The following is a 57,671-nucleotide window of genomic DNA, read 5'->3' as shown; positions in this document are numbered from 1 at the left end:
CGCCATCCCAACGTGGCCGTATGAACCTGCTTGTAGCGTGGCCTCCCGCACGGGCGCCTGTTGCGGTTGTTTGAGCTGCACGTTGACGACGCCACCATGCACCACATCGCCCAGCGCCGCTGAATCCAGGCCTTTCAGCACGTCCACCCGTTCAATACCCACTGCGGGCACGCGAAACGTATTCTGCGGCGTGATTCCATCCAACAGCACGCGCGCGGTGTAGCCGCGCAATTCATAGGCATCCGTCGAAAACCCGTAGACCTGCGCGTTGCCGGAGGTGCCGCCAATGTTGCGCAAGATGTCGTCGAGCGTTTGCGCCTGCTGGTCCCGGATGACTTGATTGGTGACGACGTGCACGGACTGGGGAATGTGCTGAAGCGGCGTCGGCACGCCGGTGGCCAAGGATTCGGTCGCGGCCGCATAACCGTCCCGCAGCGGATCGCCCACCACCTTCACCTGTTGCAGTATCGTGGCCGAATCCGTGCTGACGCTCTGCGGCGACACGGCGGGCAGCAAGACATAGCCCTCCGGCCCATCGGCCACGGCCATCAGCCCGCTGCCCTCAAGCAGCTGCGCAAACCCGTCGGCCACGCTGTAGGCACCCGACAGACCGGGGCTGGTCTTCTCCTGCACCAGCGCCGGGGCGTACGACAATGAAATCCCGGCCGCGTCCGCATACCGGCCAAGCACTTGCGCCAGCGGACCCGCCGGGATCAGATAGGCCTTCTGCGCGGGGCTTGCTACGCTGCCCTGCGCGTGAACCCCAGCCGGCATCGCACAGGCCAGCATGGCCAACGCCGCCGGCGCTGTCGCTCGCCAGAGGCCAGCGCAGGCTAGTCGCTTTTTGGTCCGACCGTGACCCAATATGAGCTCAATCGCGAAATGCGTATCGGCAGCGAACTGGCCAACAGCCGCAACGCCAAATCCGTATCGTCCAGGTCGTACCTGCCCGACACCCGCAACGTCGCAACCAAGGGATCACATCGCAGGACGCCTGGGCGATATCGCGCCAGTTCCCGGATCAAATCGCCCAGCGCCACGTTCTCCACCTGGATTCGACCTTGCACCCACAAGAATTCCAACTCGTTCGCCGCGGTGGGCGGCTCCACGGTGGTGCGCGTGAACCTGGCCTGCTGTCCGGCCTGCAATGTCACCGGGGAGGCCCCCGCGTCGGCAGCCGTGATTTCCACTGCCCCCTGCGTGACGGCAACCTGGCTATCCAGCGCGTTCTGACGGACATCGAACCGCGTGCCGATCGCGCGCACGAGACCTTGCCGCGTGCTCACCATGAAGGGCCGGGCGGCTGGGTCGACCGCCGTCGCCACGAAGATCCGGCCGGAAACCAGTTCCACCAGCCGGCGGCTCTCGGTGAAGGAGATATTGACCGAACTGGCGGTGTCCAAGGTGATCCGGCTGCCATCGGCCAGTTCCACCACACGCCGCGAACCCGTCCCCGTTTCATAATCCGCGTTCCACTCATGCCAAGGCAGGCGCAGCGCCAACCAGGTGGCCGGGCCGGCCACCAACAGCACGGAAGCCGCCTTCAGAGCGGCCCGGCGGCGGGCGGCGCGAGGCGCATTCAGGGCAGTCCACCCCATGCTGGGCGGGACGCGCTGCAATCTCTCGGTAAGCGTCTGCGCAAGCTGGCGCAATTGTTCGTGCTGGGGGCTTTGCGACGTCCATTGCCGCCACGCCTCCCAGTCGGATTCGCTGGCGCCCTCGTCCGACAGGCGCATCATCCACGTGGCGGCCTCTTGAACGAGGCCCGGATCTATTCTTTCCTGGCTCATGCCATCGTCGCCAAACATTGAGCGAAGCCAAGCACGATATAGCGCTTGACGGTGCTAAGCGAAATATTCAAACGCTGCGCAATTTCGCTATAGGGAAGTTCTTCAAGTTGGGAAAGCAAAAAGGCCTCGCGCGCTTTTGCCGGCAATTTCTCGAGCATGGCGTCAATCTCGAACAGCGCCTCCAGCATCAGCGCCCGTTCCTCAGGCGAAACGGAATAGGCTTCCGGTCGAGAGGCCAGCTCCTCCAGGTAGGCGTTTTCGATTGCACGGCGCCGATACCAGTTCGACACCAACCCCTTGGCAATCACGGTGAGATACGCCCTGGGCTCTGCCAGGTCGCCCTCCGGCGGTTTGCTCAGCACCCGCACGAACGTGTCCTGCGCAAGATCGGCAGCCGTATCGCTGTCCCCCATCCGCTTGCGCAACCACCCCTTCAACCATGAGTGATGCCCGGCGTACAGATCGGAAATCTTGCGCATATTGCACTCAGTACTCCCCGCTCTTCCGGTACGTCGTCAAAATGCGAGGCTGTGGTTATCTTACGAAACGCTTGGAAAGATTATCACGCAGATTTGGACGGATTCATGTTTTCTGCCCGGTTCAGTCGCCGGGTTTGCATTCCTTTAGATTCTTGGGCTTGCGGCGCCGAACGATGTCCGTCCCTCCCCCGTTAATTACATAGAGTTACATAAGTTCTGTCCGATTGTTGAGCCATTTCCGATGGTTCGAGTGGCAAGCAGAGTAAGCCCCGCCAATGCAGGGCCTGCGTATCTGAGGGCGCGCCATTTCTTTTCTGCCCTCGGTCACCTTTCTGACGATCCAAGCTTATGAAAACCACTCTTGCTTCCGCTGTAATCCTTGCTGGCGCCGTTCTGGGCAGCCAAGCCGCTCTTGCCTCCGATGGCACGATTACCTTCAACGGCTCGGTGTCCGACACCACGTGCAAGATCAATGGTGGAACCACCGGCGATTTCACCGTCACGCTGCCCAACATCCAGGCCACCGCCCTGCCCGCCGCGGGTTCGACCGCGGCCACGACCGGCTTCGTGATCACCCTGTCTGAATGCCAGGGAACGGCCACCAAGGTATCCACCTACTTCGAGGACGGCGGCATGGTCGACGTCAGCACCGGCAAGCTGAAGCTGGATGCGGGTGGCGCCGGCAACGTGCAGATCGGCCTGCTCAAAGCCGATGGCGTGACCCCGATCCAGCTGGGTCAAGGCATTACCGGCCAACAACCCGTGCCGGTCGATATCGCCAACCAGGGCGCTCAACTGCGCTACTTCGCCCAGTACGCGCGCATCACCGGTGATGCCGTCACCCCCGGTGCGGCCGTCACGCGCGTGGTTTATTCGCTGAACTACCAGTAAGCATCGGCTGGCCGGTGCTCCTGCATCGGCCACCCCTCATCTCACTTTGTCTGAACTATGAAAGCCAACTACGCAACCACCACCCTGGCGCGAATGGCCGCGTTCGCCGCAATCGTGCTGGCGATGGGGCACGCGCAGGCGTCGATCGTCATAGCCGGCACCCGCGTGGTGTATCCGGCCAACGAATCCGAAGTCACGCTCAAGCTGTCCAATGAAGGCCAGAACCCTGCGCTGGTTCAGGTGTGGACCGACAAGGGCGACCCCAGCTTGACGCCTTCCGAAGAAGGCGGCCCCTTTCTGGTGACGCCGCCGATCGCGCGGGTCGACCCGCAAAAGAGTCAAACGCTGCGCATCGCCTACACCGGTATGCCGTTGCCGCAAGACCGCGAATCGGTGTTCTGGCTGAACGTGTTGGAAATTCCGCCCAAGCCGGATGCCGACGCCGCCGACGTGAACGCGCTGCAATTCGCCTTTCGATCCCGCATCAAGCTGTTCTTTCGTCCCGCCAAGCTGCCGGGACAACCCGGCGAAGCGCCGGCTCAGGTGGCGTGGCGCGTCGTCGTCAAGGCAGGCACGCAACATCTCGAAGTCCGCAACCCCAGCGCGTATCACGTGAGCTTCTCGACCATCGATATCGGCAGCGGCAACGCGCGCACTTCCATCGATGCCGGGCTCATGCTGGCGCCGGGCGAGACCCGTCTGCTGCCCATGAAGGGCAAGGCCGCATCTTCCACGGAGAAGGTCCGCTATGAAGCGGTGAACGACTACGGCGGCGTCATCTCGGGCGAGGCCACGCTGCAACAAGGCGAAAGCTAGCCAGGCGCTCCGGCCCTCCGCCCTCTCATTTCTTTCTTGTCTTTCCCATGCTGCGTCGTCGCGGCAGGGAGGGAGTCACTCCGAATTCCTGGCGTCTGTTATGAAAAATCGAAGGAAGAATCCGATTCCGCTCCCGTGCCTGCGGCTGCATCCCTGCTACGTGCTGGTGCTGCTGGCCATAGCGGGCGTGGATAGCCACGCAAGCGGCAATAGTGCCCCGGCCCGCGTGGCGGAAGTCCAATTCAACGACCAGTTTCTGCTTCGTGGCGCCGGCCCGACGATCGACTTGAGCCTCTATAACCAGGGCCAAACGGCCGCGCCAGGCAGCTATCGCGCGGATCTTTATGTCAACGAACGCTGGCTTGGCCGTGCGCAGGTAACGCTGCGGCAAATCGGCGACGACCCGCGCAACGTCCAAACGTGCTTCAACCGTGAATTGCTTGAACGCATGGGCGTCGACTTGCAAAAGTTGTCCCCCGAAGCGACGGAGCTGCTGGTCGGTGCCGGCGATTGTCCGACCTTGGCGCAACTGGTACCGGATGCGACGGCATCGTTTGACACTGGTGAGCAACGCCTGAATACCAGCGTGCCGCAGGTGTCGCTCAGCCGTTCCGCGCAAGGCTATGTGGACCCGCGCTACTGGGACGACGGCGTGCCCGCCGCCTTGCTTCAGTACAACGCCAACTTCTATCGATCAACCTCTCAGGGACAATCCTTCAGCCAGGGATACACGGGGCTTACGGGCGGCTTGAACGTCGGCCCCTGGCGCCTTCGCCATAGTGGCAGCCTGTCCACGGCCAGCGGCTATGGCATGCACTACCAGAGCATGCAGACGAATCTGCAACGCTCGATCCCGACACTGCGCAGCCAACTCCTTGTGGGCGATGCCTTCACGGACGGCAGTCTGTTTGACAGCTTCGGGTTTCGGGGCGTGCAGTTGTCCAGCGACGACCGGATGCTGCCCCAGTCGCAGCGCGGCTATGCGCCGCGTGTCACGGGCATCGCCCGCAGCAACGCCGTCGTGCGCGTTCGGCAGAACGGCAACATCATCTATGAAACCAACGTCGCGCCTGGCGCGTTTTCGATCGACGACCTGTACCCCACCGGCTACGGCGGCAACCTGGATGTTGAAGTCACCGAAGCCGACGGCAGCGTGCATGTCTCCAGCGTGCCATACGCGGCGGCCGTGAATGCGTTGCGCCCTGGCATCTCACGCTATGGCGTGACGATCGGACGCTTCCGCGACTCGCAGATCCACGCAGAACCCCTGGTGGCGCAGGCGACGGTGCAGCACGGCTTCACGAATCTGGTGACCGGCTACGGCGGAATCGTGGCCGCCCAAGGCTATGCCGCGGGCCTGGCTGGCGTGGCGCTCAACACCGATTGGGGCGCGGTCGGACTGGACGCGACGCAATCGAAAGCCGACCTGGGCGCGCTGGGTTCGCGAGCCGGCCAGAGCGTGCGACTTTCCTACAGCAAACTCGTTGCCCCCACCAACACCAACATCACCGTGGCCGCCTACCGCTATTCCAGTAGCGGCTACCTGAACCTGCGCGACGCCATGGCGCTGCGCCATGGCGAAAGCGCATACCGCGGAGCCTTTCTTCGCAGCGGCATTGTGCAAAACGGCTTTCTGCAAAACGGTTCGCTGCGCGGCCGTCTGCAAGTGGCCATCAACCAGCAATTGCCGCGCGATTGGGGGTCCGTCTATGTCAGCGGTTCCAGCCAGGACTACTGGAATCGCAAGGGACGGGACACCCAGTTCCAGGCAGGCTACAGCACCAACTTTGGCCGCGTGAGCGCGGGCGTCTCCGTCGCCCGGCAATTCGATGCCACGCTTGGACGATGGGACAACGTCGCCATGCTGAACGTCGGCATTCCCATCGGCGTGGGTTCCCAGCGCCTCTATACCTCGACGAACATCCAGCACGATTTCAATGGCCGCAGCAGCGTGCAGGAGACGGTGACGGGATCAGCCGGCAAGGACAACGCCGTCTCTTTTGGCGTGAACGCCATGCGCGCCACTGACGACGCAAGCGGCACGCGCACCAGTGTCGGCGGCAACGTCGCCTACGCATCGCCGATTGCCACGCTCCAGGCCAATGCTTCGCGGGGCCAGGGATTCTCGCAAATGGGCGCCGGCCTCTCCGGAGGTGTCGTCGCCTTCGGCGGCGGCGTGGTGTTCACGCCCACCTTGGGCGAGACGACGGCGGTGATCGAAGCCGACAAGGCGGCCGGCGCCCGCGTGACCAACGCCAGCGGCGTGCGCGTGGACCGATGGGGTCATGCGGTGGTGCCGAACCTGACGCCGTTTGCAAGCAACGAGATCGAGCTGGATCCGAAGGGCCTGCCACTGAGCGTCGAGTTGAAAACCACGGCGCAGCATGTCGCACCAACAGCTGGGGCCGTCGTGAAGCTGGTGTTCGAGACCGCTGGCGGCGGCAGCTCGGTGCTGGTGCGCGCAACGATGGCCGACGGCAGCCCGGTCCCCTTCGGCGCGCGGGCGACGGACAGCGAGGGCCAGGCTATCGGCACGGTCGCGCAGTTCGGGCAGTTGCTGGTGCGCGGCGCTGAACCTGGCAAACACGAATACCTCGTGTCGTGGGGCGATGGCGCGGCCAGCCAATGCAGATTGCCGGTAACGCTTGCCCCGCCGGCCAAGGAGGACGCGGGCCAGGCATGGACGACAGTAGATGCCCAATGCGGCGCCACGGATCAACAGGTGCAATGATGATGAACACGCAATATTTCAGAACGATGGGAAGGGCGGCGCGGCTTGGAGGCCTGACCATGGCGGCGCTGCTTCTCTGGTTGCCAGGGCATGCCTGGGCGCAAGCAGACAACACCGCCCCGCGCGTCTGCAAGGGCGGCGGCAACACCTACACCTTGACGCTCCCGGCAACGGTGACGGTTCCTCGCGACGTGCCCGTTGGCACCATATTTCTTCCTCCCGTTGTGGGAGCGCAGTTCCCCACTGTGTATCAATGCGACAACTCGACGCGCAACAACTCCGCCGGCGTCTCCAGGCGGTCGGTGAACCTTACGCGATCCGGCATGACCGTCAACTATTCGATCGGTGGCAACAACATCAACAATTCTCCGGTCTACAACACCGGACTGCCTGGCGTCGGCATGATCGTCGCGTTCAGGAACCTGGATACGGGCTGCGCACCGGATATTTGGCACGACGTGGATACGGATGGCAGCCGACGGGGGCCCGTCGAGGGTTGGCCCTCCTCTGGCTGCAACGGAGACGCAGCCGGTAGAACCGCCAACGCGGGCGGGCAATGGGCAATCGGTCTGGTAAAGACTCTGGGTGCCGTGCAGCCGGGCTTGGTCGCCGGCCGAACTGTGATCGAGCTTGCGCTGAACCAGAGAGACAGCAGCAACGCTGGTGTGGACTACATCGCCAAGTACCCCACAGCCCAACACGGCTTTGTCACCATGAGTCCGATCCAGGTCAGCGTTCTGTCTTGTTCGACGCCCAACGTCACCGTACCCATGGGCGACTACCCCAAGTCGGCCTTCAAGGGCGTCGGATCAACGACCAATCCCGTGCGGTTCAAGGTGGCCGTCAACGGTTGCCCGGCAGCCATGAAATCCGTTTCGATCGCGTTTGCCGAGCCCAATAAGCGCTACATCAACGCCGCGCAGGGCGTGGTTCAGCTCAGCAGCGACTCCACTGCCAAGGGCATCGGCCTGAAGCTGACCCAAGCTTCCGACGGAACGCCGATGCTCCTGGACACCTCGGGCTACCTCTTGCGCGGTTATGACCCGGTAAAAGGCGGATCGATGGAGATTGTGTTCGATGCCGCCTACTACCAGGCCGAATCGAAAGTCACCCCGGGCACCGCGAATGCGGTCGTCGAGTTCACGATGAGCTATCTGTAGGCCTGCACAGGCTTGCCTCACAAACACTGGAAGGCCCATGCGCACACCTGATATGCCCGTTAGCCAAACCGCCGCCGCACCGGCGCGTGTCTTCAAGCCTGAACCTGGCCCCATCGGCCAAGATGCCATGCAGGAAGATGACTTGGCGCGCGCCGTCGCGCTGTTCACGGATCTACGCCGGCAAGGCGTCGTCCTGGCCTTTCAGGCCATCGTCGATGCCAGCGGTTTTCCCGGCGAATCCCTGTATCACGAAGGGCTGGCGCGGGCGATCATTCCCGATGCCCCCGGCGGCATGGCCTCACTTGGCGAAGCGATTCAAACCCTTGAACGGCTGGGTCAAATACGCGCATTCGATCGATGCGTCGTCACGGCCACGATCCAGACTTTGCGAGACCATCCCGCGCAGCGGCTTGGCTGCAATATGTCGTCTCAAAGCGTGGTCATCGATGGATTCTGGACGCAACTCATCCAGCAGTTGCGCCGCGAACCGGACGTGGCGCGGCGGCTGGTCATTGAGTTCACGGAGACCACCCGCATCGAGGACCCGATCGCCGCGCTGCAATTCATGCGCACGATGCAAGAACTGGGTTGCAAGATTGCGTTCGATGATTTCGGAACAGGGGCCATCCCACCTGACTTTGTGATTCACGCCAAGCCCGACATCATCAAGATCGACAAAGGCTATCTGGTGCGCGCTCGCGACAACTCGCAAAGCCGGACCATTCTGCGTCGCCTGATCGAATTCTGTGCCGCGATTACCGACACCATCGTGCTTGAAGGCGTTGAAACCCGTGAAGACCAGGCCTTGGCCGAACAGGCGGGCGCGCAATGGATGCAGGGGTTCTGGTTTGCGCGTCCGAATGTCCTACCGCCGGGGCTGCATACGCCATGCGTCGTGATCGCCCCCCTCTCTTCCACGCCCGCCATGGATTAAGCACCATGGGCCAACAAGCATGCCTGCCCGTCGTCGTTCTGTTGCTGGGACAACCCTCAGATGAAGGCCCCGCGCTGGCAGCCGACAGTAACTGGATCTGGGAAGCCCTGAATTCCACCAACATTTTCTTTCGCTGCTGCACGACGGTGGGACAACTGTTCGCGTGGTTGGCAAAGGAACACGACACCATCGTGATCCTGGACTCAGGCACGATCGATAATATGGACGGGCTAACGCTATGCACGCTGCTGAGGCCCATCTTCAAGGCGGGTCTCGTTCTGCTTGTCCGAGGCGGATCCAACGAGCGCATACAGGGGCTGAACGCCGGCGCGGATATCTGTCTTTCCGACCCACTGGACGGGCCGGAATTGACCGCTGTCTTGCATGCGCTCTACCGGCGCACGGCGTTTGCGCAGGGAACGCCCGCCCCCGCCCTGCCGCATCCCGACGCCTCTTTCCTTTCCCCCTTGCACAATGGCGATGCGTCCTGCGACCCGACCAAGGAAGGCGACTGGATTCTTGCCGATCAAGGTTGGGCGCTGCGAACGCCCAACCATCAGATCGTGCGCCTGACAACGGCCGAACGGGAATTCCTGACCCAGCTTTTCGCGTCGCCGGATCACCTGTTCCTGCGCAGCAATCAAGACCAGGGCGGCGCTGCCGATCTGATATCCAAACGTAAATTGGATGTCGTCGTCAGCCGTCTGCGCGTGAAGGTCGGCAACGCGGGACACCCCCTTCCTTTGCATACCTGCCGTGGCATGGGCTATCAGTTTTCCGGAAGGGTGTTGATCGCCGAGTTGAACAGTTTCCCGCACCGTCTCGGACATTCCGGATCAGAAGTCGACCGCGTCACATTCTCTTGAACGCGCCGACGCGCGCTTCACCTGCCCGCGCCTATGCCAGAATCTCCGCGTTGTGCTCGCCCAACCCCGGAGCACGGCCTGCGGCCGCCTTCGGGCTGCCCGAAAAGCGCAGCGGCGTGGATGCACAGCGTAGCGCGCCTTCGGTCGGATGCTCGACGGTCTCGAAGAAGCCCACGTCGGCCAGGTGCGGATCAGTCAGCAGGTCATCCAGGCCGTTGGCCGGTCCTGCCGGAATGTCGTGCTCCAGGAACAGCGCCAGCCATTCGGCCGCATCGCGCGCCAGCAGGCTTTGGCTAACTTCGTCGTATAACGGTTCCGCGTGGCGGATGCGGTCTCCCATGGTCGTGAAGCGGGGGTCCGCCGACAGGTCCGGCCGTTCGAGCAAGGAGAACAGGCGCAGCCATTGCGCATCCGTATTGGCTACCAGGCAGATATACCCTTCACGGGTTTTCAGCGGCCGGTGATAGCGGCTGAAGACCCGTTCATAGCCACGCGGCGCCGGGTCGGATGACGGGCCGTCAAAGATACTGTCGGCCAGGTGTTCAACCAGGTTGAAAGACGCCATGGTCTCGAACATCGGCACTTCCACCAACTGCCCTTTCCCGTTGGCTGCGCGTGCCACCAGCGCCGACGCGATCGCGCCCGCCAGATAGACGCCACAGAGCTTGTCGGTGAACAGCATGGGCACAAAGCCTGGCTCGCCGTACATGCGCGCGTGCAGGCCCGACACTCCGCTCATGCCCTGGATCACATCATCGTAGGCAGGACGCTCGGCATAGCGGCCGTCCTGATGAAAGCCCAGGGCCACGGCGTAGACCAGCCGGGGATGCCGCGTGGCCAGGCTCTCGTAGTCGATGCCCAGCCGACGGGCCGCCGCCGGCCGCATGTTGTGCACAAAGACATCGGCCGTTGCCAATAGCGCGTCCAGGCGGGCAATGTCGTCGGCGTTCTTCAGGTCTAGCGTCACACTGCGCTTGCCCCGGTTCAGGTTGAGGAAGAAGGATCCCATCTTCGGATTGCGCGACTGGCCAACCTGACGCATGGGATCGCCCTGCGGCGGCTCGACCTTGATCACCTCGGCACCCATGTCCGCAAGCAGCTGCGTCGCCATCGGCCCGAATACGAAATTGCTGGCGTCGATGACGCGCATGCCAGACAAGGGACCTGTCATATGTGCTCCTGGTTGGATACCGATCTGGCCGGGTTATTGCTTGGGGATATTCGCGCTTTGCGCGGTGGCGATCTCAAGCTCTATTTCCTTCTTTTGAAACTTGGCCAGGGCTTCCGCGTCGCCGATGAAGGAAATGAAATTGCTCTGCGCCAGAAATTCCTGGGTCTTGGGTTCGGCATAGATGGCCAGCAAGGCATCCTGCAAGGTCTTCACGACTGGCGCGGGCGTCTTGGCCGGCGCGAACATGGCCCACCACGCCACCTTGAAAAAGTCCTTGTATCCCAGTTCCTGCAAGGTCGGCACGTCTGGCACGCTGGCCAGGCGCTTATTCGTCGTCACCGCCAGCAGCCGCAGCTTGCCTGCCTGCACCAAGGCTTGCGCGCCGCTGTATTCCGCGATCACGAAATCCACCTGCTTGCCAGCCAGGTCATTCAGCGCCGGACCCGCGCCCTTGTAGGAAATACCGTTGGCACTCGCCTGCGCCAGTGATAGAAACCACTCGGTGGCGATCTGGTAGGTGGCGCTGCCCGCGCCATAGTTCAGCTTTTTCGGATCCTTCCTGGCGGCCGCCACCAGGTCCGCCACGGAGTGATAGGGCGAATCCTGGTAGACGTAGAAACCCATCGGCGCCTGTGCCAGCACGGCCACCGGCGCCAAGTCCGTCAAGGGATCGTAGGGCAGCTTCGCGAACGCGGCCACGTTGGTCGCCACCGGCGCGTTGGCGGCAAGCAGCAAGGTATAGCCATCAGGCGCCGCCGACACCACGGTCTGGGTTGCGATGATGCCGCTTGCGCCCGGCCGGTTTTCCGCAATCACGGGCTGACCCAGCCTGGCCTCCAGCTGACGCGCGGTGTAGCGCGCCAGCGTGTCGGTGCCGGTGCCCGGCGGATAGGGAACGATCAGCCGGATCGGCTTATCGGGAAAGGCATGGCTTGCCTGTGCGCCCACCGCAAGCGTGACGCCGATGAGTAGCTTGATCAGTCGTTTCATGTCTCCATCTCCTTGAGTGCTTTGTCTTCGCTTTTTTTAGATACGGATCTGAATGCCCGTTATCAGGAAAATCGTTGCGGATGCAGGGCCACGCGCCCGATGACTTCACGAGAGGCCAGGACGGCCAGCGCTTCTTCGTAGGACTCCAGGGCGAAGGTCCGCTGCGTATAGGGTTTCAACGCGCCTTCAACCACCCAACCAGAAAGCGTTGCGAACGCGGCGCGCACCGCGGCGCGGCGCTCCGGCGGGAACGGCACCCGGCCCCAGCCCATGTAGTAGCCCCAATAGATGCCAATGGCCGTCGCGTTCTTCACCAACAGAATGTTGGCGGGGATCTGTGGAATGTCGCCACCGGCGAAACCCATCGGGATCAACCTGCCTTCCGGCGCCACACAACGCAATGATTCCTCGAAGACCTTTCCGCCCACCGGATCGAAGATCACATCCGCGCCGCGCCCGTCGGTCAGGGACAACACGGCGTCGCGGAACTCCCCGTCGCGGTAGTTCAGCCCCGTGTCGGCGCCATGCGCGCACGCGGCATCAAGCTTGGCCTGGGTGCTGGCGCACGCGATGACCTTCGCACCCATCTTCTTGGAAATCTCGATGGCCGCAAGACCGCTACCGCCGCTTGCACCGTGCACCAGGACCGTCTCGCCGGGCTGCAAGCGCGCGCGCCAGCACAGCGCGCCGTACGCCGTGGCGTATATGGTCGGGAACTGCACGGCACTGTCAAAATCCACGCCGTAGGGCAAGGCGAATGTGGTGTCTTCCGGGGCCACCACTTCGCTGGCGAAGCCACCCGAACGCACACCGGCCACCACCCGGTCACCCGGGCGGAACAGGGTCACGTCCGGCGCGCATTCGGTGACGATGCCGGCCACTTCGGTGCCAGGGGTCAGCGGCAGCGCCGGCCGGTTCTGATGTTTGCCTTGCAGCACCAGCAGATTGGCGAAACTGACACCGCAGGAATGCACGGCGATGCGCACGCCGCCTGCGAACATCGGCGGGGCGGAACCCGTTTCCACGCTGACTTGGCTGGGGTCGCCCAGCCCACGACAAATCACGGCTCTCATGGGACTTCCTTACCAGCGCCGGGCACGACGCCATGACGGCCGGCGCCCTGTTCAAAACGTTGCGCACCCGCCCTTGCCTCCAGGCGGCGGGCCTCGGCGGCATAGGCCATTTCGGCCGCCACCGCGTCCCGTTCGGTCACGCCGGCCTGGGCATAGGCCGACTGCCGGTCGGAACGCAGGGCGATCTGGGGAAACTGCGCCATCTGGTGCGCAAGCGCTTCGGCCTCGGCGCGTGCGTGCCCATCCGGGACAACGCGGTTGACAAGCCCGTAGCGCTCGGCCTCTGGCGCGGACACGATGCGGGCCGTCAACAACATGTCCAGCGCCCGGCTCATGCCGATCAACCGAGGCAGGCGCACGGTGGTGCCGTCGCTCATGGGCACGCCCCAACGGCGCGACAGCACCGCGAACGATGCGCTCTCCTCCGCGATCCGCAGGTCGCACCACAAGGCCACGCCCAGCCCGCCCGCGCACGCATGCCCGGCCACCGCCGCGATCACCGGTTTGGACAGCGGTGCGTGCAGCGGACCTTCGGGGCTGCCCGCCCATGGTTCGTAGTCGGTTCCGCCGGCCAGTTCCTTCAGATCGGCGCCGGAACAGAAGGCGCCGCCCGCGCCGCACAGCACGGCCACGCGCGCCTCGTCGTCAGCGTCGAATTCACGCAGGGCATGGGCCAGCCCGGCAGCCGCCTCGCGATCCAGCGCGTTGCGCACTTCGGGCCGGTTGATGATCACCGTCGTCACATAGCCGGTGCGTTCCACCAGGATTTTCGGAGCCATAGATCGCTGTCGTCCTGTTATTTAAATACTACCAATTAGTATCAAAACTAAGTTGAAAAAACCGCGCGAACGTTGGTCATCCGCGCGGCCCGGTTCTTACTGCGGATACGGCAATAGCGCGCTGACCGCGAAGCCGGCCAATTCATCGGCAACACGCTCGCGGTCCTTCGCCGTTTCGTTCTTGCGCGGGTGATACCAGCGTGACGTCCAGTTCAATGCCCCCAGCAACGGCTTGACCAGCAGCTTGGGATCCATCGCACGGAAATCGCCGGACTGCACGCCCGCTTCAATCACGCGCACGTACAGCGCTTCGTTCGCTGCGCGCAGCTTGATGATTTCTTCCAGCTCTGCACGTTCGGACGCCGTGGTGCGGCCCGTCAGGTGCAGTTCCAGGCCCTGCGCAGCCACGCGAAGATATGCCAAGTGTTCCATCATCAGCAGCGTGTGGTCATGCGCCATGCGACGCAACCGGGCAGCAGGCCGCTCGTCGGCAAGCGCATGCGGCTCGATGGCTTCGCGCGTCAATTCCATCGCGCGCCGCTGTACGGCGAAGAACAGCGCGGACTTGTTGCGGTAGTAGTAATAAATGATGCCCTTGGTGGCCCCATACGCCTCGCTGATGTCATCCAGCGAGGCGGCGGAAAAGCCCAGGTTCATGAATACGGACGCGGCGGCATCGAGAATGGCGAGCCGCTTCTCAATCCCTTCCGTACTGTCAATCAGGCTTGGCCGTCCCATGGTGTCCTTGCGATGCCTAGAAACAAACGCGAAATTCTACCCTTAGGCCCGGCCGCCGAATTCCGCGCGGACAGCCTCGGTATGTGCACCGATGGCCGGTACGTCCCCAAGCTGGCGCGGTTCGCCGCGCACCTGGACGGGCGGCGCCACGATCGACGCCTCGCCATGCGCGGTGCGCACCGCCGTGCGCCGCAAATGGGGATGAGCTGACAGTTCCTTCACGCCATTGACGGACGCATAAGCGATCTTCGCCTGCGTCAAGCGTCGCCGCAGTTCGGTCAGGTCCATTTCGCCCAGCACGGATTCAATCTCGGCTTTCAGTTCCACGGCGTGCCGCACCCGGTCCTGATTACTGCCGTAGCGTTCGTCGTCGGCCCATTCAGGCTGCCGCAGCACGTCGCAGGCAAACCGGCGCCATTCACCGTCGTTCTGGACGCCGATCAAAAGCTGCTGCCCATCGCCGCAGGCAAATGCGCCATACGGGGCGATGGTCGGATGCCCCAAGCCCACGCGCGGCCATACCGTGCCGGCATAGTCGTAGTGCAGCAGGGGAACCGTCATCCAATCGGCCATCGCGTCGAACAGCGACACGTGAAGCGCGCTGCCCTGCCCTGTCCGTTCACGTTGCAGCAACGCCTCCAGAATGGCCGCATGCGCGTACATGCCGGTGCCGATATCGCAGGCGGAAATACCGACGCGCCCAGGGGCCTCTGGCGTGCCGGTCACCGACGCAATGCCCGATTCAGCCTGAACCAGCAGGTCGTAGGCGCGCATGCCTGCATACGGGCCTGTCTCGCCGTAGCCGGTGATATCGCAGGTGATGAGGCGGGGATTGGCGGCACGCATTTCCTGCCAGCCAAAGCCCGCGCGCGTTGCGGCGCCTGGCCCCAGGTTCTGGATCAGCACGTCGGCCTGAAGAATCAGCGAGCGCAACAGCGCCATGTCCTCTGGCTGCGCGAAATCCAGGACGATGGACTCCTTGCCGCGGTTGAGCCACACGAAGTACGTGCTGTCGCCCATCACGGCGGCGTCGTAGCCACGCGCAAAATCCCCGGCCGCGCGTTCGATCTTGATCACGCGCGCTCCGGCATCCGCCAGCCGCGACGAGGCATACGGCGCTGCGGCGGCCTGCTCCACAGCGATCACCAACAACCCTTCCAAAGGCAGCGCCATGCTTGTCTCCGATCCAGCATTATTTTTTTAATGCTACCGCGTAGTATTTGAATTCGCAAGCGGCTTGGATCCGTGGTGTCAGGGCTGCCCTTAATTCAGACGTCAGCTGATGGGCTCCACCCGCCCGGTATCCAGGTGATAGAGCCCTCCCGCCACCTTCAGCTTGCCGGTTCTGACCAGGTTCCGAAGGATCGGCGTGGACTCTTGCAGGCGCTTCACGTTCTGCTTGATATTTTCGATGGTGGCCGCGGCCACCAGGGCTTCGCCATTCGCGTTTTTCGACGCCGCGATTACCGCCGGTTTCAGCGCGGTGGCGATGCTTTGTATGTGGCCCGGAAAGGCCGTATTTTTCTGGAATGCGCTGACTGCGGCGCTGACCGCGCCGCAGCTCGTGTGCCCCAGCACCATGATGAATTGCGCCTTCAGTACGGCCACGCCGTATTCCAGGCTGGCAAGCATGTCGTTCGTGACGTAGTTGCCAGCCACCCGCGTGACGAACAGATCTCCCGCCGCTTCGTCGAAGCAAAGCTCGGGGCTTACCCGTGAATCGGCGCAACCCAGGATGCAGGCGTAGGGGTTCTGCCCCATGGCGAGCGCGCCGCGGGTAGCGGCGAAATCCCTGGGCGTGGAGGACTGGTTTGAGACGTAGCGTTCGTTGCCTTGCATCAGGCGTTTTTGCGCGTCGTCAGGCGTCAACACATTGGCGGGCTTGTAGGCCTGCGCCAAACTTGCCCGGGGAAACATGCCCACCGTGCCGGCCAGTGCAACAGTTCCCAAAGCCCCCAGCATCGAGCGTCTGGACGTGGACACGCTATCCGTTCCGGGGAAACGGAGTCTGCATATTGAACACATGGCTGCTCTCCTGAAAGACAGCGTGCACGGCAGATTGCTGCGCGGGGAGACCGCGTTCAGGGATTCTGCGCGCAAAGCCACGCAGCAGCAACAAACGTCATGGATGAGAACTCAGGGTGCCAGGCTGCCAATTCGCCCTAGCCGGAAACTAGTAGCCTGACACCCTATTTGCAGCACCCCATTCGCCAGGCAGCCCGCTTACTTGCGCTGACGCAAGGACACGGGAACACCCCAGATCGGGTCTTCCATGCCTTGCTTGCCCAGCGGCGTAATCTGCATGGGTTCAAGCCTGGACAGCAACTGCTGGTGTTCCGCGCTGACGTTCTTGCGCAGGGAGATAAGTTTCTTCGAATACTCCATGGGCGCCGGGCGGGTGTAGACCGTCATGTTTTCCAGCGGGCACTCGATCATCTTGGACTCGACCGCGCGGCAACCCGATTGCTGATACTTGTAGCTCGGCGTCTTCAGATGCATGCGCTGACTCAGCACCAACTGACCGCTCTTGAGCGTGAAGCTCGCCAGCGCCTGCTTGGGCGGAATGCGTGACTGCACCTTGATGGCAGGAATGTCGCGATACTTCGTATCCTCGCGATAGCCTGCTGATCCCGTCTGCCTGGTCTCGCTGTATTGCTGCTGCCCTTGGCTCACGCAGGCGCCCGAGGCCACATGCACGGCAGTGCAAACCGTGCGTGTCTTGGTCTCGGTGACTTGGCTGGCGTCGTGCCAATTGGTCTGCTTGTAGAACTCGCGATAGAGCTCGGGCGACAGATAGGACGTGCCGTTGGCGCCACGGCCCGAGCCAACCGCGCCGCTCTTGGCTCCGACCTGATCCAGCAGCGCGTTCAGTTGGTAATCATCACCGCCGGTCAGCAGATACTTTCCCGGTGGCAGGATATGAACCTCGAACGCCCGGAACAAGTGGGTCGTGGTGTCCTTTTGCAGCGAATTAGTCTGGAAGCCGCGGCTGAAGGTCACCTGCGGCGCCTCTGAGTGCATCCAAATCACGCGCGACGTGTACTGCGTCATGGCTATCGCATCGCCCAGCGTGGGATGCGGCGTCAGGTCAGCCACCAACACCACCGCCATGTCGGACTTGAGCGCTTCGTCGATCAAATCCAGCAGTTGCGAATAGCGCGGATCATCCCGGGTGCCCTCGTCGCTCATGAACGAATTGGTGGCACATCCCGACAGGGCAAGCGAAAGGGCCAAGGCGGACAACGCAAGTCGGGGTCGCGGCAAAGTCATGGATCGGTCCTTGTGCGGGGCGGGAATGGAAGATTGACCGCGCATGCTACTGAATCAGGGCCGGATCGCAACGGCCACATACGGCGCTGAAACACGCGCAAGGCAGGACCGCCCGCATCGCGGCTGACCTGCCCATGCCTGGCCATCCGAATCATGGCCGAAGCGCCAGTAATGGCGCGGGTTGTAGCCATGCGCCCCTGCTGACGCACGACAATGCCCGCCACGGCCGTGCCAGCGAAGCAGAAAACTATTGTTGCGTTTGTTTCGGGTTTCCCAGGGCGGGGGCCCAAGGTGGCGAGTATCCACGACAGCTGACGGCGGCACAAAAAAACACCCTGATGCCATGAGGCGTCAGGGTGCTCTTGCGTGCAAGACGCGGCGGGCGGGATCAGTTCGCCGTGGCGCGCAGAGCCTTGGCCGCCTTGACCATGTTGGTCAGCGCAGGCAGCACTTCGCTCCATTGGCGGGTCTTCAGGCCGCAATCGGGGTTCACCCACAGGCGCTCGGCAGGCACACGTTCGGCGGCCAGCTTCATCAGTTTCACCATGTACTCTTCATTCGGGATGTTCGGCGAATGGATGTCGTACACGCCCGGGCCGATGTCGTTGGGATACTCGAAGCTCTTGAAGGCGTCGAGCAGCTCCATGTCCGAGCGGCTGGTTTCAATGGTGATCACGTCAGCATCCATGTCGGCGATCGACTTGATGATGTCGTTGAACTCTGAATAGCACATGTGGGTGTGGATCTGGGTTTCGTCGGTCACGCCATTGGCGGTGATGCGGAACGATTCCACGGCCCAATCCAGATACTCTTGCCACTGCGCCTTGCGCAACGGCAGGCCTTCGCGCAACGCGGCTTCGTCGATCTGGATCACGCTGATGCCGGCCTTTTCCAGGTCCAGCACTTCTTCGCGGATTGCCAGCGCCAACTGGTAGCACGACACCGAACGCGGCTGATCGTCACGCACGAACGACCAGTTCAGGATGGTGACCGGGCCGGTCAACATGCCCTTCATGGGCTTGGCCGTCAGCGATTGAGCGTACTTGATCCATTCGACGGTCATGGCCTTGGGACGACTGATGTCGCCAAACAGGATCGGCGGCTTCACGCAACGCGAACCATAGGACTGCACCCAACCGAATTGGCTGAAGGCGTAGCCATCCAGTTGCTCACCGAAGTACTCGACCATGTCGTTACGCTCGGCTTCGCCGTGCACGAACACGTCCAGATCCAGGGCTTCCTGTTCCTTCACGCAGCGGGCGATCTCGGCCTGCATGGCCGTCTTGTAGCCTGCGTCGTCCAGGCGGCCTGCCTTGAATTCGCTACGGGCGTGGCGAATCTCGGCGGTCTGCGGGAACGAACCGATGGTGGTGGTCGGGAACGCCGGCAGCTTCAGCAGTTCAGCCTGCTTGGCGGCACGTTCGGCGTACGGATTCTTGCGCTGGCCAAGCTTGGCGTCCAGCTTGGCAATCGCGGCCTTCACGGCCGGATTGTTCACGCGCGGCGAGTTGCGGCGGGCTTCAACCGCAGCGGCGTTGTCGGCCAGTTCGGCCTTCACGGCATCGCGACCCTGATTCAGCGCCTTCTCCAGCACCGTCAGTTCGCCCAGCTTTTGCTTCGCATACGACAACCACGACTTGACCTCGCCATCCAGCTTCTGTTCGCTGTCCAGATCAACCGGCACATGCAGCAGCGAGCACGACGGGGCCACCCACAGGCGATCGCCCAGTTGCTTGGCCACCGGCTCAAGCCAGTTCAGCACGGCGGTCAGATCGGTCTTCCAGATATTGCGGCCGTTGATCACGCCCAGCGAGATCACGGTCTGCGCCGGCAGCTTGGCAATCAGCGCGTCGACTTCTTCACGAGCATTGATGGCGTCCAGGTGCACGCCCTGAACCGGCAGGCCAGCCACCAGCGGCAGATTGCTCTGCAACTGGCCAAAATAGGTAGCAAGCAGCAGTTTGATCTTGCCCGTGTTCAGCGCCTGATAGGCCTTCTTGAAAGCCGCATCCCAACCGGCTTCCAGTTCGGTCACCAGGATGGGCTCGTCGATCTGCACCCACTCCACGCCTTCGGCGGCAAGCTTGTTCAGCAACTCCACATAGACCGGCAGCAAACGGTCAAGCAAGGCCAGCTTGTCGGACTCATCCTTGGCCTTGCCCAGCGCCAGGTAAGTCACCGGGCCGATGATCACCGGCTTGGCCTTCACCCCTTGCGCCTTGGCTTCGGTCAACTGTTCCAGCAGGCGCGATGCATCCAGATTGAAGGCGGTGTCGGCCTTGAATTCCGGAACGATGTAGTGATAGTTGGTATCGAACCACTTGGTCATTTCGCCCGCGGCCACGCCGCCGCAACAACCGGCGTGCTCTTCGGCGCCTTGAGCCGAACGGCCCCGTGCCACGCGGAAGTAGTTGTCCAGCGCATCGCCATGGAAACCTTGCACACGATTGGGCAGGTTGCCCAAGGTGAAGCTCATGTCGAGCACTTGGTCGTAGAACGCAAAATCACCGACCGGCACCAGATCCAGATTCGATTGCAGCGCCCAGTTGATCTTGCGCTGATCCGCGCCAACGGTCTTGAGCTCATCACGGCTGGACTGGCCCTTCCAATAGGATTCAAGGGCGAACTTCAGTTCGCGTTTTGCGCCGATGCGGGGGAAACCGAGATTATGAAAGCGTGCCACGACGACCATCCTTGTCGATTTTGAATAGGGTTAATGCATCGTATCGACATGGACGCATGAATGAAAATGGTAATTTCTAATTATTCAATGAATTTTGTTCATGAACGGCCATTCTCGAACGTATCCACCTTGCGATCATTCGCGCCGTTGACGAATTTGGCTCGTTGACCGCCGCTGGCGACCCAGGCTGGCGAATACCTGTTGGCGATCCCGTGCCATCAGTGGCTGCTTGAAATCGTCTCGCCTTACCTTGCCCCAAGGCCGGCCGTCGACGTGGACGTCAAACAGAAATTCCAGTTCGGCGGCATTGGCGCATTGTTCGGCTACGAGATCGAATGCTGGTGACACCCGATCCGCTATACAACACGGGCATCGCCAAACAGATTCTCCTTGGCACTCGCGAGGCCGATGGCGATATCGATTATCTACGCGCGTTCATCGACTCGGCGCTCGCGCATCGCTACGCGCAATAACACGGGTTGAAGATGCTCGTGTCCGCCCTCACCGACGCGGGCTCACGTCGCAGCATTGCATGACTCCCAGGGCCTTTGCGCCTTGTATTCAGGTTCAGGTTAACGTCAACGCATAGGTCGAAAATCAGCGGAAGAAGAACCTATAGGAGACAACATCATGTCTCGGAGACTATTGCGTACCCTTCCCGCCTTGGCGCTCGTCCTGTATGGAAGCGCATCGGCGGCGGCTGAAGCGCCTGACGTCGTATTGGGCGCCTCTATTCAGCTTACTGGCCCCGTCGCCAACACCGGACGCTACTATCGCGACGCCTACCAGATGGCGGTAGAGAAGATAAACGCCTCGGGCGGCGTGAAGATCGGTGGCGTTTCCCACAAGCTGGCGCTCAAGATTTACGACAACCAGTCCGACGTCAACCTGAGCGTGCGGCAATACACGCAACTGGTCACGCAAGACAAGGTCAACCTGCTGCTTGGCCCCTTTGCCAGCAACTTCGCGCTGGCGGACTCCGCGGTTTCCGAAAAGTACAAAGTCCCCATGGTCCAGGGAGGCGGCGCTTCCGATCAGATCTTCTCGCGCAAATTCAAATACATCTTCGGCACGCTGGCGCCGGCAAGCAATTACTTCGGCAGCACGGTGGATATGCTCAAGGCGCTCAAGCCCGTGCCTGCCAGCGTGGCGCTGCTGTACGCGGATGACGCATTCGACGTGTCGGTGGCCGACGGCACCCGTCCGCTATTGAAGTCCGCAGGGTTGCAAGTGGCGATGGACGAACGCTACAGCACCAATGCCACCGACTTCAATTCGCTGCTGTCGCAGATCAAAAGCAAGAACGTGGACGTCGTGCTGGTGGCGGGCCACGAGACGGAGATCTTGAATTTCGTGCGTCAGGCCAAGAGCCTGGCCGTCGCACCCAAGATGTATTCATTCACGGTCGGCGTGCCGTCCGAGGACTTCCGCCGCGCGCTTGGCCGCGACGCAGACTACGCCTTCGGCATGACGGCCTGGCTGCCCTCTGCCGCGCTCAAGGACCGCTGGTTCGGCGATGCAGAGCAGTTTGCCCAGGCCTACAAGGCCAAGTACGGCTACGACCCTGACTATCACGCGGCCTCGGGTGTCGCCGATGTGGAAGCGTTGGCGGTGGCCATGGAAACCGCCGGCAGCGTGAACCCGCAGAAAGTGCGCGATGCCTTGGCCTCGTCCAAGTTCGACAGTCTTTACGGCCCTATCGCCTTCAACGCCCAGGGGCAAATTGACTTGCCGCAGGTGGTGATACAGGTGCAAGCCGACAAGCTGGCCGAGATCTACGGGGCCAAAGGCTTCATCACGCAGCCCAAGTACCCCATGCCTGCCTGGAACGCGCGCTAAGCGCCCGCCTGCGGCTTCCGGAGGCGCGATATGGACCTGCTGGCGCAAATCCTTGTCAACGGCATCCTGCTGGGCGGCCTGTACGCGGTGATGGCGCAAGGCTTGGCGCTGGTGTGGGGCGTGTTGAACATCGTCAACCTGGCCCATGGCGCCTTCATCATGCTGGGCGCCTATGCGTCCTGGTATCTGTACGCCGATTTGCGCATAGACCCCTTTCTGGGGCTGCCACTGACCGCCGTGGCCATGTTCGCACTGGGCTACGCGCTGCAACGCGGACTCTTGAACCTGGTGGTGCGGGCGCCCATGTTCAATACGCTGCTCATCACGTTCGGCCTGGAAGTGGTGCTGACCTATCTGGCGCAATTGGCATTCTCGGCTGACTTTCGCACCATCAATCCGCCCTACGCGGGCGACAGCTACGCCTTCGGCCCCGTCACGCTGCCGGTGGCGCGGCTGGCGGCCTTTGGCGTGGCGCTGGCGCTTACCCTGGGCATGTGGCTGTTCCTGCTGCATAGCCGCCTGGGCCGCGCCATCCGTGCCACCGCGCAGAACCTGGTGGCGGCCAGGCTCTACGGCGTAGAACCGCGCCATCTCTATGCCGTCACGTTCGGGCTGGGGCTGGCGTTGGCGGGCGCGGCCGGCGGACTGTACGGAACCGTCTCGCAGATCAACCCCTACATCGGGGCGACCTTGACCGCGAAGTGCTTCGCCATTTCCATCATCGGCGGGCTGGATAACCCGCTGGGCGTCATGGTGGGCGGGCTGTTCCTGGGTATCGTCGAATCGCTCACCACCCTGTACATCGGCCCGACGTTCGCCGATGTCGCCAGTTTCGGCATTCTGGTGCTGGTGCTGTTTCTGCGCCCCAGCGGTCTGTTGGGAAAGACGGCATGACCACGCCGCGCGCGATCCTCATCCTGCTGGGCGTCGCCGCGCTGGCCGGCGTGCCCTGGTACGGCTCGGACGTACTGGTGCAGTTCGGCATCAACACGCTGTTGCTTGCCGTGCTGGCGCAGGGTTGGAACATCATCGGCGGATACGCCGGCTATGCCTCCTTCGGCAATTCCGTCTTTTACGGACTGGGCAGCTACGGCGTGGCGATCGCCATGGTGCAGTGGGAATTGCCCTTCGCCGTGGGCTTGGCGCTGGGCGTCGTGCTGGCGGTGGCCTTCGCGGTGCTGCTGGGCTTGCCGGTGCTACGGTTGCGCGGCCACTACTTCGCCATCGCCACGCTCGCGCTGGCGCAGGTCATGACGGCTATCGTCTCCAACGTCAAGCTGGCCGGCCAGAACATCGGGCTGGTATTGCCGCCGCTCAATAACGATCCGCTGTTCTACGAATTGGCGCTGGGCCTGCTGGTGCTGGCCACGCTGACCGTCGCGTGGCTGACGCGCAGCAAATTCGGCTTTGGCCTGATCGCGATCCGGGAAAATGAGGAAGGCGCGGCTGTCATGGGGGTGAACACCACGCTCTACAAGGTCGCGGCTTTTGCGATATCAGGTGTGTTCAGCGCCTTGGCCGGCGGCATCCATGCGTACTGGATCACCTTCCTGGACCCGGACAGCGCCTTCGACATCAGCCTGAACGTCAAGATGATCATCATGGCGGTGTTTGGCGGGGCGGGCACCGTTCTTGGCCCGATCGCGGGCGCCTTTTCCCTGTCGGCGATATCGGAGCTTCTTTCCAGCGAAATCACCAGCGCCGCCGGCCTGTTCTTTGGCGTGGTCATCGTTGCCGCAGTGGTGCTGATGCCCCGCGGACTGGCGGATCTGTTGCGCCGCTTCCGAAAGTCGGGCTGGCGTTACTTCATCGAGAACATCCGGGCGCACAGGCTATGACCGCCATCCTGGACATACGCAATGTGACGCGGCGCTTCGCGGGCCTGGTGGCCGTCAGCGACGTCAGCTTCACGCTGGCCGAAGGCGAGATCCTGGGCCTGATCGGCCCCAACGGCGCCGGCAAGACCACATTGATCAGCCTGATCAGCGGCACGCTGGCGCCCACGCAAGGCGAGATCCTCTTCCAAGACAAGCCGATCACCCAGCTGCCTGCCTACCGGCGGGCCCGCCTGGGCATCGGCCGCACGTTCCAGATCATGCGGCCTTTTCCCGGCCTGTCGGTCTTGGACAACGTGGCGGTCGGCGCGCTGTTCGGCCGTGAAGGCGGTCAACCCAAATTGGCTCAAGCGCGCGAACAGGCTCGCGCCTGCCTGGATTTCGTTGGCCTGGGCCGCGCCGCCGGCCAGCGGGCCGAGGAACTGGGCGGCCCGGGCCGCAAGCGTCTGGAACTGGCAAAGGCGCTGGCCATGCAGCCAAAGGTGCTGCTATGTGACGAAGTCATGGCCGGACTGAATCTGGTTGAGATCGATGAAGTCATCGAGGTCATCCGCAAGGTGCGCGCAACCGGGATCAGCGTGCTAGTGATCGAGCACGTCATCAAGGCCATCAAGAGCCTGTCGGATCGGCTACTGGTACTGCACCATGGCGAGAAGATCGCGGACGGCGCCCCCGACGAGGTCCTGGCCAATGCGGAAGTGGTGCAGGCCTACCTTGGAAAGGCGCGCGCATGAGCGACGCCGCCGCCCCGCTGCTGAAGGTGGAAGGCCTGAGCGCCGGCTACGGCGAACTGGCTGTGCTGCACGACATATCGCTGGAAGTGCGACGCGCCGAGATCGTGGCGCTGGTCGGCAGCAACGGGGCGGGCAAGACCACGCTGCTGCGAGCGCTATCGCGCGTACTTCCCTGCACAGGCAGCATCGTGATGGACGGCCGCCAGTTGTCGCAGGCCGCGCCGGACCAGGCCTTCGCCTGCGGCATGGTGCAAGTGCCGGAGGGACGGCAACTGTTTGATCGCATGACGGTGCAGGACAATCTGCTGATGGGAGCCTATCGGCGCAGCGACAAGGCGGCCATCGCGCGCAGCCTGGACAAGGTCTATGGCTTCTTTCCCCGGCTAGCCGAAAGGCGTCAACAGCTGGCTGGCAGCATGTCGGGTGGCGAGCAGCAGATGTGCGCCATGGCGCGCGCGCTGATGGCCGCGCCGGTGCTCATGATGATCGATGAAATGAGCCTGGGCCTGGCGCCGGTGGTGGTCGAGCAACTCATGGGCGTGCTGGCCGACATCCAGCGCGAAGGCGTCACGGTACTGCTGGTTGAGCAGGACATCCATCTGGCGCTATCTGCCGCCGACCGCGGTTACGTCATGGAGACCGGCCGCATCGTGCACGGCGGCCCCGCGCAATCGCTGCTGACCGACCCCAAAGTACGGCAAGCGTACTTGGGGGTTTAGGTACTACGCTGAAGCCGCAACCGAAGGCCCGCTCGGGCTGGCTGTCATCTAGCCGATGTTCGCCGCAAGCTCGACTGGCGAAACGGCAGCGCTCTTTGAGGGTTCGCCATCAAGCGCAGCCGGCATATTCTTGCCATGCTTGGCGCGGTAGTCTTCGAGGAACTTGGCGATTCGGCCAATGGCCACCCGCAGGTCCGGTTCGTGCGGCAGGAAAACGATCCGGAAATGATCCGGGCGCGACCAGTTGAACCCCGTGCCTTGCACCAGCATCACCCGCGTGGCTTCAAGAAGTTGCAGGAAGAACTGGCGGTCGTCCTCGATGGGATATACCTCGGGGTCCAGCCGCGGGAACATGTAAAGCGCGGCCTGCGGCTTGACGCAAGTGACACCCGGAATGGCGGTGATCAGTTCGTAGGCCAAGTCGCGCTGACGGCGCAGCCGGCCGCCCTCGCACACCAGATCGTTGATGCTCTGGTAGCCGCCCAACGCCGTCTGGATGGCCCACTGGCCCGGCACGTTGGCACACAGCCGCATGTTGGCCAGCATGGTCAGGCCTTCGATGTAATCGCGGGCACTGTTCTTGTCGCCCGAGACCACCAGCCAGCCCGCGCGGTAGCCGCACGCGCGGTAGCTCTTGGACAGCGAGTTGAAGGTCAGCGTGAGCACGTCGGTCGACAGGCTCGCCATCGCGGTGTGCTGGACGTCGTCGTACAAGACCTTGTCGTACACCTCGTCGGCCAGGATGACCAGCCCGTGTTCGCGCGCGAGGGCGATGATTTCCTGCAACACGTGATCGGGATAGAGCACACCGGTCGGGTTGTTCGGGTTGATCACCACGATGCCCTTGGTACGCGGCGTGATCTTCGCACGCATGTCGTCCAGGTCGGGAATCCAGCCATTGGCCTCGTCGCAGAGGTAATGCACGGGCTTGCCCCCCGACAGACTCGTCACCGCCGTCCACAGCGGGTAGTCGGGCGTGGGCAGCAGCAGTTCGTCGCCGTCGTCGAGCAAGGCGTTGGTCGCCATCGCGATCAGGTCGGACGCGCCGTTGCCCAGGTAGACGTCTTCCAGCGTCACGCCTTGCACGCCCTGCTGCTGGCTGTAATGCATGACCGCCTTGCGCGCGGCGAAGATCCCCTTGCTGTCCGAATAACCAGCCGAATTGGGCAGGTTACGGGCCATGTCCTGCTGGACTTCCTCGGGGGCATCGAAGCCGAACACGGCCAGATTGCCGATATTGAGCTTGATGAGCTGCTGGCCTTCGTCTTCCATCTGCTTGGCCCGATCCATGATGGGACCACGGATGTCGTATAGGACGTGAGCCAGCTTGCTCGATTTTTTTATGGTCTTCATAGACGTCTTTTCAGTGAAATTCCTGCCTCGCAAGGTCTGGCGCATTCAGAGATCGGCGCCCCCCATTACCGGCTGAAGACCAATAATAACTGTCAGGCGGGGTCTGCGCGCGGAAGGTTGCCTGGCCGCCACGCCTCTCCGCCATGGGGTCCTGGCGCGTTTCCCGGGGAGGAACCTGCAACAAATGCGGTCTGAGCTAGTCCAGTCTGACACCTTGGATAAGGTGGGATTCGTTGCGTATGGCCTTCGTTGCAATTCGAAGCCCCCTGCCAGCCCAGTTGACCTATGCTGGTCTGCCCGGCCTTCCGCGGCCGCCTTCCGCAGGAGCCAAGCATGTTGGACCATATCGAGATTCACGTGAGCGACTTTGAGCGCAGCCGGGCGTTCTACCTGAGCGCGCTTGCGGCGTTGGGTTATGTCGCACGCAAACAGTTGCCCACCGGCATGGGCTTCGGCGTAGGCGAGCCCGACGACGCCGGCGACCCGGGCGGCGAATTCTGGATTCACCAGGGCACGCCCAGCACCCCGCGCGTGCATGTGGCCTTTCGGGCCCGCAGCCGTGCCGAGGTCGACGCCTTCCACCGGGCGGCGCTGGCGGGCGGCGGTAGCGATAACGGCGTGCCTGGCATTCGCCCGCAATATCACCCGCACTATTACGGCGCCTTCATCTTGGACCCCGACGGATACAACGTGGAAGCGGTGTACCACCGCCCCGCCTGATCGCATTGCACCCCTTGGGGCGGGACAGCGTGGTGGCCGAGCAGCCGGCTGCCTCATCCCAGCCCTATCACGCCCGCTACAGCACCAACGGGTTCCCTCTCAGCCTGACCTCGGCCACGGTTCGGTCGCCACGCTGATCCAGCGAGAACTCGTATCTGTCGGCGTACCGCAAGGCCAGGCGGCGGCAGAGATTGCCCAACCCGCCGCCGCTCTCGACGAGATCGAACGGCGCCTGCAACTGGCCCGGGTTGTCCACCTCGATGATCAGCTCGTCGCCCTGAAGGCGGGTACGGATGTGGATCAGGAATCGGTCATGTTCCGCCCGCATGCCGTGCTTGACCGCATTTTCCGCCAACCCTTGCAGCGTCATATGGGGAATGTTGATCTGCAACGTGGCCGGGTCGATCTGGCATTGGTACTCAAGCTGCTTGTCAAAGCGCAGGGCCTGTATGCGTATATAGGCCTGGGCGGCCTCGATCTCCTCTTCCAGCCGGCTCAGCCCGCGCCCGCGCCGATCCAGCGAGTAGCGCAGGTAGTTGGCCAGGCGGCGCGTCATCTCTTCGGCAATGGCGGGGCGCTCGGCGATCTCCGCGACGATGGTGTTGAGCGAGTTGAAGAGAAAATGAGGCTCTATCTGCCGCTGTAGATGCTCCAGCTCCAGTTGCAGGGATCGGGTCTCGGCCTTCATCTTGGACATGCGTTCAGTGCGCGCGGATAGCTCCGCCGACACGCCGAAGTAGATCAGCGTCCAGATGGAGAGTATCCCCATGTAGTAGATGAAGCCCAGCCGATACTGATTGCCCGGCAGTACCCGGATTGATCCCGGCGGGAACAGGTGATGGATGGCGTAGGCGATCGAGCCCAGCAGCGCCGACGCGGCCAGGCACAGCAGTACCGCGCAGGCCAGCACCAGGATGGGCGCGTCGCCCTTGCCCGACCGGCGGCCATGCAGCACGGCGCCCGCGCTGGTCAGGACGAACGCCACCGGCTCCAGCGCCAACGTGAGCCAGAAAGCCGCGACGGCATTGCCGAACACCGCCAGGCGGATGGAATAGCCAACGAGCGCAAGAAAGATCCACCCGACGATCTGAGCGCGCCAGAAGCCCGACGAGGACTCCCCTTGGCTGAGCCCCTGGCTGACGGATGTGAACATCATGGACGCGCCCCCTTCGGAAAGGCCCTGTCCAAGCGCGGTAACACGCTCTGGACATGGCGGTAGCCTTATATTTACCCGCGTATCAGACCGAAAGAATATACTCGCCACAACCCGGGCGCCTGAGAGGAACATGCTACGAGTGCTTATCGTCGACGATGAAGCCCCGGCGCGACGCTACCTGCGCCGGCTGCTCGAAGCCGCACCTGGCGTCCAGGTCGCCGGCGAGGCCTCCTCTGCGGAGCAGGCCCGCGGGCTGATCCGGGATCATCATCCCGATGCCCTGTTCCTGGATATCGAACTGACGTCCGGCACCGGGTTCGATCTTCTGGACAGCCTGAATCCCGCGCCCGCCGTGGTCTTCGTCACCGCGCACAACGACTACGCCACCCGCGCCTTCGACGTCGAAGCGGTCGACTACCTGCTCAAGCCGGTCAGCCCGGACAGGCTGGAACAAGCGCTGGCGCGGCTGCGTCCCCGCGCCACCGGCTACCTGTCCATGCGGACACGATCCGGCACCAAGCTCATCAAGTTCGAAGAACTGACGATCGTGCAGGCGCAAGGGGACTACGTGCGCCTGTGCAGCGCGGCCTGCGCGAACGAGCTGATGCACATCACGCTCAAGCGCTTGGCGGCGCAACTTCCCTGCCCGCCCTTCTGTGCCTTGTCGCGGTCGGTCATCATCAATCTGGAACACGTTTCCCATTTGTCGCAACTCCCCGGCGCGCAGACCGAAGTGAGCTTCATCAACGGCGTCGCGCCTCTCGTTCTGGGCCGCGTCGCTTCGTTGCGCCTGCGGCGCGCGGTAGCGCAGGCATAAGGCCCGCGCGGCCGGGCGCCCCACGCGCGCCCTCAGAACGGCACCATCACCTTCAGCGCCGCGCTGTGGCTGCTTACGTGCTGGGAAAACTGGCCTTCGTACTGTAGGCGGAAATCCACGCTGCCCGCCTTCATCACCGCCAGCCCCGCGCCGATCTTGCCGACCACGTCATCGACAGGCAGCGTGGTGTCGAACGCGCCCGTGCCCTGCGGTGCGCCGCGCAGGCGCGCGCTGGAAGTCCAGTCGTCCTGTGACAGGAAGGACGCGCCCGCATACAGGAACGGACGCAGCATCGCCCCGTTCTTCAGTTCCGCACGACCGCCGATTTCGATCATGGGCGACAGGCCCATGACGAACTGGTCGCTGCCGTCGACCGACAGCGCCAGCGGGTTGGAACCCGACTCCGTGTACGCAGGCATGCGGCTGTAGCTGAAGTCCAGGTCCACGTACGGCTTCACGTACATATTGCTGTATGCGAAGGTGCGGGCGGCGCGCAGGCGTGCATTGAAGCCATACACGTCGGGCCGGCTGGACACGGTTTCCTGATAGCCGGCGATGTCGATGCTGCGGTCCATCCGATAGCCGCCATAACCGCCGCCCAAAGCCGCGGAGAACACCCACGGCCCCGCTTCCCGCTTCAGCACCATGCCGGCGTAGCCGCTGTCGCCGTTGCCGCTGACGCTGCCGTCACTGGCGCGCACATGGCTGCTTTCGTACGCCATGGAGCCGCCAAGGAACCAGCCGGTGCTGACCTCGCGCTGGCCGCCGAATTGATACGTGACGGTGTCGTAATTGAAGCCCGAGGTGCCGCCACTGCCGTCCTGGCTGGTGGCCCGCCCGCTTACCTGGCCCCAGAAGCAATTCTGTTCGCCGGTCATCGCGTCGGCGCCGGTGAACGTGGGGCACGACATCATGCCGCTGGTGAACTGCCCCAGGTTGGCCGCGGCCTGCACTGCTGGCGCGAGGGTCACGCCGGGTGACAGATTGGCAACGCTGTCGCGGTAGGCGCCGGCGCCCTGACGCGAGGCCAGGTCCAATTGCGCGAACAGCGGCGCCAGCGCGGAGTTTCCGCCCGCGTCCCAGATGCGTTGCAAGTTGTTCGCGACGCGATCCTGGTTCGCTTTCAAGCCCATGGAAGATGCATTGAAATCGGCGGATTCGACGCGGATGCGGGTTTCGGGCCCGATCTGGCGCGTCTGGTAGTCAAAGACGGGGCTATCCATGGCGGTCAGCGCCCCCTGCGAACTTCCCTGCACCGTCAGCACGGACAGTTCGCGCTTGGGCAGCAGGGCCTGCGGCAGCACGTCCATGCCCCCCGCAAGATTGGCGTCGCCCTTCACGATCATTTGCGAAGACCGCATCTTGTCGAAGTCCACATCGGCGCGCAGCACGCCGCTGGCGGACTGGGTGAAGCTGCCACTGACGGTCAGGGTCTGGAATTGGCCGGGTTTGCCGATCACGATCAGCCCGTCGTTGCGGACGCTGCCGTTGTAGGCCACGGCGTCGGTGGCCACGGCGCCGGCGTGATTGTCGAGGACGCAGGCCGTGTTGCCGTCGGCATTGGCGCACAGCGTGCTGCCGGACAGCGTGCCGTAGTTGTCGATGGTCAGCGTGGAACCCGACCCGGTGCCGTACTTTCCGTCGTAGCGCGCGGCCACTCCCGACAAGGCGCCCAGCGAGGCGCCTGCATTCACAACCAACTGGTTACTCTTTCCGGACGCAATCCAGACGCCGCTGCCGGATCCCGAGCCACCTAGCACATCCCCGCTGACGACGACGGACACCGCGCTGTTGGAGGCAGTGCCGCTGTCGCTTTGCGCGAATATGCCCACCGATCCTGCACCGGTGGCCTGCAAGGTGCCAGACTGCTGGACCTTGACATTGCTTGCGCTGCCGCCCTGCCCGATGGATCCCGCGAATCCGCCTTGGGGACCGCCGGCAAGACCGCCGCCGCCGCCGATCGATTGCGCGATGATGCCATGCGAATTGGCGCCGACCGTCGTGAGGCTGCCATTGAAAGCAACGCTGACCCAGCTGCCCTCGCCGCCATTGGAGTTGATCGTGAGCGACTGTCTGGCGAACCCCGTCGGATTGAATTGAATAGCTTGGGACACGTCGCCCAAGATGCCCCCGCCCCCGCCGATGGATTGGGCGACGATGCCGTGCCCGCCGGCGCCTCGCGTCGTAATGTTGCCGCTCAGTTCAAGCTGCACCCCGCTGGCGTTTGCGCCCAAGGAGCTGTTCAGCAGACTGCCCAGCTCTATCGTACCCATGCCGCTTGCAGCGCCCGTGGTCGCGATGCCGCCGCCGGCGCCGATGGATTGCGCGACGACGCCCATCGCCCTGGCGCCATAGGTGTTCAGATCCAGCCCAGCGGAAACCGTGACGGAGCTGCCGTAGCCATAACCGCTGGCGTTGCCCGCGATCATGCTGAACTGTTGGCTGCCGGGATTGGCCGCCGAACTGGCGCTGCCCGCCATGGCGATGCCCCCGCCTCCGCCGATCGATTGCGCGACCAGGCCGTAGGCGCTGTCGCCCTTGGTCTGGATGGAGGCCCAGCTCCCGTCAGTGACGGTGATGGCGCCGCCGTTGCCCTGCACGCCGCCCAGCTGCATCTGGCCGCGCGCCTGCGGCGAGCCCGAGCCCGCCATGCCGCCGCCGCCGCCGATGGACTGCAACACGACGCCCGCTGCGCCATAGCCCTCGGTATTGAAGGCATTGACGCCGTTGCCGTTCAACCACGCCGTGATGGCGCCACCCGATCCCCCGTTGCCGCCGCGCCCCCCGACCGCCAGGGTCACATTGGACATGGACACACTGGACGACACCGTGGACGCCCCGCCCACGCCACCGCCGCCGCCGATGGATTGCACCACGGCCGCGTCCGCATAGTCGCCATACGTCTGGGTGTAGGCGCCCAGAATGGCCGGCGCGCTGCTGCTGCCGATGGCGCCGCCACTGCCGCCTGCTCCGCCCGTCCCGCCAACGGCCACGTTGAGCTGATAGGTGGTCCCCGAATCGTTCACCCAGGGCAGCGTAGAGGGGGTGCCGCTATTGCCGCCCACGGCGCCGCCCAGACCGCCGGAGCCGCCGATGCTTTGCGCCAGCAGGCCGTCGGCGTCGGCCCCATAGGTGGTGATGTTGCCGTCACTGTTCAGGTTGATCGCACCGCCGTTGCCGCCGCCGCCGCCGCCGCGGCCGACCGAGACCGAACCGTGGACGTCGGTGGTGCTGTCCTCTTCGGTGGCGCTCACCTCCAGGCCGACCTGGCCGCCTTGCGATGCCCCGCCGCCGCCGCCGATGGACTGCACCAGCGCGGCCCGCGCGCCGTCGCCATGCGTGGTCACCGAACTGCTGGGGTCGATCGTCAGGCTGGCGGCGCCGCCATTGCCGCCCGAGTTGCCGCTGCCACCCAAGGCTAGCGAGATCGACACATTGGCGTCGGTATTGATGCTGCGCCCGGTGGCCGATCCCACGCCCCCGGCGCCGCCGCCGCCGCCCACGCTCTGCACCAGGATCGCATTGGCGGAATCCCCCGAGGTGGTGATGCTGCTGCCCTGCATGACGAGCGACGCGGTGCCGCCCGTATTGCCGCTGCCCCCGCTGCCGCCCAGCGTCGCCTGCAACGATCCCCCGACCGAGTCGCCCGTGCCGATCACCGTCGACGTCGCCGAAGCGCTTCCCCCCGCACCGCCGCCGCCACCGATGGACTGCACGATCACACCCTGTGCGTTCTCGCCGCCCGTCGTAACCCCGGCATTGGTCAGCGTGGCCGTGGCCGTGGCCCCTGCCCCGCCCGCGGCGCCCGACCCGCCCATGGCAAAGCTGACCGCGACGCCGAACGAGGCGTCCTCATCGGGAACGGCAACCGTCAAGGCCTTGGCTACCGACGCGCCGCCCGCCCCACCGCCACCGCCGATGGATTGCACGAGCACGCCATGGGCGTCGCTCGCGCCCGTCGTCACGCTGGAATTGGAAAGGTTGGCTGCCGCCGTGCCGCCGGTGCCGCCGTTTCCGCCCGTGCCGCCGATCGCGACCGCCATGGAAAACCCCACGCCGGCATCGTAGGCGGACGCGGCGCCCCCCGTGCCGCCGCCTCCCCCGATCGCCTGCGAAACGATGCCGTAGCCATGATCGCCCCACGCATAGACCGAATTCCCGGTCAGGTTGACCGTGGCCTGACCGCCTGCGCCCCCACCGCCGCCCGTGCCGCCGATCACGGCCACGCCGTTGGCGCTGCCGCCGTCGCCCCCGCCGCCGCCGATGGATTGGGCCAGCATGCCGATGGACGCCGAACCGTTGACGCTCAGGTTCCCGTTCTGGGTGATGTTCACCGTGCCGCCAGCGACAGCGCTGCCGCCTGCGCCGCCCACCGAGACCAGACCGGCGCTGGCGCCCGCCGTGCCGCCACCCCCGCCGATGGCTTGCGCCACGATGCCGTGCGATGAGGTTCCGAAGGTGTTGATGGCGGTGCGGCTATCGATGTTGACCGTGCCGCTGTTGCCGCCGCTGCCGGCATCGGCGCCGGCATTGCCGAACATCTCGAAATTGCCCGTGGTGGTGCCGCCGATGCCGCCCATCGACTGACCCAGGATGCCGATCGAATAATCCGACTGGGTCGTGATCTTGCCACCGGCAGTTCCCGTCGCGGCATCGCCGGTCGTCACGTTGACCGTGCCGCCGGTGCCACCCACCCCCGCGTTCTCCGGCGTGAAATCGACCAGGCCGCTACTGGTCTCCACGCCGCCGCCCGCCCCGCCAACGCTGCGCGCGGCAATGCCGTGGGATTGGATGCCGTAGGTGGAAATACCGGCGCTGCCGCTCATGGCGACCTGGACGGTGCCGCCATTGCCGCCGTTGGCGCCATTGCTGCTTTGGCGTCCAGGGCCGCCATCGCCGCCCTGGCTGATCACGCTCACGCCGGGCAGGTAGGCGCCGCTGGTGGTGATCGACGAGCCGTCGTTCAGCGTGACGGTCGCCGACGACAGGGCCGAGCCCCCGTTGCCCCCCCTTTCGTCGGTGGTGTTGGTGCTGGTCATCGGCCCGCCGCCGCCATTGCCGCCCAGGCCCACCATCACGATGCCGCCGGACAGAGCTGCCAAGGTCGTCGGTTCCGCCAGGGAATTGCTGGTGACCGAAATCTGGCCGTTGTTGACGGCCGCCATGGTGCCGAATCCGCCGCCCTGGCCGCCGTTGTCGCTGCCATCGCTGGAGGTGAACCCCGCATTGCCCTGGCTTGTGACATACAGCCCGCGCACGCCATTGGTCAGGAGGTTGCTGGTAGCGCCGCCCGCAACCTCCACATTGACCACCACCTTTCCGCTGTTCGTGATGATCGTCGCGGCCGCCGGGTTTCCGCCGCCGCCCGTGCCTCCCCAGCCGTTATAGACGCCGCCGGCGCCGCCCAGCGACTCCGCGCCGATGCCCCAGGCGTAGCGGCCGGCACTGCCGGACGACACCGACACCGAGCCGGTGTTGGTGATATTGACGATATCGCTGTTGCCGCCGTTGCCGCCCACCTGATCGCTGCCCACCGCGCTCATCTGGGTGCCGCCGGCGCCGCCTATGCTGGCCCCGTAGATGCCCACGCCGCCATAAGGCAGGCTCTGCATCTGGACCTGTCCGATGTTGCTGATGTTGACGGCCGACCCATTGCCGCCGCTGCCGCCACTGCCACCGCCGAAGTTATCCGGCGGCGTGCCGCCCGTGCCACCCACCGACGCGCCGTAAATGCCGAACTGTGCGCTGTAATCGTCCCAGACCCCCGGCGCGGACCCTTGCGCAGTCTCCGTCGGAGAGACGTCGGTCTCGGCCGATCCGTAGTTGGTGATGGTGATCGCGCCGCCCCAACCGCCAAAGGTGCCGCTGTCCTTGCCGTCGGGTGAACCCGTGCCGCCCTTCAGGCGCACCAGCAGCGCCGCCTGCAAGGGGTTGGGGCCCAGGTAGCCGCTGTTGACCACGATGTAGTTGCCGCCATAGCCGCCGTTGCCGGTGCCGGAGCCCGTGCCGCCCGTGTAGTCGACAGTCAGGTTGCCGCTCTGGTCCGAAGCGACCGTGCAGGTGGTCGTGCTTGAGCTGGACGAGGTTGGCGTTGGACAGGAGATGTCGGCCATCACCGGCTGTGCCAGGATCAGGCCGATGGCGGTCACCGACATCGAGGAAAGCAGCCCAAGATGGGGCCGCGCGGGCCGCGGTGCCGGCTCGAATACGGCGGCGACACTTCTGCGCGCCGTCAGGTTGGCAGTCAGCTTCTTCATCTCTGGTCCTTTGCGGGCCGCCCTGCCCGTCGCAATCGGCTGGCGGCCGTTTCAACTTAAATCGAAGGTGTTTCGATTTAATTCGTGGACCAGAGAAAACACATTCTTTTTTCGACGAATCGTGGATTTGCTTCGTCGGAATGAATCGCTACCGCATCAAGCGCCGATATTTACGCTGAATATTTACAGACGGATTCAAGTAGATTTCGATGAAAGTAAATGAATACGTCCGTCATCCGCGTGACTCAAGATCGTACTTGAACGTCACGCCTTGTTCGGCAAGCCGCCATCCAAGTTTGGGTCCGGCCTCCAAACAGATTCGCGAGCCTGTCCGTCCTTGGCCGTTTGCTGCGCCCGCCGTGCCTGTTTGTCGGCATACATAAGCTGGTCGGCTTCCTTGAGCGCGGCTTGTAGCGAACTGACGGCAGGATCCACGCTCACAATGCCAAAGCTCGCGCCTCGATAGTCGAAACTACAGTCGGCGGAGGTATAGGTACCGATCAGCGGCTGCGCGAGCCGGTTGCGCATCTCGTTGACTACGCCTTGCGGATCGCCGGACATATACGGAGCCACGAGTCCAATAACAACGAACTCGTCGCCCCCCCATCGACCAAGCATATCGCTCGCACGTAGACCGGCCGACATGCGCCGGCCCACCTCGATCAAGAATCTGTCGCCGGCCTCATGCCCATAGGTGTCGTTGATCGGCTTGAATCCATCCAGATCGATAAACGCCACCAGAACCCATTGCTGCGTCCGCTTTGCCAGAGCGAACAACCGCTCCAATTCCGTCAACACCGCACGTCGATTCGGCAGGCCGGTCAGCGCGTCATAGTTGGCCGCATACCGTTCGTCCCGTCGGCGCATCACGATCTGGCTGGCCGCATGGCCTGATAGCAGGATCAGGACCAAGCCGAATAACGCGACCAGCCCTGCCATCCAAAAGTGCTGTCTGCGCATGGGAGCCAGATGCTCCAACGTAGCCAGCGTAAGCAACTGATATTGCGTGCCAGACAACGGCTGGCGCCGCAGCAAATAGGGCGTGCCGTCGATGAGCCACTGGTCGGCAAGGTCTGCGCTGCTTGTCCCGCGCACATCCATGAGCTCGCCTAGCTCTTCTTCGCCGTCCGGCGGAAGCACCGTGCCGGGCGGCAAAAGCGCCGCGACGTTGCGTAGCATGAACGCCTCTGACGAGGCCGTGATCACGCGCCCCTGGCGGTTCACGATCAGCGCGACATGGCGCCCTGTCAAATAAAGCGCAACCTCTGGCGCGTCAAACTTAACCGTGACTGAGCCCAACGGCACGTCGTTCGAGTCCTCGATACGACTGGCCACGAAATAGGACGGGGATTTATTCAACCGCGCAATACCGAAAGAATGGCCATTGCCAGTACGCAGCGCGTCAATGAGATAAGGCCGGCCCGAGTAGATCATGCCCACGATGCTATCGGGCTCGGCCCAATTGCTGGCCGACACCGTATCGTCCGACATATTATTCATGTAAATGCGCGCATAACGCAGATCACTGGCCAGCGCGTTCATGAAGTCGCCGACCCTGCGCACCAACGGGTCGCGCGCGAACTGCGCAGCGCGCTCCTGCCGTGTCAGTTCGGCCGCACCTGGGGCATCTGTGCGATAACGAATCGCCAGTTCAATCACCAGCCCCTGTCGCGCCACCATATTGGCCACGCTCACCATTTCGGTGAACAACCGGTCCATCACGCGCGCAGTCGTTTTGGCTTCGTATTCAGCGCTTGCCGCCAGTCTCGCCAACTGCGCTGTCACGATTCTCTGCGAAATCCACCATCCAAGGCCGGCCACGAGCGCCAACCAGACGACGGCCAAGCCCAGTGTCACCTGGCGCACGGTGGGTCGCGTCTGTTGTTCACGCCTGGCTTGGTGCAGCAACACGTCGTTCTCCCTCACCTGGCCAATCGTCCAAAACAACTTTCTTCAGTATTCATGGCCCTGTTGCTCCTGGCTGTAGTTTGGCGTCGACGGTGGGTCAGATTCCCACCAGCAATACTCAAAAATAATAGTCATACGCGCATCGATATGCCGCAGATTGCGGGTATCGGCTAGCTCAAGCAGGCGTGATCGGCAACACAATATCGCGGTAGCTTATCTCCGATTTATTTATTGACAGTATTTAACAGTGAGATTTCGACAGTTTGATTTGGCATCTCCGGGCTCACAACCGCGCCATTATGGCTGCCTTGGGGTTGGAGATAAGCGAAAAGTACATTATCGACGTGGGTCCCATTGCGTCACTCAAGTTTGGCTTTTGCTAGAAAAGCGTCATCGGACTTGGGATTTTGAATAAAGTCACCCAACTTGCGACACCCCAAGATTTCTATCAGGGCAGCCCCAAAAGCCAAAAACCCGCATGAACATGAGTTCTGCGGGTTTTTCTTGCCTGGGCTTGCCCAGCGAGCGCCACGGGATCCTCATGCGAGGATCCGGATCCCGGCTCTAGGCCATCAGATACTGCGTCAACTTCTCCATCATGGCGTCGCAAGCCTCCAGCTGCGACAGCTCGACGTATTCGTCGGCCTTGTGCGCCACTTCGATGCTGCCCGGTCCACAGATCAGCACCGACGTCTGCGCCCACAGCTGCTGGAACAACCCGCCCTCGGTGCCAAAAGCGGCCTTGGTGAGTGGCGTGTCGGGCGGCAACCACGAGGCCAGCAGCGCGACCGCCTCCGAGTCGTCCGCCGTGGCAAGGCCGGGATAGGTATTGACGGTCGTGACCCGGGGCGGCTCGGCATCGGGCCGGGCGCCCGATGCACGCATTTTCGTCCTGGTGAGCTCCAACACCCGCTCCAGGATCTGGTTCGGGTCATCCTGCGCGACGTTGCGGATCTCGAAATTGACTTCGCATTCCGCGGGCACGATGTTCAGCGCCGTGCCGCCCTTGATGGTGCCCGCATGCACTGTCGTGTACGGCACGTCGTAGCCCGATTCGCGCGGCCCGTGTTCGGCCAGGTCGTGCTGCACGTCGCGCAGGGCGCTGATCAGATCGCTGGCCGTGTGGATGGCATTGACGAAATGCGGCGCCAGTCCGGAGTGGCCGGCCTGCCCGCAGCACAAGGCCCGGTAGGCCGCCTTGCCCTTGTTGCCGGTGCCGATCTTCATCAGCGTGGGCTCACCCACGACGCAGAGCAGCGGAGCCGGTTCCATGTGTTCCAGCGCGCGCAGCATATGGCGCACGCCCACGCAGCCGATTTCCTCATCGAACGACAGCGCCAGATGCAAGGGGCGCGCAAGCGGCTGACGGGCCGCGCGCATCATGGCCATCACGGCGCAGGCGACGAAACCCTTCATGTCCGCGCTGCCCCGCCCATAGATGCGCCCATCGCGCAGGGTTGCCTCAAAGGGCGGCGAGGTCCAGGGCTGGCCGGTCACGGGGACCACATCGGTATGACCCGAGAGCAGGATGCCAGGCACATTCAGCGGGCCGACGGATGCGTACAAATTGCTCCGCCCGGCGTCCTGCGGGTCCGCCACCAGCGTGGACTCGATGCCGGCCTGCGCCAGCAACTCCCGCACACGCTCGATGAGCTCGATGTTCGGCGTCAGCGTGACGGATTGGAACGCGAGCAATTCGCGCAATAGATCTGGACTGTTGTCGGGAGTCGGTTTGCTCATGGTTTGGGTTTGCAAGAATGCGGAGCGCGCGTGCGCCCTCCGTTCATTTGTTTTCGGGAAGCACGTAAGGATCGAAGAAACTGCCTTCGCTCATGCCGGGAATGTATTGATCCGAGATATAGGAGCGGCAGCGCTGCATGAACACCTCGGTCAGGCGCGACGGCTTCATCGGCTTGTAGGTCGTCAGGCCTAGCAGCATGGGGCGGTGTTCACCCACCAGGCGCAGCCGCACCAGCCGCTTGCCGTCCAGCGCTTGTGTGGACTTTGGCCGCACGTTGAACAGGGCATAGCCGATGCCGTTGGCCACCATGGACCGCACCACTTCCTCCGAACGCGAACGCGCCACGATGTTCGGCTCCAGCCCGACCTTCGCGAATAGGGACATGAAGTAGTCCCGGCTCAAGGGCAGGTCCAGCAGCACCATGGGCAGGCGGGCCAGCTCCTCCAGCGTCACTGCGATCTGCTGCGAAAGCGGATGCAGTTCGCTGACCACCACATGCGGCGGCAGGCGTGCCAGTGCCTCGAACGATATCTCGTCGCCCAGCCTCAGGTCGTAGCTCAGCGCGACGTCGATCTCCAGCGTATGCAGCTTGTCGATCAGCAACTGCTGGTCGCCTTCGACCATGTGCAGCTCGACCTTGTCGAACGCACGCGCGAACCCGAAGATCACCTCGGGCGCGATCATGGCCGTGAGCGACTGGAAGCAGCCCACGCGCAAGGTGCCCTGGATGGTATTGCTGGAGACGGACGCGATCTTGTAGAGGCGCGACGCGCGCTCGAGCAGGTCTTCGCATTCGCTCATGACCTGTTGGCCGAGCACCGTCAGGGCCAGGCCCTTGGACGGATGCCGGACGAACAGCTGCACGTCCAACTCGGTTTCAACATGTGCGATGGCGGCCGAAATCGAAGGCGCCGAAATGTGGATCTGGCTGGATGCCGCGGCGATACTGCCATGCTTGGCCGTGGCGACGAAGTACTCCATCTGGCGCAGCGAAATGCGATTGAGCATAGTCCGAAGTGAGAAAACTGGAGCGGGCTGGAGGGAGGTGGCGTTCCGGCTGGCGGGCCGCCACCGTGGCCCGGCGCCGGCATGCGCCGCACCGAGGAAACGGGTCTCCACTATGCCCGGACAGCGGACAGGGCGCTCCTCGGGTTTTCTCGCACTAGCAGCCTGTCACAGATTGCCGGGCACGCCGAAGCTTGGCGCGGCGCGCGGATCCCGGGCCCGGGTAATGTAGTCCTGGATCTGCGGCTCGTAGACCTTCCAGGCGTCGTAAAGCGTCTCGACGGGGCATTGCTCCACCCAGTCCATGCGCAGGTCGACGATAGGCCAATCCAGCTCCGCCACCACCAGCAGCCCGGCCGAATGTACCGGCCCCTCTTCGCCGCCAGCCGCCTGCCCCGCCAGCATGGCCTGCATCAGGCGTTCGGCAAGCGACCCCGGCGTCTTCTCGAACGCCGACAGCATGGCGGCAGGCACGTCCAGCGATGCCAGCATATTGCCGGCGCACGCGGCGTGCTCCCCCTTTGCGCTGGCCAAGCGGCCCAGCGCGTTCGACCCGGTGAAGATGGCCGGCGCCTGCGTGGCGTCGATGGCCATCAACTGCCGGTAGCTGATGAAAGGACGTTCGGCCAGGGACGCCAACGCGCGTTCGGGCGAATGGCCCTGGCTCATCGCGTCAAGGATGAGCGGCCCCAGGGCGGGGTCGGTGATGTTCTGGCTGACCGCCGCGCCCACGCCTGCGCGCGCGCGGACGCAACGCGCCGCGACCGCGGGCGACGACGATGAGACGGCGGCGCCGAATTGGCCTGTGGCCGGACAACGGGCAATGATGGAGAAAGTCATGACCTGGGCCTCCTGTGGCGTCAATCCGGAATAACAGCGGTCGCGTCGATTTCCACCAGCCATTCGGGGCGCGCCAATGCCGACACCACGATACCGGTGGACACGGGGAACACGCCCTTGAGCCACTTGCCGACCACGAGATAGACCTCCTCGCGGTAACGGGGATCAATAAGGTAGATCGTGATCTTGCAGATGTCCTGGAGTTCGCCGCCGGCTTCCTTGAGCAGCATGTCGATGTTCTTCATCGCCTGCTCTGCCTGGCCCGAGGCATCGCCGATGCAGACGCTCTCGGACGTGTCCAGGTTCTGGCCGATCTGCCCGCGCAGGAAGACCGTGCTGCCGCGCGCGACGACGGCCTGGCACAGATCGTTATCGAGTTTCTGTTCCGGGTAGGTTGCCTTGGTATTGAAGGTGCGTATGCGCTTGTGCTTCATGGCTCGACTCTTTATTAGGGTTTATCCGGAGACCCCGCGCCTGCCTGGCAAGCGGCATCGCATAAGGCCGTGATCTGCTCGCTGATGGTCGGCCCAAGCGGGGCAACCGCCTATTTGTTTTTTCCGGCGTCCCGTCTCGGAAATCCTGACGCGGGCGGCGCGCACGGCGATGCGCGCGGCGGTGCGTGTTCGCCAGGCCTCGAGCCGCCTCGCCCGGCCATCAGGAAAATCTATCCATGCCAACGGAAAAGGCGACTTGGTCGCTCGGATCGCGTCTCTCATCATTGGTTTTCGCTAGCTGAAGCAACCTCTCTTTGCAGGGAATCCGGATGAACACCGCCTCAACGCCCCTACCCGCCGCCTATCCCCAATTCCGCTACGACGGTTCTGGCGACCTTGCCCGCATCGGGCTGATCTACATCGCCTCCAGTGTCGTGATGGAAGAAGAGATGTGGGCCATGTCCGGGCCAGGGGTTTCCACCCATACCGCACGCATCAAGCTGCCCAAGGTCACCGTGCAGGGCATCGAGGAAATGATGAACGCCCCCGAGCTGGAGCAGGCTGCTCGCCTGGCGGGCGCGGCCCCCATCGACGTGCTGCTGTTCGGTGGGACCAGCGCTTCGTTTCTGCACGGGACCGCCTACGACCAGGCGCTCATCCAGAAGCTGCGGCAATGGGTGCCGGGGCCGAAGATCACCACGGCGTCCACCGCCACGCTCGCGGCGTTGAAGAAGGTGAAGGCCGGCAAGGTTGCGCTGGCCACGCCGTATCTGCCGGAGATCCATGAACGCGCCATCCGCTTCCTACAGGAAAACGGACACGAGGTCGTCAGGAGCGCCTGCCTGGGCATCTCGGATGACCATGCGCTGGCCGAGGTATCTCTCGAAAAAGTCTATGACCACGTGCTTTCGGTCGACCACCCGGACGCAACGGCCATCTTCGTGTCGTGCACCAACTTCCGGACTGTCGGGGCCATCGAGGCGCTGGAACAGAAACTCGGCAAGCCGGTGATCTCGGCCATCCAGGCCTCGTTCTGGCATTGCCTGGATCTCACTGGCGCGGCAGGCGCCAAGCCCGGTTACGGGTCGCTGTTCAACGCCAACCTGAACAAGGCCGACACGATGTAAGCACTTCGCCACGGCGGATAACCAATAAACAAGGGGAAAAGATGCATCTGCACAAAACCATCACGGCGCTGACACTCGCAAGCGCCTCGTTATTCGTCCTGGCGCCGGTCCATGCCGAGAAGCTGGTGCTCGGCAACGAGGGAAGTTATCCCCCGTTCAGCATGGTCGACCCATCCGGTCGCCTGACGGGCTTCGAACCCGACTTGGCGCGCGAGATGTGCAAACGGATGAAGGTCGATTGCGAAATCGTCGTCATGGACTTCAAAGCGCTGATTCCGGCACTGTTGCAGAAAAAACTGGATGCCGTGGTCAGCCAGACCAAGCCGCTGCCAGAACGCAAGGAAAAGGTGTTATTCGGCCGTGCGGTGCTGTTCAATCCGGACTCCTACGTGGTGCCGGAAGCCAAGAGCTACACCTTCACGCCAGAAGGCCTCAAGGGCGTGCGTATCGGCCTGCAACGCGGTTCGGCGCAAGCCAAATACGTGTCCGAGACGTTCGGCAACGCGGTGCAGATCGTGTTCTACGACAACCCCGACCAGATTCGGCTCGACCTCGCCAACGGACGGCTGGACATGAGCCTGGGCCCCAAGATCAGCTGGACCAACGAGTTCCTGTCCAAGCCCCAGGGCAAGGGCTGGAAATTCGCGGGAGGCGACTTGTGGACCGGTGGCGGCGAAGCCGGTTCAAGCTGGATTGCCCGCAAGGACAGCGGCGAACTGCTCAGCCGCATGAACGCCACGCTTGAAACCATCATCAAGGACTGCACCTTCACCAAGCTGCGTAAACGCTACATGGAAGTGGAGCTCCTGCCCGAGGAAGCGGCCTGCCGCTAGCCGGAGTCGCGCCCCCGCCTGAGCCGCCCGGCACGAGGCCGGAGGACCAGGCGGCATGGTTCATGCGCTTGCCAAGGCCTGTGCAAGGCGCCTTTCAATGTGAACAGGCTTTAGGGATACCTCATGCCTTCGATGGGTTTCGTGCAGCAACTCGCGACCGGCGCGATGATGACGATCCAGGTCGCCGTCTGTGCCTATCTGCTGGCGCTCGCGATCGGGACGTTCTTTGCCCTGATCACGCTACGGCCGACGCTGCTGGCCAGAATCATCTGGATCCCGTATGCGTCCATCTTCACGGGCGTGCCCTCGCTGCTGGTGGGCTTCCTGTTCTATTACGGCGGCTCGCAGATCGTCGCCGGTCTGCTCTCGCCGTTCGGCATCGGCCAGCGCATAGAGATCACGCCGTTCATGGCGGCGGTGGCGGCGCTGGGCATGGTGTACGGCGCCTACCTGGCCGACTTGATACGCAGCGCGATCCAGAACGTGCCCCACGGACAGTTCGAAGCCGCGCGCGTGCTGCTGGTGCCGCGCAGCGCCATCTGGCTGAAGGTCATCCTGCCGCAGATGCTGCGCCTGGCCTTGCCCGGCATGACCAATATGTGGATCGTCGTGCTCAAGGACACCGCTCTCATTTCGCTGATCGGCCTGAAGGAAATCATGGCCTACGCCAAGCTCGCCTCCGGCGTGACCAAGGAACCCTTCGTCTACTACCTGCTCGCGGCGTTCTTCTTCCTCGTGATGACCTGGCTGACCTACTACGTGGCCCGCCGCGTTGAAACGTGGGCCTCGCGCGGATTCCATCCCATCGTGACCAAGGGAGCCTCTCATGCACTTTGATTTCCAGGTGGCCTGGGAGAGCCTGCCCAAACTGCTGGCCGGCGCTGGCACGACATTCGCCGTGCTGCTGCCGGTGCTTGTCCTCGGCCTGCTGCTGGCGCTGCCGGTTGCCCTGGCAAGCTTCCGGCCGGGCGCGCGCGGTATCTTCGCCAGCAGCTATATCGGTTTTTTCCGCGGGGTGCCCAGCCTGGTGTTGCTGTATCTGATCTATAGCGGATTGCCGCAGTTCTCTTTCGTGCGCGATACCTTTCTGTGGAACATTTTTTCAAGCGCCTATGTCTGCGCATGGCTGGGCCTGGCGATGACGCACTCAGGCTTCATGGCCGAGATCATCCGCGGCGGGCTGGCGGCGATTCCCCGGGGCACGATCGAAGCCGCGCAGACCCTGGGCCTGAAGCCCGCCCAGATCCTGTTCCGCTTGCGGCTCCCGCTGGTCGCGCGCTATGTGCTGCGCGCCTATCAGAATGAGTTGCTGATCATGGTGAAGAGCACGGCGGCCGTCAGCGCCATCACGCTGGTTGACCTGACCGCGGCCGCCAACACTGTATTCGACTACACCTATGACCCGTTCACGCCCCTGATCACGGCGGCGGCCATCTACTGGTGCATCACCAACTGCATACGTCTTGGATTCTCGATCGCGGATCGCAAGCTGAACCGCTATCTCGTCAGAGTCTGAACCGTCCGGCCGACCGTCCATCAGAGCGCGAACCATCATGACTGCCATCCTGTCCAGCATCACGCCGCCGTTGTCTTCCGTCCGTTCTGACTGCGCGCCCGCGGTAGCCATCTCGGGCTTGAACAAGTTCTACGGGTCGTTCCACGCCTTGCGCGATATCCACCTTGAGGTGGCCAGCGGTGAAATCGTCATCCTGTGCGGCCCTTCAGGGTCCGGGAAGTCATCGCTCATCCGCTGCATCAACCATCTGGAACAGCATGATTCGGGCGATATCCACGTCAATGGCAACGCGCTGACCCGGCGCCCGGAAAGCGTGGAGCAGGTTCGGCGCCAGCTGGGCATGGTGTTCCAGAGCTTCAATCTCTTTCCGCACATGACGGTGCTGGAAAACTGCACCTTCGCGCTGAAGATCGCCTTGAAGACGCCGGCCGGCGAGGCCGAACAGACGGCACGGGAATACCTCGCCAAGGTCAATGTGATCGAACAGGCCGGCAAGTACCCGATCCAGCTTTCCGGCGGACAGCAGCAGCGCGTGGCCATCGCGCGCGCGCTCTGCCTGCGGCCGCGCATCATGCTCTTTGACGAGCCGACATCGGCACTCGATCCGGAATCGGTCGGGTCCGTGCTGCGCATCATGGAAGACCTGGCCCAGACCGGCATCACCATGATCTGCGTCACCCACGAGATCGGCTTCGCCCGCAAGGTGGCCGACCGCTGTGTGTTCATGGAACGGGGCGAGATCATCGAGACCGCGCCCACCGAACAGTTCTTCGCCTCGCCCAGGAACGAGCGCCTGAAGAATTTCCTCCAGCAGGTTTTGTAGCCAACGACATAGACAAGGGGTTGTCATGATCAAGAAACTTATTTGCGCGGGCATGCTTGCCGGCGCGGCCCTCGCCGGCACGGCGCAGGCGCAGGATGCCCTGGTGGTAAGCACCTGGGGCGGCAGCTTCCGGGACCTTATCGATGAGACCATCGGCCGCGAGTTCACGCGGCAGACAGGGGTGCCGGTGAAGTACATCACGGGCGGCACCATCGACCGCCTGAACAAGGCCAAGCTCGCCAACAAGCCGGAAAGCGACATCACGTTCACCACATCGCACATCGGCTGGCTCTACGTCAATGCCGGCCTGTACGAGAAGCTGGACCTGAGCAAGATTCCCAATTACTCGCACCTGGTCGACCGCGCCAAGATCAGCCCGTACCATATCGGCAGCTGGGCATATGTGTACACCATCGGCTATCGCCCCGATCTGGTTCCCGCCGGCATCACCTTCAACAGCTGGAACGACCTCTGGAACCCGGCGCTGAAAGGCAAGCTGTCCGCGCCCGATTTCGACCCGAGCCACATCATCGACATTTCGGCTTTGCTCTCGGGCGGCGACGCGAGCACCTGGGAAAAGGGCCAGGACAAGCTCAAGGCCCTGAAACCCAACTTCAAGGCCTTCTACACCAACGATGCCAACAGCCAGCAACTGATCGCTGCCGGCGAGACGCCCGTGCAGATCGTGCTGTCCATGAACGCCTATTACATGATCGGCCAAGGCGTGCCGATCAAGGTGGCGATGCCCAAGGAAGGCGCGGTGCTGGGGGTGGATACCATGGCCATCATGAAGGGCAGCGCGAAGAGCGACCTGGCGCACAAGTTCATGAACATCGCGCTGTCTCCGGAAGTGCAGGCCAAGATCGTGGCCGCCAAGAAAGCCAGCCCCGTCATCGACGACGCCAAGGTCTCGCCCGAAGACGCCGCGCTGCCGGGCGTCTTCACGACCAAGCAGCAATGGGATACCCAGGCCATCGTCATCGATGACAAGCTGCGCGCCGAGAAGACCGCCGAGTGGCGCAAGTGGTTTACCGAGAACATCATGAACTGATTGCCGATGCCGCGGCCTCGCGGGCCGCGGCGCCGCCACGCTTTCACCGTATACGAAGGATGGGTCCACCATGGATGCGCGTTCCACCCTGAGGGGATGGCTGATATCCCCGGCCAGCTTCATCGCGCTGTGCATCTGCGTCGCCATGGCGGCCGTGCTGCAATACAGCTTGCGCACTTTCATTCCCGGTTCGCTGGATGTCGGCGGCCTGACGCTCGCGAACTTCTCGGGCATGGGCAAGCAGATCTACGTCGATGCCTTTGTCAACACCTTGCGCCTGAGCGTGGAAACCACGGTCTTCTCCTTGCTCGTCGCGTACCCCTTGGCGTATGCCCTGGTCAGGGTGCGAAACCGCTACATCAAGTCCTTCATCCTGATCGTCTCCATCACCCCGCTCTTCCTGGGTGAGATCGTGCGCACCTATTCGTGGATCATCGTGCTGGGCAGCACGGGTTTCATCAATTCGATGCTGCTCAAGCTGGGCCTGATCGATACGCCGCTTTCGCTGATGTTCAGTCATCTCGGCGTACTGGTGGCGCTGGTGCACGTTACCGTTCCTGTGGTCGTGCTGATGCTGGCCACCGCCATTTCACACATCGACCGCGATTATGAGAAAGCCGCCGAAAGCCTGGGCGCCGGGCCAGTCCGCACGTTCCTGACCATCACGCTTCCGCTGTCGATGCCGGGCATCCTGGCCAGCATCACGACCTCATTCGCCTGGACGTTCAGCGCCTTCGCCACGCCGCAAATGATCGGCGGAGGCCGCGTTCCAACGGTTTCCACATTGGTCTACCAGCTGGGATTCTCGTCCATGAACTTTCCCCTGGCGGCCAGCCTGAGCGTCATGGGCCTGGGCCTGACGGCGATCGCGCTGATGCTGCTCGGCCGCGTCACGCACCGTCTCAAGGTCATTGGAGGACATTGACATGGGTCTCCGTAAATCCCTGCCCCTGTGGCTGCGTATCGGCGCTCCCGTGCTGATCACGCTCATCCTGGGCTTCGTGCTGCTGCCCGTCGTGGTGGTGGTGCTGGCTTCCTTCAATGAAAAAGCCTTGCTCACGTTTCCGCCGCAGGCCTGGTCGTTGCGCTGGTTCGAGCGTGTTTTCACCTACTCCGACTTCCGTGACGGCTTTCGCGCCAGCGTCGTAGTCACCTTCTGGTCGTCGTTGCTGGCGCTGATCATCGGCACCGGCCTGGCGATTGCCGTCAAGCGCATGGCGTTTCCTGGCAAGAACATCCTGCAAGCGATTCTGCTCTCGCCGCTGGTGATCCCGCACTTCACGGTGGGGCTGGGCCTGTTGATCCTGGTGGCGCAGCTGAACATCGATCGTGGCTACGGCATCGTGATCCTGTGCCACGTCATTCTCGTCCTGCCTTTCGTGCTGCGCAGCGTCTATGTCTCGATGGAGAATCTGGACGAGCGCCTGGAGCAAAGCGCCGCCAGCCTGGGAGCGTCGCCGGTGCGGGTCCTGTTCACCATCACCGTGCCACTGCTGGCGCCCGGCTTGTTCGGCGGCTGGCTGTTCGCGGCCATCATGTCGTTCAGCGAATTCACCGCGTCGCTATTCGTGACCACGCAGAGCACGCAGACCCTTCCCGTGACGATGTACAACTATGTGCGCGAGTTCGCCGACCCGACCCTGGCCGCGCTGTCGGTGGTGTATATCGTGGTGACGGCCAGCCTGCTGATCTTCGCCAACCGCTTCCTGGGGCTGGGCAGGATTCTCAATATCGAGGACAACCACTAGGGGATTTTTGGGTGGAATGTTGACGTTTGGTTTTGTGACACCTGGTTCGTTCTTGAGCCGCCGGCGTCCGGACTGCGGGATTCCGATGCTCGGCCCGGTGGTCCTGCGCTTCGGATCCCTCCGCCCGGCCCCCGGCTCACGGCATCTGCCCATGGGCGGGTTCAAGACCACCGGCATCTACCTATGAACGGGTTTCAAAATCCTCGCATTGGGCGGCTGTAAGGCGAGGACCCCGGAGCCATCCGAAGCGCAGCCCCAGTGGGGCGAGCATCGGAATGGCGCAGGGCCGCCTCGGCGGGTTCAGAACCCCGACATCCGCAAGCTGGAAACCTAGCCACCAGCGAACAAGGTCCCGAATATCAACGCCCAAGCAGAAAATTCGCCAGAACGACGGCGAGCGGGCCCGCCGAGCGCTTCAATAGCCGCGCGCCGGATCGACCCGGTTGGCGGGCTCCAGGCCCTGGCTGACTCGCAGTACGTTGTCGGCGACCTGTCCGGCGGCCGATGCCGGAATGGCCACCGAAGCCAGGTGCGGTGTAATGAGCACGTTGTCCATCGCCCAGAGCGGGTCGTCAGCGGGCAAGGGCTCGCGCTCGAACACGTCCAGCGTCGCGCCGCCCAGATGGCCGCTGCGTAACAGATCGGTCAGGGCAGCCTGGTCCACCAGCGCGCCCCGGGCCACATTGATCAGGGCCGCGCCGCGCGGCAGGAGCTGCAAACGTTCGCGATCCAGCAGGCCGCGGGTCTGCGGCGTCAGCGGAAGCATCACCACCAAGATGTCGGCGCGTGATAGCACCGTGTCCAGCGACTCCATGCCGCTGTGGCATTCGACCCCCTCGATGCTGCGCGGGCTGCGCGACCAGCCCAGCACCGTCAGCCCCTGGCGGCACAGCTCCTGCGCCGCGCAGGCGCCCAGCTCGCCCAAGCCCAGCACGGCGACACGGACGTCCTGGGGCGAACGCGGATGGCGATAGGCCCACTCGCCGCGCCGCTGCGCCGCTTCAAAATACGGAATATCGCGCGCATAGCGCAGGGTGGCAAACAGCACGTAGCCCGCCATCATGCGCGCCATATTAGGATCGGTGATGCGCGTGATGGGCACGCCGGCGGGCAAATCCTCGCGGCCGACCAGGAAATCCACCCCCGCGCCCAGGTTCACGATAAGGCGCAGGTTCTTCATGCGCTCGAAGAATCCCAGCGGCGCCTTCCAGGCCAAGGCGTAATGGATGCTGGCCGGATCGTGGTCTTCGCTGCCGTGCACCACGCGCAGGTCCGGCAGGCGAGCCTGCATGGCATCGCGCCATGCCGTGTAGTCGTCGAACTCACTGTAGAAGATCATTGCGCCCGACACAGCGGAGCGGGAGGATGCATGCATGGGCGGTCTACCTCAGGTACTGCGGTTGATCAGACGGGACATGGCCTCGATGGCCAGTTCATAGCCATCTCCGCCCAGTCCCGCGATGACGCCATCGGCGGCCTTTGAAATATACGAATGATGGCGGAAGGCTTCACGCCGCCAGATGTTGCTCATGTGGACTTCGATGATTCTGCCAGGAAAGGACAACAGGGCATCGAGGATGGGCACCGACGAATAGGTCAGGCCGGCTGCGTTGATGATGACGCCCTGCGCGGCGCCGCGCGCTTCCTGGATCCAGTCGACCAGCTGGCCTTCATGGTTGGACTGGACGAAGTTCAACTGGATGCCCAGCGAGGCGGCTTTGCTTTCGCAGCGCTGTTGCAACACGGGGAAGCTGTCGGAGCCATAGATCTTGTTGGCGTCCAGTCCGTAGAGATTGGCGTTCGGCCCATTGAGAAACCAGACCGTGCAGGAGGATGGGGTTGCGCTTGGCGTCGTCATGGAGGCAGTCTCAAGCTTCGTGGGGAAGGGTCGCCTGCATGGCAGGCAAGTCGTTGAATACGGAGAACCACGCGGCGGCGCGCGGATGCGCGGTGCGCCAGTCCAATTCGGGAAAACGGAAATCCAGATACCCCAAGGCGCAAGCGATGGTCAGGTCGCCGATGCTCGGATGCGTTCGCGGCAAGTCGCCAGCCTGCGATTCGATTTCCGCCAGGCAGGCCTGCACCTTGACCAGTTGCGCCTCGCGCCATTGCGGCCACTGGATCTCGGCCGGCCGGGCCGTGTGCTCATAGCGCGCCAGCAGCGCGGCGTCCAGCAGGCCGTCGCCCAGGGCCTGGCGCGTCAACGCCACCCAGCGGGCCGAACCGGCCGGAAACAACTGCGTATCGCCGGCGGTCTCGGCCAGGTATTCGCAGATCACGCGACTGTCGTAGAGCGCTCTGCCGTCCGGCAGGATCAGGGTGGGCACCTTGGCCAGCGGGTTGTGGGCGGCGATGCGCGCGTCACGGTTGACAGGGTGCGCGGCGCTGGCCAGCCATTCGATCTGTGCAGTCTGGCCGGTCAAGTGTGCGCACACCATGACCTTGCGCACGAAGGGGGACGTCGGGGCATAGAGGAGTTTCAATCCATTCTCCGTTTGTCAGGGTTTGAGGACCAGCTTGCCGAACACCTTGCCGCTTTCCAGCAACTGATGCGCGCGCACGGCGTCGGCCAGGGGCAGGCTTTGCGCCATCTTGGGTCTGACGCGGCCTGCGGCGACCAACGGCAGCACATGGCGCCTGAGCGCGACTGCCATCCGGGCCTTCTCGGCATCGGTTTGCGGACGCATGGTCGAAGAGTGCAGGCTCAACTGCTTTTGCATCAGGGTCAACAGCTCGATGGTGACGGCCGATCCTTGCAGGAAGGAAAGGCTCACGTGGCGTCCGCCAAAGGCCAGCGCCTGGAGATTGCGCCGCACATAATCGCCGCCGACGATATCCAGCACGACATCCACGCCACGGCCCTGCGTGAACGCCGCGCAGGCCTCCACGAAATCCGTGTCATGAAAGCAGATCACCTCGTCGGCGCCGAGTTCGCGCAGGGCGTCCAAGCGGCCGCGTTCGCCGTCCGTGGCGATGACCCGCGCGCCGGCGGCATGGGCCATCTGGATGGCCAGCGTGCCGATGCCACCGCCGCCGCCATGGATCAGCACGGTCTCGCCCATGCGCAGGCGGCCCAGTTCGAACAGGTTGTGCCAGACGGTGAACAGGCCTTCCGGCAGGGCGCTTGCCTGCGCGTCGTCCAGCTCCTCGGGCACTGCCAGGGAATGGTCCACGCGAGCCACGCACCACGGCGCATAGCCGCCGCCCGCAAGCAGGCTCATGAGACGCTGCCCGCGCAAGGAATCCGGCACGCCGGGTCCGCAAGCCGCGACCTCGCCGCAAGCTTCCAACCCCAGCACGTCGGTCACACCCGGCGCCGGCTTGCTCACGCCCTGGCGCTGCATGATGTCGGGCCGGTTGATGCCGGCCGAATGCACGAGCAGCAACACTTCACCCGGACCCGGCGCCGGAACGGGTCTGCCGGCCAGCGTCAATACCGTGGCATCGCCGGGCTCGCGGGCGATGATGGCTTGCATTTCAGCGGGAATTTGATTCATGGCACTGTGCCTCGCGGACGAATGGAAACTCGGCGGCTGCGCAGGCGCGGCCGCCAGGAAGGGGACATCGCGTAAAGCCGTCTTCAGGACGGCGCGTTGAAGACACTGACCCCGTGGCCGGGCAGGGCAAGTCCTGCCACCGCGCCCACGGGCCATTCATGGAGGCAGTTCAGGTCGAAGGTGCGCACCATGACGTGCTGGCGCCCCTCCACAGGAATGAGCACCTCCAGGTACAGATCCACGTGATCGCCCTGAAACACGTGGTTGACGACCGTGCCGCTCAGGACCGATCCGCTGTGCAGGGCTTCCAGCTTGATATGTTCTGGCCGTACATAAAGATCAAGCCGGTGGCCCTCGTGCGACCCGCCCACCAGGCGCTGGCGGGGAATATGCGTCAGCCCCGCGCCCAGGCGCAACTGGATGGTTTCCGCGCTGGAGCCGTGATAGTGCGCGGGCAGGATGTTGACGTCGCCCAGGAACGCTGCCACGAACGGATCCTGCGGATTGCGGTATAGCTCGTCCGGCGTGGCGACTTGCCGGATCACGCCCTGGTTCATCACGGCGATGCGATCCGACATGCTGAGGGCCTCGCCCTGGTCATGCGTGACGAAGATCGTCGTCACGCCCAACCTGCGCTGGATATCGCGGATTTCCACCTGCATGGCGCCGCGCAGGCTCTTGTCCAGCGCGGAAAATGGCTCGTCGAGCAACAGTACCTTGGGACGGATCACCAGCGCCCGCGCCAGCGCCACGCGCTGCTGCTGGCCCCCGGACAGCTCGCGCGGCTTGCGCTCGCCCAATCCATCCAGCTTTACCAGGGCCATGGCTTCACGCACCCGCCGTTCGATCTCGGCAGCCGGCACGCGCCGCATCCGCAGGCCATACGCGATATTGCGTTCCACCGTCATGTGCGGAAACAGCGCGTAGTTCTGGAACACGATGCCGATCTGGCGCTGATACGGCGGCAGCGCCGTGACGGACGTATCGTCGATGAAGATCTCGCCGTCGTCTGCGTCGGCAAAACCCGCGATCAGGTTCAGCAAGGTGGTCTTGCCGCAGCCCGACGGGCCCAGCAGCGTCAGGAACTCCCCGCGCTCGATCTTCAGGGACACCTGTTGGAGCACCGCGTGATCGCGATATTTCTTGACCACTCCCTCCAGGCTGACCGCGCTGGAGCTATCGGAGGAATAGGGACTATTCGGCATGGCTGCTGCACTCACAGAGTTCACTTTCCCGGCGCGAGGATTCCGGGAAAAAACAGGCGATGGCCGCATGGCACGCAAGGCTGCGGCGCCAGCGTTCTGGTGCAGTCAAGAATACGGTAAAGCCCTATTTCCAGTGCATTGCCGATGCTGATGGGGGCCATCGGAAAAAAAAAATCACGACGGTGCAAGCGCCGCGGCACGTTCCGCCCCGGGCAAACCGGCACCTTTGCTTTTTCCTAAGTCAGCCGTCCGAAAAACGAAGTTATCAACTCGGGGCTTCGGGGTCACACTGCGTGCCAATCGTTCAGCGCGCACCCTGATCGTGCACGCGGTTCGCCGGCCTTCTTTTCCTTGATCGTCGTGTCAGCCTCGAGACGCACCAGGGTCTCGGTATTCCTTAGGATCTTCACATGTCAATTGAAAAAACCAATACGCTGGTGATCGGCGCCGGCCAGGCCGGCATCGCAATGAGCGAGCACCTCGGCGCCATGGGGATTGCGCATATCGTGCTTGAACGCAAGCGGATCGCCGAACGCTGGCGCTCCGAACGCTGGGACTCGCTGGTGGCCAACGGCCCCGCCTGGCACGACCGCTTTCCCGGTTTGAAGTTCGATGACGTCGGGCCCGATGTCTTCCCGCCCAAGGAGCGCATGGCCCAGTACTTTGAAGACTACGCCAGGATGCTCAATGCGCCGGTGCGCACCGGCGTCGACGTCCTGCGCGTCCAGCGCAACGACAAGCGCCCGGGCTTCACCGTCACCACCTCCGCAGGCACCATCGAAGCCCAGCACGTGGTCGCCGCGACCGGCCCCTTCCAGATCCCCACCTATCCGAAAATCGTGCCGGAAAGCGCCGGCATCCAGCAGCTTCACTCCTCGGCCTACAAGAACCCGGGGCAATTGGCCGACGGCGCCGTGCTCGTCGTAGGCGCGGGCGCCTCCGGTTCGCAGATTGCGGAAGAACTCCGCCAGGCCGGCCGCACCGTCTACCTGTCCGTGGGCGAACACTACCGGCCGCCCCGCTCCTACCGTGGACGCGACTACTGCTGGTGGCTGGGCGCGCTGGGCATGTGGGATGAAGTCAAGAAAAAGCCCAAGCGCGAACACGTCGCCTTCGCCGTGAGCGGCTACGAGAACGGCAAGACCGTCGACTTCCGGCGCCTTGCCCGCGACGGCATCCAGTTGGTCGGCATCACGACCTCCTACGAAAACGGGGTGCTGCACTTCGCCGACAACCTCGGCCGCGATGTCGCCCAGGGCGATGCCGACTACTTTGAAGTCCTGCGCGAAGCCGACGCCTACATCGAGCAGAATGGCCTCGACCTTCCGCCCGAGCCCGATGCCTGGAAACTGCTGCCCGACCCGGAGTGCCTCACCTATCCCATCCTCAGCCTGAACCTGGCCGAGGCCGGCATCAAGACCATCCTGTGGGCGACCGGCTTCAAGGTCGACTTCAGCTGGATCGACGTCGACACTTTCGACCAAAACGGCTACCCCATCCACAAGCGCGGCATCTCCGCCGAGAAAGGCATCTACTTCCTCGGCCTGCCCAACCTCACCAACCGCAGTTCCTCATTCATCTGGGGGGTTTGGCACGACGCCCGCTACATCGCCGACCATATCGGGATCCACCTGGACTACCTGGCGTACAGGAAGGAATGACGGAGTCCGTGTCGGGCGTGCTCAGGGCCTTTTTGTGCGGATGCTCCGGCTGACACTGGAACATCGAAATCCTGGCGCCGGCGGCAAAGCCGAACAGCTATGCCGCCGAATCTACGGCTAGGAACCCTCTACATCCATGGCTATTTTTAGATTACGGTTCTTCTCATCCCTCTAAAAACCAGATGGGTTAGCAAAGACCTTAAGCAGCTTGGCTAGCCAACGCGCTAACACTATCCCAACGACGACCGGGCACCGCAGCCAGCAATGCCTGCGTGTACGGATTCGCGGGATTGCCGAACACCTCTGCGCAAACCCCCTCTTCCACGATCTTGCCGTCTTTCATGACGGCCACGTGGTCGCAGACCTGCGCGGCCACGCGCAGATCGTGCGTGATGAATACGATGGACAGCCCCAATTGCTGGCGTAGCCGCGCCAGCAGCGCCAATACCTGCGCTTGCACGGATACGTCCAACGCCGATACGGGTTCGTCGGCGATCAGGACTTGCGGCCGCAGGGCCAACGCACGCGCCAACCCGACCCGCTGGCGCTGCCCGCCGGAAAATTCATGCGGAAAACGCCGGATGGCGTCCGCCGACAATCCGACCAGCTCGAAAAGTTCCTGTGCGAGCGCCTGCGCCTCGCGCCTGGGCATGCCATGGACGATGGGGCCCTGGGCCACGATTTCGCCGACACGTTGACGGGGGTTCAGTGAGCCGTACGGGTCCTGGAAGACCATCTGCACCCGCTTGGCATGTGCCCTGCGCGCAGCGCCGCCCTTGAACGCCAGGGGCTTGCCGGCCAGCGTGATGCTGCCGGCATCGGGGGGCAGCAAGCCCAGCAGCGTGCGGGCCAGCGTGGATTTGCCCGAACCGCTTTCGCCGACGATACCCAGCGTCTGGCCTTCGCGCAGGGTCAGTTCCACACCGTCCACCGCGTGCGTCACGCGGCCGGGGCGCCCGAACCAGCCATGCTTGCGATAGGTCTTCGACAGCCCCTTCGTCGCCAGCATGACGGGCGCATCGGCGTCCAACGTCGAACGGACGGATGCGGGCTCCAACGGCGGCACAGCGGCGATCAAGGCGCGCGTGTATGGGTGCTGGGGGTGTTTCAGCACCTGGTCAACGGTGCCGCTTTCCACCAGGACACCGCGTTGCATCACTGCGACGCGATCGGCAATCTCGGCGACCACGCCGAAGTCATGAGTGATGAACAGCACCGCCGTGCCCTTGCGCCGCTGCAGATCGTGTATCAAATGCAGGATCTGCGCCTGCGTCGTGACGTCCAGCGCCGTGGTGGGTTCGTCGGCGAGAAGCAATGCCGGTTCCAAGGCCAACGCCATGGCGATCATCGCGCGCTGGCGCTGTCCGCCGGACAGCTCATGCGGGTAGGCGTTGACCGCCTGCGCGGGATCGGGCAAGCGCACGGAATCCAATAGCTCCAACGTGCGCCGGCCGATTTCTGCGCGTCCCAGGCGGGTGTGGGTGCGAAAGACCTCGCCAATCTGATCACCGATGGTGCGCAGCGGGTTCAGCGCAGTCATGGGTTCCTGGAAGATCATGCCAATGCGCCGGCCGCGCAGGCCGCGCAGGGCATCGGGCGCCAGTTGCAGCAGGTCCTGCCCTTCCCAATGGATCTGCCCCGCGCTGGCGTGCACGCCTTGCGGCAACAGCCCCAGGATGGCGCCCGCGGTCAGGGACTTGCCCGACCCGCTTTCACCGACCACACACACGATTTCGCCCGCGTTGACGCTTAAGGAAAGGTCCTTCAGCGCGTGGGGCCGGTCGGCCCCGGCCGGAAGGTCCACGGTAAGGTTCTGGATGCGCAGCAATTCGGTCATGAGCGTTTCAGCCTGGGATTGAGAGCGTCGTTGATTCCCTGCCCCACCAGCGAAATCGCCAATACGGTCAGCAGGATGGCGACGCCGGGAATAGCGGATACGTACCATTGCACCCGGAGGACTCCCCGGCCGCCGCCGATGAGATTGCCCCAGGAAGGCACGTTGGGGTCGGACAGGTTCAGGAAGGCCAGCGCGCTTTCCAGCAGGATGGCGGTGGCCATGATGACGCTGGCGTACACAATGACGGGCGGCAAGGCATTGGGCAGGATTTCGCGGAAGATCAGGCGCAGGTCGCCCATGCCCAGCGCCCGGCCGGCCTGGACGAATTCGCGAGCCTTGAGCGTCAGGAACTCCGACCGCGTCAGGCGCGCTACCGGTGGCCATGACACCAGGCCAATCGCCAGCACGACGGTGTGCAGGTCGGACCCGAACACCGCCACCAGCACCAGCAGCAGCAGGAAGTTGGGCAGGATCTGGAAGGCTTCCGTCACGCGCATCAGCAAGTCGTCGATGGCCCCGCCGTAATAGCCGGCCAGCGCGCCCAGCGTCACCCCGATCAGCACGGACAACAGCGTCGCCACCAGCCCGATCGCCAGCGTGACGCGCGCGCCGTGCAGGATCTGTGCGGCGATGTCGCGCCCGAC

At 63.7% G+C, this 57,671-nt stretch carries 49 protein-coding genes and 1 pseudogene (2 of these 50 running past the window's edge); 23 read left to right on the top strand and 27 right to left on the bottom strand.

Annotation, left to right across the window (positions count from 1 at the left end):
• The 3 genes in view from HV753_RS14985 to HV753_RS14975 are tightly spaced (at most 44 nt apart) and all read right to left on the bottom strand, a layout consistent with a single transcriptional unit that may run on beyond the window.
• Positions 1-789, bottom strand: the beginning of a protein-coding gene (locus HV753_RS14985) for a TonB-dependent siderophore receptor (RefSeq protein ID WP_175175266.1). It extends 1,452 nt beyond the left edge of the window; the window shows 789 of its 2,241 coding nt (coding positions 1-789); it begins with the start codon at positions 787-789; the stop codon falls past the left edge of the window.
• 44 nt (positions 790-833) lie between these two features.
• A complete protein-coding gene (locus HV753_RS14980; protein WP_175175265.1) occupies positions 834-1,790 on the bottom strand; it encodes a FecR domain-containing protein in 957 nt (318 codons plus the stop codon).
• The gene (locus HV753_RS14975) at positions 1,787-2,269 is read right to left on the bottom strand and encodes a sigma-70 family RNA polymerase sigma factor (protein WP_175175264.1); all 483 of its coding nucleotides are present in this window, start codon (positions 2,267-2,269) and stop codon (positions 1,787-1,789) included. The genes HV753_RS14980 and HV753_RS14975 overlap by 4 nt, the downstream gene beginning before the upstream one ends.
• A gap of 348 nt (positions 2,270-2,617) precedes the next feature.
• On the opposite strand from HV753_RS14975, the gene HV753_RS14970 reads away from it, so the two are divergent.
• From HV753_RS14970 to HV753_RS14945, 6 genes are all read left to right on the top strand, one after another.
• Complete coding sequence (locus HV753_RS14970; protein WP_175175263.1) at positions 2,618-3,160, top strand: fimbrial protein; 543 nt, start codon at positions 2,618-2,620, stop codon at positions 3,158-3,160.
• 57 nt (positions 3,161-3,217) lie between these two features.
• Positions 3,218-3,976 carry a fimbria/pilus periplasmic chaperone gene (locus HV753_RS14965; protein WP_175175262.1) on the top strand — a complete coding sequence of 253 codons (759 nt, stop codon included), beginning with the start codon at positions 3,218-3,220 and terminating at the stop codon, positions 3,974-3,976.
• A gap of 100 nt (positions 3,977-4,076) precedes the next feature.
• On the top strand, positions 4,077-6,707 hold the full coding sequence (locus tag HV753_RS14960) for a fimbria/pilus outer membrane usher protein (protein WP_175175261.1): 2,631 nt from the start codon (positions 4,077-4,079) through the stop codon (positions 6,705-6,707).
• The gene (locus tag HV753_RS14955) at positions 6,704-7,867 is read left to right on the top strand and encodes a fimbrial protein (protein WP_175175260.1); all 1,164 of its coding nucleotides are present in this window, start codon (positions 6,704-6,706) and stop codon (positions 7,865-7,867) included. The genes HV753_RS14960 and HV753_RS14955 overlap by 4 nt, the downstream gene beginning before the upstream one ends.
• Positions 7,868-7,904: 37 nt before the next feature.
• Positions 7,905-8,801, top strand: coding sequence for an EAL domain-containing protein (locus HV753_RS14950; RefSeq protein ID WP_175175259.1), 897 nt, complete (start codon positions 7,905-7,907; stop codon positions 8,799-8,801).
• Positions 8,802-8,806: 5 nt separating this feature from the next.
• Positions 8,807-9,667, top strand: a complete 861-nt coding sequence (locus tag HV753_RS14945; protein WP_175175258.1) for a response regulator transcription factor — start codon at positions 8,807-8,809, stop codon at positions 9,665-9,667.
• Positions 9,668-9,698: 31 nt separating this feature from the next.
• Here the strand turns inward: HV753_RS14945 and HV753_RS14940 are convergent, their stop codons facing one another.
• From HV753_RS14940 to metE, 9 genes are all read right to left on the bottom strand, one after another.
• Positions 9,699-10,838: a CaiB/BaiF CoA transferase family protein gene (locus tag HV753_RS14940; RefSeq protein ID WP_175175257.1), complete on the bottom strand. Its 1,140-nt coding sequence runs from the start codon at positions 10,836-10,838 to the stop codon at positions 9,699-9,701.
• 33 nt (positions 10,839-10,871) lie between these two features.
• Positions 10,872-11,828, bottom strand: a complete 957-nt coding sequence (locus tag HV753_RS14935) for a Bug family tripartite tricarboxylate transporter substrate binding protein (RefSeq protein ID WP_175175256.1) — start codon at positions 11,826-11,828, stop codon at positions 10,872-10,874.
• Between the two features lie 62 nt (positions 11,829-11,890).
• Positions 11,891-12,901: an NADPH:quinone oxidoreductase family protein gene (locus HV753_RS14930; RefSeq protein ID WP_175175255.1), complete on the bottom strand. Its 1,011-nt coding sequence runs from the start codon at positions 12,899-12,901 to the stop codon at positions 11,891-11,893.
• Positions 12,898-13,680: a crotonase/enoyl-CoA hydratase family protein gene (locus tag HV753_RS14925; protein ID WP_175175254.1), complete on the bottom strand. Its 783-nt coding sequence runs from the start codon at positions 13,678-13,680 to the stop codon at positions 12,898-12,900. The genes HV753_RS14930 and HV753_RS14925 overlap by 4 nt, the downstream gene beginning before the upstream one ends.
• 96 nt (positions 13,681-13,776) lie before the next feature.
• Entirely contained in the window at positions 13,777-14,418 is a 642-nt protein-coding gene (locus tag HV753_RS14920; protein WP_175175253.1) for a TetR-type transcription factor C-terminal domain-containing protein, read from the bottom strand.
• Positions 14,419-14,460: 42 nt separating this feature from the next.
• Complete coding sequence (locus HV753_RS14915) at positions 14,461-15,591, bottom strand: CaiB/BaiF CoA transferase family protein (protein ID WP_175175252.1); 1,131 nt, start codon at positions 15,589-15,591, stop codon at positions 14,461-14,463.
• A 102-nt stretch (positions 15,592-15,693) separates the two neighbouring features.
• Positions 15,694-16,401 (bottom strand): carbonic anhydrase, encoded by a 708-nt coding sequence (locus tag HV753_RS14910; protein ID WP_246288278.1) that lies wholly within the window; start codon positions 16,399-16,401, stop codon positions 15,694-15,696.
• A gap of 240 nt (positions 16,402-16,641) precedes the next feature.
• Positions 16,642-17,688, bottom strand: a complete 1,047-nt coding sequence (locus HV753_RS14905) for a hypothetical protein (protein ID WP_175175250.1) — start codon at positions 17,686-17,688, stop codon at positions 16,642-16,644.
• A 388-nt stretch (positions 17,689-18,076) separates the two neighbouring features.
• The gene (gene metE / locus HV753_RS14900; protein WP_425485895.1) at positions 18,077-20,380 is read right to left on the bottom strand and encodes a 5-methyltetrahydropteroyltriglutamate--homocysteine S-methyltransferase; all 2,304 of its coding nucleotides are present in this window, start codon (positions 20,378-20,380) and stop codon (positions 18,077-18,079) included.
• Positions 20,381-20,481: 101 nt separating this feature from the next.
• Here metE and HV753_RS14895 point away from each other — a divergent pair.
• The 6 genes and pseudogenes from HV753_RS14895 to HV753_RS14870 form a co-directional block, all read left to right on the top strand.
• Positions 20,482-20,745, top strand: a pseudogene (locus HV753_RS14895) (LysR family transcriptional regulator); the annotation flags it as partial.
• Between the two features lie 256 nt (positions 20,746-21,001).
• Complete coding sequence (locus HV753_RS14890) at positions 21,002-22,210, top strand: amino acid ABC transporter substrate-binding protein (protein WP_175175248.1); 1,209 nt, start codon at positions 21,002-21,004, stop codon at positions 22,208-22,210.
• A gap of 30 nt (positions 22,211-22,240) precedes the next feature.
• Entirely contained in the window at positions 22,241-23,104 is an 864-nt protein-coding gene (locus HV753_RS14885; RefSeq protein WP_175175247.1) for a branched-chain amino acid ABC transporter permease, read from the top strand.
• Positions 23,101-24,048 carry a branched-chain amino acid ABC transporter permease gene (locus HV753_RS14880; RefSeq protein WP_175175246.1) on the top strand — a complete coding sequence of 316 codons (948 nt, stop codon included), beginning with the start codon at positions 23,101-23,103 and terminating at the stop codon, positions 24,046-24,048. Before HV753_RS14885 ends, HV753_RS14880 begins: the two co-directional genes overlap by 4 nt.
• The gene (locus HV753_RS14875; RefSeq protein WP_175175245.1) at positions 24,045-24,779 is read left to right on the top strand and encodes an ABC transporter ATP-binding protein; all 735 of its coding nucleotides are present in this window, start codon (positions 24,045-24,047) and stop codon (positions 24,777-24,779) included. Before HV753_RS14880 ends, HV753_RS14875 begins: the two co-directional genes overlap by 4 nt.
• Positions 24,776-25,498 carry an ABC transporter ATP-binding protein gene (locus HV753_RS14870; RefSeq protein WP_175175244.1) on the top strand — a complete coding sequence of 241 codons (723 nt, stop codon included), beginning with the start codon at positions 24,776-24,778 and terminating at the stop codon, positions 25,496-25,498. Before HV753_RS14875 ends, HV753_RS14870 begins: the two co-directional genes overlap by 4 nt.
• A gap of 48 nt (positions 25,499-25,546) precedes the next feature.
• Here the strand turns inward: HV753_RS14870 and HV753_RS14865 are convergent, their stop codons facing one another.
• Positions 25,547-26,851: a pyridoxal phosphate-dependent aminotransferase gene (locus HV753_RS14865; RefSeq protein ID WP_175175243.1), complete on the bottom strand. Its 1,305-nt coding sequence runs from the start codon at positions 26,849-26,851 to the stop codon at positions 25,547-25,549.
• A gap of 333 nt (positions 26,852-27,184) precedes the next feature.
• Here HV753_RS14865 and HV753_RS14860 point away from each other — a divergent pair, with 333 nt between their 5' ends.
• Positions 27,185-27,571: a VOC family protein gene (locus tag HV753_RS14860; protein ID WP_175175242.1), complete on the top strand. Its 387-nt coding sequence runs from the start codon at positions 27,185-27,187 to the stop codon at positions 27,569-27,571.
• A 76-nt stretch (positions 27,572-27,647) separates the two neighbouring features.
• Here the strand turns inward: HV753_RS14860 and HV753_RS14855 are convergent, their stop codons facing one another.
• A complete protein-coding gene (locus HV753_RS14855) occupies positions 27,648-28,727 on the bottom strand; it encodes a sensor histidine kinase (protein ID WP_175175241.1) in 1,080 nt (359 codons plus the stop codon).
• Positions 28,728-28,857: 130 nt separating this feature from the next.
• On the opposite strand from HV753_RS14855, the gene HV753_RS14850 reads away from it, so the two are divergent.
• Positions 28,858-29,544: a LytR/AlgR family response regulator transcription factor gene (locus tag HV753_RS14850; protein ID WP_175175240.1), complete on the top strand. Its 687-nt coding sequence runs from the start codon at positions 28,858-28,860 to the stop codon at positions 29,542-29,544.
• Positions 29,545-29,576: 32 nt separating this feature from the next.
• Here the strand turns inward: HV753_RS14850 and HV753_RS14845 are convergent, their stop codons facing one another.
• The 6 genes from HV753_RS14845 to HV753_RS14820 form a co-directional block, all read right to left on the bottom strand.
• Positions 29,577-35,801 (bottom strand): autotransporter outer membrane beta-barrel domain-containing protein, encoded by a 6,225-nt coding sequence (locus HV753_RS14845; protein WP_175175239.1) that lies wholly within the window; start codon positions 35,799-35,801, stop codon positions 29,577-29,579.
• A 264-nt stretch (positions 35,802-36,065) separates the two neighbouring features.
• Positions 36,066-37,736 (bottom strand): sensor domain-containing diguanylate cyclase, encoded by a 1,671-nt coding sequence (locus tag HV753_RS14840; protein WP_425485899.1) that lies wholly within the window; start codon positions 37,734-37,736, stop codon positions 36,066-36,068.
• 537 nt (positions 37,737-38,273) lie between these two features.
• On the bottom strand, positions 38,274-39,449 hold the full coding sequence (argE, locus tag HV753_RS14835) for an acetylornithine deacetylase (RefSeq protein ID WP_175175237.1): 1,176 nt from the start codon (positions 39,447-39,449) through the stop codon (positions 38,274-38,276).
• Between the two features lie 43 nt (positions 39,450-39,492).
• Positions 39,493-40,458, bottom strand: coding sequence for a LysR substrate-binding domain-containing protein (locus HV753_RS14830; protein ID WP_175175236.1), 966 nt, complete (start codon positions 40,456-40,458; stop codon positions 39,493-39,495).
• A 165-nt stretch (positions 40,459-40,623) separates the two neighbouring features.
• Positions 40,624-41,295: a DUF1028 domain-containing protein gene (locus tag HV753_RS14825; RefSeq protein WP_175175235.1), complete on the bottom strand. Its 672-nt coding sequence runs from the start codon at positions 41,293-41,295 to the stop codon at positions 40,624-40,626.
• Between the two features lie 20 nt (positions 41,296-41,315).
• Positions 41,316-41,729, bottom strand: coding sequence for a RidA family protein (locus HV753_RS14820; RefSeq protein WP_175175234.1), 414 nt, complete (start codon positions 41,727-41,729; stop codon positions 41,316-41,318).
• Between the two features lie 329 nt (positions 41,730-42,058).
• On the opposite strand from HV753_RS14820, the gene HV753_RS14815 reads away from it, so the two are divergent.
• From HV753_RS14815 to HV753_RS14780, 8 genes are all read left to right on the top strand, one after another.
• Positions 42,059-42,856, top strand: a complete 798-nt coding sequence (locus tag HV753_RS14815; RefSeq protein WP_175175233.1) for a maleate cis-trans isomerase family protein — start codon at positions 42,059-42,061, stop codon at positions 42,854-42,856.
• Between the two features lie 41 nt (positions 42,857-42,897).
• Positions 42,898-43,689: a transporter substrate-binding domain-containing protein gene (locus HV753_RS14810; RefSeq protein WP_175175232.1), complete on the top strand. Its 792-nt coding sequence runs from the start codon at positions 42,898-42,900 to the stop codon at positions 43,687-43,689.
• Between the two features lie 123 nt (positions 43,690-43,812).
• Positions 43,813-44,526, top strand: coding sequence for an ABC transporter permease (locus HV753_RS14805; RefSeq protein WP_175175231.1), 714 nt, complete (start codon positions 43,813-43,815; stop codon positions 44,524-44,526).
• Positions 44,516-45,205, top strand: a complete 690-nt coding sequence (locus HV753_RS14800) for an ABC transporter permease subunit (protein ID WP_175175230.1) — start codon at positions 44,516-44,518, stop codon at positions 45,203-45,205. Before HV753_RS14805 ends, HV753_RS14800 begins: the two co-directional genes overlap by 11 nt.
• A gap of 37 nt (positions 45,206-45,242) precedes the next feature.
• Positions 45,243-46,028 carry an amino acid ABC transporter ATP-binding protein gene (locus HV753_RS14795; RefSeq protein ID WP_175175229.1) on the top strand — a complete coding sequence of 262 codons (786 nt, stop codon included), beginning with the start codon at positions 45,243-45,245 and terminating at the stop codon, positions 46,026-46,028.
• Positions 46,029-46,053: 25 nt separating this feature from the next.
• Positions 46,054-47,079, top strand: coding sequence for an ABC transporter substrate-binding protein (locus HV753_RS14790; protein WP_175175228.1), 1,026 nt, complete (start codon positions 46,054-46,056; stop codon positions 47,077-47,079).
• A 70-nt stretch (positions 47,080-47,149) separates the two neighbouring features.
• Positions 47,150-48,004 carry an ABC transporter permease gene (locus HV753_RS14785; RefSeq protein ID WP_175175227.1) on the top strand — a complete coding sequence of 285 codons (855 nt, stop codon included), beginning with the start codon at positions 47,150-47,152 and terminating at the stop codon, positions 48,002-48,004.
• Position 48,005: 1 nt separating this feature from the next.
• Positions 48,006-48,827, top strand: a complete 822-nt coding sequence (locus HV753_RS14780) for an ABC transporter permease (RefSeq protein ID WP_175175226.1) — start codon at positions 48,006-48,008, stop codon at positions 48,825-48,827.
• A 415-nt stretch (positions 48,828-49,242) separates the two neighbouring features.
• On the opposite strand, the gene HV753_RS14775 is transcribed toward HV753_RS14780, so the two are convergent.
• The 5 genes from HV753_RS14775 to HV753_RS14755 form a co-directional block, all read right to left on the bottom strand.
• Positions 49,243-50,202, bottom strand: coding sequence for a 2-hydroxyacid dehydrogenase (locus HV753_RS14775; RefSeq protein WP_175175225.1), 960 nt, complete (start codon positions 50,200-50,202; stop codon positions 49,243-49,245).
• A gap of 12 nt (positions 50,203-50,214) precedes the next feature.
• Positions 50,215-50,685, bottom strand: coding sequence for a type II 3-dehydroquinate dehydratase (locus HV753_RS14770; protein WP_175175224.1), 471 nt, complete (start codon positions 50,683-50,685; stop codon positions 50,215-50,217).
• Between the two features lie 10 nt (positions 50,686-50,695).
• On the bottom strand, positions 50,696-51,310 hold the full coding sequence (locus HV753_RS14765) for a glutathione S-transferase (RefSeq protein ID WP_175175223.1): 615 nt from the start codon (positions 51,308-51,310) through the stop codon (positions 50,696-50,698).
• A gap of 15 nt (positions 51,311-51,325) precedes the next feature.
• Positions 51,326-52,324, bottom strand: a complete 999-nt coding sequence (locus HV753_RS14760; protein ID WP_175175222.1) for an NAD(P)H-quinone oxidoreductase — start codon at positions 52,322-52,324, stop codon at positions 51,326-51,328.
• Between the two features lie 83 nt (positions 52,325-52,407).
• Positions 52,408-53,529: an ABC transporter ATP-binding protein gene (locus HV753_RS14755; RefSeq protein ID WP_175175221.1), complete on the bottom strand. Its 1,122-nt coding sequence runs from the start codon at positions 53,527-53,529 to the stop codon at positions 52,408-52,410.
• 410 nt (positions 53,530-53,939) lie between these two features.
• Here HV753_RS14755 and HV753_RS14750 point away from each other — a divergent pair, with 410 nt between their 5' ends.
• Entirely contained in the window at positions 53,940-55,190 is a 1,251-nt protein-coding gene (locus HV753_RS14750) for a flavin-containing monooxygenase (RefSeq protein ID WP_175175220.1), read from the top strand.
• Between the two features lie 199 nt (positions 55,191-55,389).
• Here HV753_RS14750 and HV753_RS14745 read toward each other — a convergent pair whose 3' ends face one another.
• Complete coding sequence (locus HV753_RS14745) at positions 55,390-57,027, bottom strand: ABC transporter ATP-binding protein (protein ID WP_175175219.1); 1,638 nt, start codon at positions 57,025-57,027, stop codon at positions 55,390-55,392.
• On the bottom strand, positions 57,024-57,671 hold the 3' portion of the coding sequence (locus HV753_RS14740) for an ABC transporter permease (protein ID WP_175175218.1). 183 nt of this gene lie beyond the right edge of the window; the window shows 648 of its 831 coding nt (coding positions 184-831); its start codon lies beyond the right edge, outside the window; it ends in the stop codon at positions 57,024-57,026. Before HV753_RS14740 ends, HV753_RS14745 begins: the two co-directional genes overlap by 4 nt.

The organism is Achromobacter pestifer, assembly GCF_902859625.1.
In the GTDB taxonomy this organism is placed as follows: Bacteria; Pseudomonadota; Gammaproteobacteria; order Burkholderiales; family Burkholderiaceae_B; genus Achromobacter; species Achromobacter pestifer.
The sequence above is the reverse complement of the archived record's forward strand: the minus strand, read 5'-3'. Positions and strand labels throughout refer to the sequence as shown.

Excerpts from the sequence above, each read along its gene's own strand:
- HV753_RS14980 (WP_175175265.1), bottom strand. The coding sequence starts at position 1,790 with ATGAGCCAGGAAAGAATAGATCCGGGCCTCGTTCAAGAGGCCGCCACG.
- HV753_RS14975 (WP_175175264.1), bottom strand. The coding sequence starts at position 2,269 with ATGCGCAAGATTTCCGATCTGTACGCCGGGCATCACTCATGGTTGAAG.
- HV753_RS14970 (WP_175175263.1), top strand. The coding sequence starts at position 2,618 with ATGAAAACCACTCTTGCTTCCGCTGTAATCCTTGCTGGCGCCGTTCTG.
- HV753_RS14965 (WP_175175262.1), top strand. The coding sequence starts at position 3,218 with ATGAAAGCCAACTACGCAACCACCACCCTGGCGCGAATGGCCGCGTTC.
- HV753_RS14960 (WP_175175261.1), top strand. The coding sequence starts at position 4,077 with ATGAAAAATCGAAGGAAGAATCCGATTCCGCTCCCGTGCCTGCGGCTG.
- HV753_RS14955 (WP_175175260.1), top strand. The coding sequence starts at position 6,704 with ATGATGATGAACACGCAATATTTCAGAACGATGGGAAGGGCGGCGCGG.
- HV753_RS14950 (WP_175175259.1), top strand. The coding sequence starts at position 7,905 with ATGCGCACACCTGATATGCCCGTTAGCCAAACCGCCGCCGCACCGGCG.
- HV753_RS14945 (WP_175175258.1), top strand. The coding sequence starts at position 8,807 with ATGGGCCAACAAGCATGCCTGCCCGTCGTCGTTCTGTTGCTGGGACAA.
- HV753_RS14940 (WP_175175257.1), bottom strand. The coding sequence starts at position 10,838 with ATGACAGGTCCCTTGTCTGGCATGCGCGTCATCGACGCCAGCAATTTC.
- HV753_RS14935 (WP_175175256.1), bottom strand. The coding sequence starts at position 11,828 with ATGAAACGACTGATCAAGCTACTCATCGGCGTCACGCTTGCGGTGGGC.
- HV753_RS14930 (WP_175175255.1), bottom strand. The coding sequence starts at position 12,901 with ATGAGAGCCGTGATTTGTCGTGGGCTGGGCGACCCCAGCCAAGTCAGC.
- HV753_RS14925 (WP_175175254.1), bottom strand. The coding sequence starts at position 13,680 with ATGGCTCCGAAAATCCTGGTGGAACGCACCGGCTATGTGACGACGGTG.
- HV753_RS14920 (WP_175175253.1), bottom strand. The coding sequence starts at position 14,418 with ATGGGACGGCCAAGCCTGATTGACAGTACGGAAGGGATTGAGAAGCGG.
- HV753_RS14915 (WP_175175252.1), bottom strand. The coding sequence starts at position 15,591 with ATGGCGCTGCCTTTGGAAGGGTTGTTGGTGATCGCTGTGGAGCAGGCC.
- HV753_RS14905 (WP_175175250.1), bottom strand. The coding sequence starts at position 17,688 with ATGACTTTGCCGCGACCCCGACTTGCGTTGTCCGCCTTGGCCCTTTCG.
- metE (WP_425485895.1), bottom strand. The coding sequence starts at position 20,380 with ATGGTCGTCGTGGCACGCTTTCATAATCTCGGTTTCCCCCGCATCGGC.
- HV753_RS14890 (WP_175175248.1), top strand. The coding sequence starts at position 21,002 with ATGTCTCGGAGACTATTGCGTACCCTTCCCGCCTTGGCGCTCGTCCTG.
- HV753_RS14885 (WP_175175247.1), top strand. The coding sequence starts at position 22,241 with ATGGACCTGCTGGCGCAAATCCTTGTCAACGGCATCCTGCTGGGCGGC.
- HV753_RS14880 (WP_175175246.1), top strand. The coding sequence starts at position 23,101 with ATGACCACGCCGCGCGCGATCCTCATCCTGCTGGGCGTCGCCGCGCTG.
- HV753_RS14875 (WP_175175245.1), top strand. The coding sequence starts at position 24,045 with ATGACCGCCATCCTGGACATACGCAATGTGACGCGGCGCTTCGCGGGC.
- HV753_RS14870 (WP_175175244.1), top strand. The coding sequence starts at position 24,776 with ATGAGCGACGCCGCCGCCCCGCTGCTGAAGGTGGAAGGCCTGAGCGCC.
- HV753_RS14865 (WP_175175243.1), bottom strand. The coding sequence starts at position 26,851 with ATGAAGACCATAAAAAAATCGAGCAAGCTGGCTCACGTCCTATACGAC.
- HV753_RS14860 (WP_175175242.1), top strand. The coding sequence starts at position 27,185 with ATGTTGGACCATATCGAGATTCACGTGAGCGACTTTGAGCGCAGCCGG.
- HV753_RS14855 (WP_175175241.1), bottom strand. The coding sequence starts at position 28,727 with ATGATGTTCACATCCGTCAGCCAGGGGCTCAGCCAAGGGGAGTCCTCG.
- HV753_RS14850 (WP_175175240.1), top strand. The coding sequence starts at position 28,858 with ATGCTACGAGTGCTTATCGTCGACGATGAAGCCCCGGCGCGACGCTAC.
- HV753_RS14845 (WP_175175239.1), bottom strand. The coding sequence starts at position 35,801 with ATGAAGAAGCTGACTGCCAACCTGACGGCGCGCAGAAGTGTCGCCGCC.
- argE (WP_175175237.1), bottom strand. The coding sequence starts at position 39,449 with ATGAGCAAACCGACTCCCGACAACAGTCCAGATCTATTGCGCGAATTG.
- HV753_RS14830 (WP_175175236.1), bottom strand. The coding sequence starts at position 40,458 with ATGCTCAATCGCATTTCGCTGCGCCAGATGGAGTACTTCGTCGCCACG.
- HV753_RS14825 (WP_175175235.1), bottom strand. The coding sequence starts at position 41,295 with ATGACTTTCTCCATCATTGCCCGTTGTCCGGCCACAGGCCAATTCGGC.
- HV753_RS14820 (WP_175175234.1), bottom strand. The coding sequence starts at position 41,729 with ATGAAGCACAAGCGCATACGCACCTTCAATACCAAGGCAACCTACCCG.
- HV753_RS14815 (WP_175175233.1), top strand. The coding sequence starts at position 42,059 with ATGAACACCGCCTCAACGCCCCTACCCGCCGCCTATCCCCAATTCCGC.
- HV753_RS14810 (WP_175175232.1), top strand. The coding sequence starts at position 42,898 with ATGCATCTGCACAAAACCATCACGGCGCTGACACTCGCAAGCGCCTCG.
- HV753_RS14805 (WP_175175231.1), top strand. The coding sequence starts at position 43,813 with ATGCCTTCGATGGGTTTCGTGCAGCAACTCGCGACCGGCGCGATGATG.
- HV753_RS14800 (WP_175175230.1), top strand. The coding sequence starts at position 44,516 with ATGCACTTTGATTTCCAGGTGGCCTGGGAGAGCCTGCCCAAACTGCTG.
- HV753_RS14795 (WP_175175229.1), top strand. The coding sequence starts at position 45,243 with ATGACTGCCATCCTGTCCAGCATCACGCCGCCGTTGTCTTCCGTCCGT.
- HV753_RS14790 (WP_175175228.1), top strand. The coding sequence starts at position 46,054 with ATGATCAAGAAACTTATTTGCGCGGGCATGCTTGCCGGCGCGGCCCTC.
- HV753_RS14785 (WP_175175227.1), top strand. The coding sequence starts at position 47,150 with ATGGATGCGCGTTCCACCCTGAGGGGATGGCTGATATCCCCGGCCAGC.
- HV753_RS14780 (WP_175175226.1), top strand. The coding sequence starts at position 48,006 with ATGGGTCTCCGTAAATCCCTGCCCCTGTGGCTGCGTATCGGCGCTCCC.
- HV753_RS14775 (WP_175175225.1), bottom strand. The coding sequence starts at position 50,202 with ATGCATGCATCCTCCCGCTCCGCTGTGTCGGGCGCAATGATCTTCTAC.
- HV753_RS14770 (WP_175175224.1), bottom strand. The coding sequence starts at position 50,685 with ATGACGACGCCAAGCGCAACCCCATCCTCCTGCACGGTCTGGTTTCTC.
- HV753_RS14760 (WP_175175222.1), bottom strand. The coding sequence starts at position 52,324 with ATGAATCAAATTCCCGCTGAAATGCAAGCCATCATCGCCCGCGAGCCC.
- HV753_RS14755 (WP_175175221.1), bottom strand. The coding sequence starts at position 53,529 with ATGCCGAATAGTCCCTATTCCTCCGATAGCTCCAGCGCGGTCAGCCTG.
- HV753_RS14750 (WP_175175220.1), top strand. The coding sequence starts at position 53,940 with ATGTCAATTGAAAAAACCAATACGCTGGTGATCGGCGCCGGCCAGGCC.
- HV753_RS14745 (WP_175175219.1), bottom strand. The coding sequence starts at position 57,027 with ATGACCGAATTGCTGCGCATCCAGAACCTTACCGTGGACCTTCCGGCC.